The following is a 42,313-nucleotide window of genomic DNA, read 5'->3' on the forward strand; positions in this document are numbered from 1 at the left end:
GCGGCGACAAAAGTTCCCGCGGTGAGCAGCGAACCCGCGACGGTGTGTGAAAACGCCGCTATCGCAGTGTTATTGGTGAGCAGCGCGGTGATGCTGTTCAGCTCTGCGCGTTTGGTGGCCGGGTTGTAATGCGCCCCCACCGGGTGCTGCATGAACGAGTTCGCGGAGATGATGAAGAATGCCGAGACGTTGACCGCGATCGCGACGATCCAGATGCAGGCCAGGTGGACCAACCGGGGCAGCCTGCTCCAACCGAAGATCCACAGGCCAAGGAACGTCGATTCGAAGAAGAAGGCCATCAAGCCTTCCATTGCCAGCGGCGCGCCGAAGATGTCGCCGACGAATCGGGAGTATTCACTCCAGTTCATTCCGAACTGAAATTCCTGCACGATCCCGGTCGCCACGCCGATGGCGAAGTTGATCAGGAACAACTTCCCGAAGAACTTGGTCAGTCGATACCAGGCCGTGTTACCGGTGACCACCCACACCGTTTGCATCACGGCAAGCAGCGGGGCCAAGCCGATGGTGAGTGGCACGAAGATGAAGTGGTAGACGGTGGTGATACCGAACTGCCAGCGCGAAATATCGACGACATTCATCTGTCATCTCCCGGGATCGCGGGCCTTACAAACGGACTACGACGAAGTGTAGTAGATACGTCGGCGTTGACGCGAGTCGAGTGACGTTTGTCTGGGACCCTGCGGGGATTTTGCGAAACCCTATAGCCCTAGTGTTTTGGCCGCCTTGCGGATGCCGAACGCCGACACGATCTCGCAAGCGCCGATGATGACCAGCCAGACACCCACGACGATCGCCAAGGTGATGATCGACTCGAACGGCGCGGCTATCACCACGACGCCGGCGATCAGGCTGATTACCCCGACGAAGATCTGCCATCCCCGTCCGGGAAGGGCTGGGTCGTTGATCGCGGACACGGTTGTCGCGACGCCGCGGAAGATGAACCCGATGCCGATCCAGATGGCCAGCAACAGGACCGCGTTGCCGAAATGGCGGAACGCCAGTACGGCCAGGATCAGTGAGGCGGCGCCGCTGATGAATGCCAGGATCCGGCTGCCGGCCGAAACGTGCAGGCTGAACGCGAGGACGACCTGCGCGATGCCGGTCACGACGAGGTAGACGCCGAAAGCGACGGCGGCTACCAGGACCGATATTCCTGGCCAGACCAGGACCAGGACGCCGAGGATCAGCGACAGGAGTCCCGACAACAGCGTCGATTTCCACAGATGCGGCAACAAGCGTGGGACGGAGCCCGAGACGGGTGCAGTTTGCATGGCACCAGTGTGACGCATGTGACGGGTTTTGGCATAGTCGTGAACCCCGGTGCCCGCCCGGTGCGTTGTGGTGTCAGACGCCGGCGGTGCTTGGCTCCTCGGCAGGCGCGTCGGCCGGCTGCTCCGCCGGTCTGCGTCCGAGCAGGTACCAGGTGCGCATGACGCCTTTGCCCTTGACGTTGATGTGTCCGCGCTCCTGTAGCACGAAGTCGTCCTTCAAGCGCTCGTAGACCTCGTCGGGCACCTGGATCTTGCCCACCGAGTCGGTGGTCTCCATCCGCGACGCGACGTTGACCGCGTCGCCCCACACGTCGTAGAAGAAGCGGCGCGAGCCCACCACGCCGGCGACCACCGGACCGGTGGCCAGACCCACCCGCACGGGCACCGAGCAACCTTGCGGATCCTTCAGTCCGGCCGCGACGTCCACCATGTCGAGGGCAAAATCTGCCAATGCCCGCACATGGTCGGGCCGCGGGCGCGGCACTCCGCTGACCACCATGTAGCAGTCGCCGCTGACCTTGATTTTCTCCAGCCCGTGCTTGTCCACCAACGCGTCGAAAGCGCTGTACAGCCGGTCCAGGAATCGGACGAGTTCGGCCGGCGCGGCGCTGCTGGCCAGCTCGGTGAAGCCGACGATATCGGCGAACAGCACCGAGGCCTCGTCGTATTTGTCGGCGATGACGTCTCGTTCGGGATGCTTGAGCCGTTCGGCGATGCTGGCCGGCAACATGTTGGCCAGCAGGGCCTCGGAGCGGTCGTATTGGGCTTCCATGATCGCTTCGGCGCGGGCGGTGTCCCACAGGGCAAACCAGACCGAGACGACCACCACCACACAGGCGGAGACCGTGGTGATGACGAAGCCCGCCGATTGAGCCCAGGCGGGCTCCACTCCGGTGTTGCGGGGGACGAGAAACTCCACCGCGATGATCAACGCCGTGGCAAGGGCCGCCAGCCCGCTGGCCAGCACGATGTGTTCGATACCCAGCACCAGCACCACCAGGCAGGCGCCGACGAGAAAGAAGAACTGCGCGCCCGACCCGGTGCCGATGCTCCAGCAGCTGGCGAAGACCGTCACGTAGGCGGCTCCGATAAACGTCAGCGGTGCCACCAGTTCCCCGAACCGGTACAGCATCGGGACGATCGCGAAGACGACGGCCGCGGCGACGTTGATCCAACTCAGCGGCCACAGCCAGGCATCGGTCAGAAGTTGCATCAGCACAAAGCTCACGCTGACCATCACGGCCAGCCAGGCGGCAATGCTGAGCAGCCGGGCGCGGCGCGCCGCGCTGCGGGCGTAGTGTTGGTCGAACTCGCGGGTTTGCTCGCGCACGACCGTGACGCAGTCGTGGCGGGTTGAGCCCTCGGATCGTTTCCGTGGGGCACCGCGTTTCTTAGCCGCCACGATCAAGAGCGTAACCGCTGCGCTCGATATTGGGGGCCACCTGCCAAGACTCAGGACCCACCAGCGAGGTCATGGGTGAGCCACTCCGACAGACGATGTGGCGATAGTGCACCGTTGGGCATGATGTGCTGCGCCTGGCGTCCGTCGCGGGTGGCCAAATCGGCGATCATGCGCCGGTGACAGCGCCACCAGGTCGGTTCTCCGCACATCACTGCCACGTTGGTGGTGTCGGCATCCCGCAGCAGCCGCTGGTATGCGGCGTGAAAGCCGGGTGTTCGGGTATGCGCCGCGTAATTCGCGAACGCCGGGTTTTCCCACCACCGGTCGCGTGGGACCGGGTCGACGGGCGGTTTGCGCCGGCCACCGAGGTCAGGTTCATGCCGGTAGGCAATCCCGGCGGCGCCAAGCCAATCGGGCATTGCCTGTTTGGACACATCGGGGTTGCGACGGGAGCCTGGGAAACTACGGACATCGATCAGCAGGTTGATGTGGTGTTGGAGCAGCATGTCGGTGAGTTGCTCTGCGGACTTGGCGCCGTGGCCAATGGTGTACAGCATGATCCCGGAGTGCCCTCGGTGGGATTCGAACCCACACTGGACGGGTTTTGAGTCCGTTTCCTCTGCCAGTTGGGATACGAGGGCTGAGGTCGTTTGCGTACGGCTTTCTACCTCAGAGCAGCCTCCAACCATAGCGGATTCATATCCTGATCCCGACTCGCCGCCCCCCAAGGTTTCCCATCGCAGCCGCTCACGCCACAATGTCCGTCATGACCGGCCCCACCAACGACGCCGACGCCGTAAAACCACACCGTGTCCTGATCGCGGAAGACGAAGCGCTCATCCGGATGGACCTCGCCGAGATGCTGCGAGAGGAGGGGTACGACATCGTCGGAGAGGCCGGTGACGGCCAGGAAGCCGTCGAACTGGCCGAGCGACACAAGCCCGATCTGGTGATCATGGATGTGAAGATGCCGCGCCGCGACGGGATCGACGCGGCGTCGGAGATCGCCAGCAAGCGCATCGCGCCGATTGTGGTACTCACCGCATTCAGTCAGCGCGACCTCGTGGAGCGCGCCCGCGACGCCGGGGCCATGGCCTACCTGGTGAAGCCCTTCACGGCCAGCGACCTGATCCCGGCCATCGAGCTGGCCGTCAGCCGGTTCAGCGAGATCACCGCGCTGGAACAGGAAGTGGCGGCGCTGTCCGACCGTCTGGAAACGCGCAAGCTCGTCGAACGTGCCAAAGGCCTGCTGCAGGCCAAGCAGGGAATGACCGAGCCGGAGGCGTTCAAGTGGATTCAGCGCGCCGCCATGGACCGGCGGACCACCATGAAGCGGGTGGCCGAAGTCGTCCTGGAAACCCTCGACACGCCCACCTAAAAGGGCGCGAGCAGACACGGAATCGCGCGCATCCGCGCAGCGGAGTGCGATTCCGCGTCTGCTCGCCAGTGATTACCGCGCCACGATCACCGACGAGCCGTGGCCGAACAGGCCCTGGTTCGCGGTGATGCCGACCTTCGCGTTCGCCACCTGCCGGCCGGTGGCCTGACCGCGCAGCTGCCAGGTCAGCTCACATACCTGGGCGATCGCCTGCGCGGGGATCGCCTCGCCGAAGCACGCCAGCCCGCCCGACGGGTTGACCGGGACCCTGCCGCCGATGGCGGTCGCGCCGCTGCGCAGCAGCGCCTCGGCCTCACCCTTGGCGCACAACCCCAGGTGCTCGTACCAGTCGAGTTCCAGCGCGGTGGACAGGTCGTAGACCTCGGCCAGGCTCACGTCCTCGGGCCCGATGCCGGCCTCGGCGTAGGCCGCGTCGAGGATCTGGTCTTTGAACACCCGGTCCGGCGCCGGCGCCGCCGCGGTGGAATCCGTTGCGATATCCGGCAATTCGGGCAGGTGCTGCGGATAGCGGGGGGTGACCGTGCTGACCGCGCGCACCGACGGCACCCCGTCCAGGGAGCCCAGGTGCTCACGGGCGAACTTCGCGCTGGCCACGATCAGCGCCGCGGCGCCGTCGGAGGTGGCGCAGATGTCCAGCAGGCGTAGCGGATCGGCCACCACCGGGCTGGCCAGCACGTCGTCGACCGATGTCTCCTTGCGGAAGCGGGCGTTCGGGTTGTGCAAGCCATGCCGGGAGTTCTTGACCTTCACCTGGGCGAAGTCCTCGAGCGTGGCTCCGTAGAGGTCCATCCGTCGACGCGCCAGCAGCGCGAAGTACACCGGGTTGGAGGCCCCGATGAGGTGGAAGCGCTGCCAGTCCGGATCGTTCTTGCGTTCGCCGCCCACCGGGGCGAAAAAGCCCTTCGGCGTGGTGTCGGCGCCGATCACCAACGCCACATCGCAGAAACCTGCCAGGATCTGCGCCCGGGCGCTCTGCAGCGCCTGCGAGCCGCTGGCGCACGCCGCGTAGCTGGAACTGACCGGCACACCGTTCCAGCCCAGCTTCTGGGCGAACGTGGCGCCGGCGACAAAACCCGGGTAACCGTTGCGGATGGTGTCCGCCCCGGCCACCAATTGGATCTGACGCCAGTCCAGACCGGCCTCGCGCAGTGCGGCACGCGCGGCGGCCACCCCGTATTCGGTGAAGTCGGTGCCCCACTTGCCCCATGGGTGCATTCCGGCGCCGAGGATGTAGAGCGGCTCGGGAGTACTCATGCGGGGGCGACCCGCCACGCGTAGACGATGCGCTCGATACCGTCGTCGTCGGTGAACAGCGGCATGGTGGTCAGCTCCATCTCCATTCCGACCCTCAGGTCGGCGGCCAGCGTGCCCTCGACCACCTTGCCCAGCACGATGAGCCCTTCGTCGGCCAGCTCGACCGCCGCGACGGCGAACGGCTCGAAGGGGTCGGGGGAGGGGTACGGCGGCGGTGGGGCATACCGATTCTCGGTGTAGCTCCACAGCTTCCCGCGGTGCGACAAGGCGACGGCCTCTAGCGTGTCGGACTCGCAGCCCGGGTTGGGGCAGTTGTTCGGCCGGGGCGGAAACACATAGGTGCCGCACTGCGGGCACTTGCTGCCGATCAGATGCGGGTTGCCGGTGTCGTCGGTGGCGAACCACCCGTCAACGGCCGGTGCTTGGCTGGTGACCTCGGGCACCGGCCCAGCCTACCCAGCGGAAGCGCAAAACTGAAACGTGTTGCAGTTCCGGCCCCGCATACTGCGTCGGACCAGGTGCATAGAGTGTGATCCGTGAGCACCGCCAGTGAGGATCGAGCCAAGCCGACGCTGATGTTGCTGGATGGCAACTCGCTGGCGTTTCGGGCGTTCTATGCCCTGCCCGCGGAGAACTTCAAGACCCGCGGCGGGCTGACCACCAACGCGGTCTACGGCTTCACCGCCATGCTGATCAACCTGCTGCGCGATGAAGCCCCGACGCACATCGCCGCCGCCTTCGACGTGTCCCGGCAGACCTTTCGCTCCGAGCGTTACCCCGAGTACAAGGCCAACCGGTCATCGACGCCCGACGAATTCCACGGCCAGATCGACATCACGAAGGAAGTCCTGGGCGCGCTGGGCATCACGGTGCTTGCCGAACCGGGATTCGAGGCCGACGACATCATCGCGACGCTGGCCAGCCAGGCCGAGAAGGAGGGATATCGGGTTCTGGTCGTCACCGGCGACCGCGACTCACTGCAGCTGGTCAGTGACGACGTGACCGTGCTCTACCCGCGCAAAGGTGTCAGCGAACTCACCCGCTTCACCCCCGAGGCCGTCGTCGAGAAGTACGGTCTCACGCCCGCGCAATACCCGGACTTCGCCGCGTTGCGCGGCGACCCCAGTGACAACCTGCCCGGCATTCCCGGGGTGGGCGAGAAGACCGCCACCAAGTGGATTGCCGAATACGGCTCGCTGCAGGAGCTGGTCGACCATGTCGACTCGGTTCGCGGCAAAGTTGGCGATGCGCTTCGGGCGCACGTGGCCAACGTGGTGCGCAACCGCGAACTCACCGAGCTGGTGCGTGATGTGCCGCTGGCCCAAACCCCGGACACGCTGCGGCTGCTGCCCTGGGACCGCGACCACATCCACCGGCTGTTCGACGACCTGGAGTTCCGGGTGTTGCGAGACCGGTTATTCGACACGCTGGCGGCTGTCGAGCCCGAGGTCGACGAGGGGTTCGACGTGCGCGGCGGGGCGCTGCAGCCCGGCACGGTGGCGCAGTGGCTAGCCGCACATGCCGGCGACGGGCGCCGCTGCGGCCTGACGGTCGTGGGCACCCATCTGCCGCACGGCGGTGACGCCACCGCGCTGGCAATCGCGGCCGCCGACGGCGACGGCGGCTACATCGATACCGCCACGGTGACACCCGAGGACGACGCAGCGCTGGCGTCCTGGCTGGCGGACCCGGCCAAACCCAAGGCACTGCACGAGGCCAAGCTCGCCATCCATGACCTCGGGGGCCGCGGTTGGACCCTGAACGGTGTCACCTCCGACACCGCACTGGCCGCCTACCTGGTGCGGCCGGGGCAGCGCAGCTTCACCCTCGACGATCTCTCGCTGCGCTACCTGCGCCGCGAACTGCGCGCGGAAAATCCTGAACAGCAACAACTTTCATTGCTTGACGATATGGATGGAGTGGACGACCAAGCCGTCCAAACCGCGATCCTGCGGGCCAGGGCGGTGGCGGACCTGGCCGATGCGCTGGACGCCGAACTGGCCCGCATCGATTCCACGGCCTTGCTGGCCGACATGGAACTGCCCGTGCAACGGGTGCTGGCTGACCTGGAGCGCGCCGGCATCGCTGTCGACCTGCGGCTGCTGGCCGAGTTGCAAAGCCAGTTCGCCGATCAGATCCGCGACGCCGCCGAGGCCGCATACGCCGTCATCGGCAAGCAGATCAACCTCGGCTCGCCCAAGCAGCTGCAGGTGGTGCTGTTCGACGAACTCGGGATGCCGAAGACCAAGCGGACCAAGACCGGCTACACAACTGACGCCGACGCTGTGCAGGGTCTTTTTGAAAAGACCGGGCACCCGTTCCTGCAGCATCTGCTGGCGCACCGCGACGTCACCCGGCTCAAGGTCACCGTCGACGGGCTGCTGAACTCGGTGGCCGCCGACGGCCGGATTCATACCACGTTCAACCAGACCATCGCGGCCACGGGCAGGCTGTCGTCGACGGAGCCCAACTTGCAGAACATCCCGATCCGCACCGACGCGGGCCGCCAGATCCGCGACGCGTTCGTCGTCGGCGCCGGTTATAGCGAGCTGATGACGGCCGATTACAGCCAGATCGAGATGCGGATCATGGCGCACCTGTCCGGCGACGAAGGCCTCATCGAGGCCTTCAATACCGGCGAGGACTTGCACTCGTTCGTCGCGTCCCGGGCTTTCGGTGTGCCCATCGACGAGGTGACCGGCGAGTTGCGCCGCCGGGTCAAGGCGATGTCGTATGGGCTGGCCTACGGGTTGAGTGCCTATGGGCTGTCCACGCAGCTGAAGATCTCCACCGAAGAGGCCAAGGTTCAGATGGACCAGTACTTCGCGCGCTTCGGCGGCGTGCGCGACTACCTGATGGCCGTGGTCGAGCAGGCCCGCAAGGACGGATACACCTCAACTGTGTTGGGTCGCCGGCGCTACCTTCCCGAGCTGGACAGCAGCAATCGGCAGGTGCGTGAGGCTGCCGAGCGGGCGGCGCTCAACGCACCGATCCAGGGCAGTGCGGCCGACATCATCAAGGTGGCGATGATCGAGGTCGACAAGGCGCTCACCGAGGCCGGGCTGGCGTCGCGCATGCTGCTGCAGGTCCACGACGAATTGCTGTTCGAGATCGCGCCCGGAGAACGCGAACGGGTCGAGGCGCTGGTGCGCGAGAAAATGGGCGGCGCCTACCCGTTGGACGTTCCGCTGGAAGTGTCGGTGGGCTTCGGTCGCAGTTGGGACGCGGCGGCGCACTGACAGGCGATCGCGCGCCGCGTGTAACGTAGCGGCGGAAAAACTCGCTGAAATTCGCCGTGGCGTTACATTCGCGACGGATGATGCGGTTTGTCCAGCATGTACACCGTCGAGTAGCCTCGACTCACATCAACAACTCAAGTCCCACGTCCCTACGACCGACCCTGTCCGGAGCAACCCAACAATATGCCGAGTCCCACCGTCACCTCGCCGCAAGTAGCCGTCAACGACATAGGCTCCTCCGAGGACTTTCTCGCAGCAATAGACAAAACGATCAAATACTTCAACGATGGCGACATCGTCGAGGGAACCATCGTCAAAGTGGACCGGGACGAGGTGCTCCTCGACATCGGCTACAAGACTGAAGGGGTCATCCCCGCCCGCGAACTCTCCATCAAGCACGACGTCGACCCCAACGAGGTCGTTTCCGTCGGCGACGAGGTCGAGGCCCTGGTCCTCACCAAAGAGGACAAAGAGGGCCGGCTGATCCTGTCCAAGAAGCGCGCCCAGTATGAGCGCGCCTGGGGCACCATCGAGGCGCTCAAGGAGAAGGACGAGGCCGTCAAGGGCACGGTCATCGAGGTGGTCAAGGGCGGCCTGATCCTCGACATCGGCTTGCGCGGCTTCCTGCCCGCCTCGCTGGTCGAGATGCGCCGTGTCCGCGATCTGCAGCCCTACATCGGCAAGGAGATCGAAGCCAAGATCATCGAGCTGGACAAGAACCGCAACAACGTGGTGCTGTCGCGGCGCGCCTGGCTGGAGCAGACCCAGTCCGAGGTGCGCAGCGAATTCCTCAACCAGCTGCAGAAGGGCACCATCCGCAAGGGCGTGGTCTCCTCGATCGTCAACTTCGGCGCCTTCGTCGATCTCGGCGGTGTGGACGGTCTGGTGCATGTCTCCGAGCTGTCCTGGAAACACATCGACCACCCGTCCGAGGTGGTTCAGGTGGGCGACGAGGTCACCGTCGAGGTGCTCGACGTCGACATGGATCGCGAGCGGGTTTCGTTGTCGCTCAAGGCAACTCAGGAAGACCCGTGGCGCCACTTCGCCCGCACCCACGCTATCGGCCAGATCGTGCCGGGCAAGGTCACCAAGCTGGTACCGTTCGGTGCGTTCGTCCGCGTCGAGGAGGGCATCGAGGGCCTGGTGCACATCTCCGAGCTGGCCGAGCGTCACGTCGAGGTGCCCGACCAGGTGGTCGCCGTCGGCGACGACGCGATGGTCAAGGTCATCGACATCGACCTGGAGCGCCGCCGGATCTCGTTGTCGCTCAAGCAGGCCAACGAGGACTACACCGAGGAATTCGACCCGGCGAAGTACGGCATGGCCGACAGCTACGACGAACAGGGCAACTACATCTTCCCCGAGGGCTTCGACGCCGAAACCAACGAGTGGATGGAAGGTTTCGACGCCCAGCGCAACGAGTGGGAGGCCCGCTACGCCGAGGCGGAGCGCCGGCACAAGATGCACACCGCGCAGATGGACAAATTTGCCGCGGCCGAGGCAGCCGGGCACGGCGGTGGCGAGCAGCCCTCGGGCAGCTCGGCGTCGTCGGAGAAGGCCGCGGGCGGGTCGCTGGCCAGCGACGCCCAATTGGCCGCGCTGCGGGAAAAACTCGCCGGCAACGCGTAGTCGCCGATGCTGCGCATCGGACTGACCGGCGGCATCGGCGCCGGCAAGTCGGTGCTGTCCACCACGTTCGCGCAATGCGGTGGCATCATCGTCGACGGCGATGTGCTGGCACGCGAGGTGGTCGAGCCGGGAACCGAGGGGCTTGCTTCGCTGGTCGGCGCCTTTGGCGACGACATCCTGCTGCCCAGCGGGGCGCTGGATCGGCCGGCGTTGGCTGCCAAGGCATTTCGGGATGACGATGCGCGCACGATGCTCAACGGCATCGTGCACCCGCTGGTAGCCCGCCGTCGAGCCGAGATCATCGCAGCGGTATCTGACGACGCGGTTGTCGTTGAGGACATTCCGCTGCTGGTCGAATCCGGGATGGCGCCGCTGTTCCCGCTGGTGGTGATCGTGCACGCCGATGCCGAACACCGGGTGCGGCGGCTGGTCGAGCAGCGCGGCATGCCCGAAGCGGACGCTCGTGCCCGGATCGCCGCGCAGGCTACCGACGCGCAGCGCCGTGAAGTCGCCGATATCTGGCTGGACAACTCGGGCAGCGTGGACGCTTTGATCGAGCAGGCCCGCGGCGTCTGGTACAACCGGATACTGCCGTTCGCCCACAACCTTGGCGAACGTCGGTGCGCCCACGCGGCGGCACGGCTGGTACCGGCCGACCCGAGTTGGCCGGACCAGGCCCGCCGCATCGTCAACCGGCTCAAGACAGCAGCCGGCCACCGGGCGCTGCGAGTGGACCACATCGGTTCGACGGCGGTGCCGGGCTATGACGCCAAGGATGTCATCGACATACAGATCACCGTCGAATCACTGGCGGTGGCAGACGAACTCGCCGAATCCCTGCTGTCCGCCGGTTATCCGCGCCTGGAGCACGTGACCCAGGATGTCGCCAAAGCCGACGCCCGGAGCACCGTCGACCGCTACGACCACGCGGCCGATAATACGATGTGGCACAAGCGCTTTCACGCATCAGCCGATCCCGGACGGCCGACGAATGTGCATATCCGGGTGGACGGTTGGCCAAATCAGCAGTTCGCGCTGGTGTTCGTGGACTGGCTGCGGGCCAACCCCGGTGTGCGGGCCGACTACCTGTCGGTCAAGCGGGCCGCCGAGCAGAGCGCGGCATCAGGTGCCGGCGACATCGCGCACTACGCCGCAGCCAAAGAGCCGTGGTTTCTCGACGCCTACCGGCGGGCGTGGGATTGGGCCGACTCGGTCGGCTGGCGGCCCTAGGCCTAGGGCCGGGCGCGTTCTGGGCCGGCCGGTCAGTTGCCGGGCAGCGGGGCGCCGCACTGCAGTACGCCGCTCATGAGATCACTGTTGCCCTGCTTGGGCCTGACGAACTGGTCGACCTGCGCGGCGACGTTGTCGTCGACGTCGATCTCGCAATGCACATTCGCGGAGTAGGGCCAATGCAGGATCACCTGCATCCCCGCCTGTTGCGGATCGGCCAGTACCTCGTTGGCTTCGAACACGTTGCCGGGCATCGGGCTCAGCGGGGCGGTGGCTGTCTGGCCGCCGTTGAGCATGAACGTGGCCTGGCTACCGGGCGCGACGCCGTCGATCCGGGCAATGTAGGTGACGTTGTGCAGGTCGGCCAGCGCGGTTGCCGGGTCTAATTGTGAGCCGACCGCGACGGCCGTCATCGCGGCGATCGACGACCATTTCTGCGTGGTGGAGCTCATGTCGATGACGTTACGCCCGGTGGTCACGATCGCCGAGGCTGAGAAATCGGCCCACGCGGCGCCGGCTGCCGGGGTTGGGCCGGCGCGCGAACGTGCCCTGACCAGGCCGCTCACGGATCCAGCTGTCCCGCGAGCCGTTGGGGCATGTCGCGTGCAGCACAACGCTTACCGAGGCCGGCGGGCGGGCGAAATCGATCACGACCAGTCGTCGAGTATGCCGCGGGCCAGGGCCGCTTCGGGTGGTTCGCGGTGGGTGCCGGCTTCGCCGGACGAAGGGTAGTCGCCGCGTTTGGTCATGAGCCAGGTTTCGTCGTCACCTTCCCGGATTCGGGTCAGCGCGTAGCCGCCGTGCACTGTCCGACCGCGCAGTCGGAACGAAAGGTGGCCACGGTCAAGGCCTTTGATCATTTCGTGGCCGGTCATGTTGGCGTACGTGCCATAGTCCCAGACGATGACCCCGCCGGCGCCCTCGAATGTCGCGTACTGCACCGGGTGGTCGTCGATGCGACGGGCCATCCGCTTGTCCTTCGGACTTGCCGACGGACTCTTGGGCATCGCCCACGACGCGAGCACACCGTCGATCTCGAGGCACAGGTCGTAGTGGTCGTCATAGTGGTCGCCGTTGGCCACGTGGTGCCGGATGACGAAACGCGGTCCCTCCTCGGCCGTCAATTTCTTCGGGCGGTGTCGTCCTGGTGCTTCGGCGCGCGGTCCGCCGGTACGGTCGGCCCGCCGTCGGCGCCGGTTCTCGATCAATTGCATAAGAGACAGGTACCCGTTGTGGCCGGAAACGACCCGGGACCGCTCCGATCAACCCGAGCGCCAGGTGAGCGCCATGCCGCTGGCGGCCAACCAGCGCGCCAGGTCGTAATCATGACGGGCCAGGCCCTCGATGGCGGTTACCGCCCGCCGCAAGGCCTGTTCGGCGACCTCGGCGGGCAACAGCCCGTGTCGGACGGCGCCCAACAACTCGTCGACGTCGGCCAGGAGGGTCGCCCGGCCGGTGCGGACCTCGATATCGAGGTAGTGGTCTTCGGAGCGCCACAGCGCCGGCCCGGGTGTGTATTCGCCCACATCGAGGTAGTAGTCATAGTCGCGCTCATGGCCCGGATTGAAATGGAAGACAGTGGCGCGCAACCCCAATGACGGCAGCAGCCACGACTCGAGATAGTGGAACTGGGCACGGCCAGGAGTTGGCCGGGCCAGGTAAAGGCCCCAGTCGTGCACGACGTATTCATCGACGGCCCGCACGATGCCCTTGGGGTCTGTATTGGTGCGGGCGAGGAGGTCGAACGTCTCGTGCTTGGGCGGATGAATGAGACCACCCTACCGGCGCCCGGGGCCTTGCTATCGGGGCTATCGGCACAGCCGGATATTCGGGCCGGGGCAAAGGCGTCGCTGGCTCCGCAGGCGAGACATCCGGCGATACCGCGATGTCCGCGCCCAATGGCCGCCACCTGCACGAATGCGACCCGCTCGGCCGGATATGGGTCCGCCACCGCTAGCAGCGCGGGCTATGACGTCACCGCTCGGCGGTGCTCGGGACGGACTTGTCGGTGCGTCGTCCTACCCTGGTGACATGGCATTTGCCACCGAACACCCAGTAGTGGCCCATTCCGAATACCGACCAGCCGCAGAAGAAGTGGAAGGGTTGGTGCGTTCCGGCGCCCGCTTCGAAGTGATCAGCCCGCACGCGCCCGCCGGCGACCAGCCGGCCGCCATTGACGAGCTAGAGCGGCGGATCAAGGCGGGGAAGCGCGACGTGGTGCTCCTCGGTGCTACCGGCACCGGTAAGTCGGCCACCACCGCGTGGCTCATCGAGCGCCTGCAGCGTCCCACCCTGGTCATGGAACCCAACAAGACGCTGGCCGCCCAGATGGCGAATGAACTGCGAGAGATGTTGCCGCACAACGCAGTTGAATACTTTGTGTCGTATTACGACTACTACCAGCCGGAGGCGTATATCGCCCAGACCGACACGTACATCGAGAAGGACAGCTCCATCAACGACGACGTGGAGCGGTTGCGCCACTCCGCCACGTCGGCCCTGCTGTCACGGCGCGACGTCGTGGTGGTGGCGTCGGTGTCCTGCATCTATGGCCTGGGCACCCCGCAGTCCTACCTGGATCGCTCGGTTGAGCTGCGGGTCGACACCGAGGTACCGCGGGACGGTTTGCTGCGGCTGCTGGTCGACGTGCAGTACACCCGCAACGATCTATCCTTCACCCGCGGCTCGTTCCGGGTCCGCGGAGACACCGTGGAGATCATCCCGTCCTACGAGGAGCTGGCGGTTCGCATCGAATTCTTCGGCGACGAGATCGAAGCGCTGTATTACCTGCATCCGCTGACCGGTGAGGTGATCCGCCAGGTCGACTCGCTGCGGATCTTCCCGGCCACTCACTACGTGGCCGGGCCCGAGCGGATGGCGCACGCGATCTCCACCATCGAGGAGGAACTGGCCGAGCGGCTGGCCGAATTGGAGGCGCAGGGCAAGCTGCTGGAAGCACAGCGGCTGCGGATGCGCACCAACTACGACATCGAGATGATGCGGCAGGTCGGGTTCTGCTCGGGCATCGAGAATTACTCGCGACACATAGATGGGAGGCCGGCCGGATCCGCACCCGCGACGTTGCTGGACTACTTCCCGGAGGACTTCCTGCTCGTCATCGATGAGTCGCATGTCACGGTGCCGCAGATCGGCGGCATGTATGAGGGTGACATCTCGCGCAAGCGCAATCTGGTCGAATACGGGTTCCGGCTGCCGTCGGCGGTCGACAACCGCCCGTTGACCTGGGAGGAATTCGCCGACCGGATCGGGCAGACGGTATACCTGTCGGCCACTCCTGGACCGTATGAGCTCACTCAATCCGGTGGCGAGTTCGTCGAACAGGTGATTCGCCCTACCGGCCTGGTGGACCCGAAGGTGGTGGTCAAGCCGACCAAGGGGCAGATCGACGACCTCATCGGCGAGATCCGCGCCCGCGCCCAAGCCGACCAGCGGGTGCTGGTGACAACGCTGACCAAGAAGATGGCCGAAGATCTCACCGACTACCTGCTGGAGATGGGTATCCGGGTGCGCTACCTGCATTCCGAGGTCGACACCTTGCGGCGGGTGGAGCTGCTGCGCCAGCTCCGGCTCGGCGACTACGACGTGCTGGTCGGCATCAACCTGCTGCGCGAGGGGCTGGATCTGCCCGAGGTGTCGCTGGTGTCGATTCTGGACGCCGACAAGGAAGGCTTCCTGCGGTCGTCACGCAGCCTGATCCAGACCATCGGCCGCGCCGCGCGCAACGTCTCCGGCGAAGTGCACATGTACGCCGACAAGATCACCGACTCGATGAAGGAGGCCATCGACGAGACCGAGCGGCGGCGGGCAAAACAGATCGCCTACAACGAGGCCAACGGGATCGACCCGCAGCCGTTGCGCAAGAAGATCGCCGACATCCTCGACCAGGTCTATCGCGAGGCCTCTGATACAGAAGCCTCTGCCGTCGAGATCGGCTCCGGACGCAGCATGTCGCGCGGTCGGCGGGCGCAGGGGGAGCCCGGCCGGGCGGTTAGCGCCGGCGTCTTCGAGGGCCGCGACACCTCGAACATGCCTCGCGCGGAGCTGGCCGACCTGATCAAAGACCTCACCGAGCAGATGATGGCCGCCGCACGCGATTTGCAGTTCGAGCTGGCCGCCCGATTCCGCGACGAGATCGCCGACCTGAAAAGGGAATTGCGCGGGATGGACGCCGCTGGTCTGAAGTGAGTGCCGGCACGCCTACGGTGTAGTTGTGACCGAGACGGCAAGCCAGATCGGCCGTTGGCGCGAACTGCTGAGCAGCCATTTGGGGACGGCCACCATGCTCGCCGGTGGTGTCGCGCTGTATGCCACCAACGAATTCCTGACCGTCAGCCTCCTGCCGAGCACCATCGCCGAAATCGGTGGCAGCCGGCTGTATGCCTGGGTGACAACCCTGTATCTCGTTGGTTCGGTGGTGGCGGCGACCGCCGTCAACCCCATGCTGTTACGGGTCGGTGCCCGCACCTCGTACCTGATGGGGTTGACCGTTTTCGGCGTCGCGAGCCTGGTGTGCGGGGCCGCGCCGAATATGGAGACCTTGGTGGCCGGACGCACCTTGCAGGGGATGGCCGGTGGGCTGCTGGCCGGACTTGGCTACGCGCTGATCAACTCCGCGCTGCCGCATCGGTTGTGGACCCGCGGATCGGCGCTGGTGTCTGCGATGTGGGGGGTGGCGACGCTGGTCGGGCCGGCCACGGGCGGACTTTTCGCACAGTTCGGGCTGTGGCGGTGGGCGTTCGCTACGACGGCGGTGATGTCCGGGCTGATGGCCCTGTTGGTACGGGCCGTGCTGCGTAGCCGGGCCGGCGCAAGCGGTGGGCAGCCGGTGACCCCGGCGCACAAGGTGCCGGTGTGGTCGCTGTTGTTGATGGGCGCCGCCGCCCTTGCTGTCAGCGTCGCCGCACTCCCGCGCTACCTGGTGCAGACCGCGGGCTTGCTGGCCGCCAGCGTGCTGCTGATCGGAATTTTCGTGGTCGTCGACTGGCGGATGCAGGCTGCAGTGTTGCCGCACAGCGTCTTTGGTCCTGGTCCGTTGAAGTGGATCTACCTGACCATGTCGGTGCAGATGGTCGCCGCGATGGTGACCACCTATGTGCCGCTGTTCGGTCAGCGGTTAGGGAACCTCACACCGGTGGCGGCCGGCTTCCTGGGTGCGTCGCTGGCGGTCGGCTGGACGGCCAGCGAGATCGTCAGCGCATCGGTAAACAACAGCCGAGTGGTCGGGCATGTGGTAGCGGCCGCGCCGTTGGTGATGGCGTCGGGTTTGGCGCTGGGCGCCCTCACTCAACGCGCCGATGCATCCCTCGGGATCGTCGGGCTGTGGGCGCTGTCACTGCTGATCACCGGGACCGGAATCGGGATCGCCTGGCCGCATCTGTCCGCCTGGGCAATGGATTGCGTCGACGACCCGGCCGAAGGCGGCGCAGCGGCGGCGGCCATCAACATCGTGCAGCTTATCTCGGCAGCCTTCGGCGCCGGCCTGGCCGGCGTCGTGGTCAACACCGCCCAGGGCGGCGAAGTGGCGGCCGCTCGTTGGTTGTTCACGATATTCACCGGGCTGGCCGCGGTTGGGTTCGTCGCTTCCTATCGGGCGACTCACCGCGTACGGCGTTCACCTGGTTGATTTGACGACCTGCGAGTAGTGGAACTGCCACCGCTCGACAATGCGGAAACCCAGGTAGCTGGGAAACTGGTACACCGGCGTGCGTCCGAACGCGGTTCCCGGCGACAACGCATGTCCCGCTTGATGATCCGGCAAGGACTTGTCGCGGTTGGTGATCGTCCACAATGCCGGGCATTTGTTGATCTTGGCTGTGGTCAGCCACACCGCCACGTGGCCGTCCCATAGCGTGCCGACCTTGGGTCCGTAGGCGCCGCGTTCGACGTCGATCAGCGACTGGAACGCGGCCGGGCGGGTGGCCAGTAGCGCCCGGATCGGCCCCGGTCGCCAGGGCACGGTGTTGTCCACCAGGAGGCAGTCGCCGGGCGCGGCATGGGCGCTGATGACGTCGGCGACCTGGCTGTAATCCCAGCCCTCCTTGGCGTAGGGCCCGCGCTGGGTGAAGTAGTAATTCGGGAACGCGGCGACGGCGAAGGCCGCGACCGCGCCGGTAACGAGCCAGGGCCTGCGGGCCACGGTGACGATGCAGATGGCCAGGATGATCGCAGCTCCGGGCGCGGTCAGGATCAGGTAGCGCGGGTAGTAGATGGGTTCGACGGCCATCGAGTAGATCAGAACGACGGCGGTAGGGATGCCGACCCAGGTCCCGCCGGCCAGCAGCAGCGGGCGGGTGCCCTCGCCGGGCCCCGGCGCGCCGGCCAACCGCACCACCCCCGCGGCTGCGACGACCACACCCGAAAGGATGGCGAACGGAACGCTGTGGTCGAAGTACTGCCGATGCACCACATCGAGAAAGAGGCTTCGGTTCAGCCCCGAGATCCACCCCACCTGCCACACCTGTCCGTGCGCGAACAGAATAAAGGGCGTCATGGCCCCGACCGCGGCGACCGAGGCGACCGCCCACCGGATGACGGCACCTTTGCGCGCCGTTGCGGGCGCCAGCAGCGGTAGCAGCGCGGCATACACCGGCACCAGCAGCCCCAAGTTGATGCTGACCAAGATCGACAGCATCAGCCCCAGCGCATACAGCAGCCACAGCCACGGCTTGTTGCGCCGCACCGCGGCGACCAGCAGCACCGTCAGCCACACCGCGGCCGTCACCGAGAGGGCGGAGGAACGGGCCTCGATCCCTGCCCAGGTCACCCGCGGCAGAATCGCGAAGATGGCTCCGGCGCACAACGCGGTGCTGCGGCCGGAAAATTGCCTGGTGAACACGACGACGCCCGCGGCGGCGGCTCCGATGGCCAGGCTGCTGGGCACCCGCGACCAGAACTCGGTCGGCGGGAAGATCGCGAACCAGCCATGCATCAGCAGGTAGTACAGGCCGTGCACGGCGTCGATATGGCTCAATAGGTTCCACAACTCCGGCAGCGTGCGCCGCGCTGAAGCCGAGATCGTCGCACCCTCGTCGAACCACAGCGACGGCCGACCGGCCCAGGCGCCGCTGATGACCGTCGCCAGCAAAGCGATCGCCCAAGGGTCGAGGCGCCGGCCATGGGCGCGTGTGCGCACCGCCTGGGCGGCGCGCGGCGCCGCGTCCTGATCGAGTGCCGGTGCAGACATGATGCTTGTCACTGTAGGTCGCCCGCGATGATTCCGGTCACCAGCCGTCGTCCCGGTACCGGCTCGGCTGCCGGGGACAACAGTCGCGAACGCCACGTGGCGTCCGCACCTGTTATGACAAAAAACGTTGCACCGCAGCTATTTTCGGCGCCAGCATGGACCTTCGATTGCATTGCCATCGCCCGCTAGTGTCCGCCCGCTGCCGTCGCCCGGCAAAATGCGGATTGCGCCACGCCGCTGCGGTGTGGGTAATCTGACCCATCTGGATCAGCCAAAGCGATACTGTCTGGGGTTGGCGTAGCAACCGACACTGGGAGGGTAAATGGGCGCCTATCGGACCGTGGTGGTAGGAACCGACGGCTCGGACTCGTCGATGCGGGCGGTGGACCGGGCCGCACAGATCGCCGGGGCCGATGCCACGTTGATCATCGCGTCGGCGTACCTGCCTCAGCACGAGGACGCCCGAGCCGCCGACGTCCTGAAGGACGAAAGCTACAAGGTGACCGGCACCGCGCCGATCTACGAGATCCTGCACGACGCCAAGGAACGCGCGCACAATGCCGGCGCGAAGAACGTCGAGGAACGCGCGATCGTGGGCGCTCCGGTCGACGCGCTGGTCAGCCTTGCCGAAGAGGCGAAGGCCGACCTGCTGGTGGTCGGCAACGTCGGCCTGAGCACGATCGCGGGCCGGTTGCTGGGATCGGTGCCGGCTAACGTGTCGCGTCGGGCCAAGGTCGACGTGCTCATCGTGCACACCACTTAGGCGGCCGCAGTCGGGCGAGCCAGCGGGGCGCTCCGGCGACGATATTCACGGTCGGCGCTTGTTCATCGGAATGTGGACGCCGCCGGCGACCGTGCTGACTGGTTCGGTTGATGCGCGATGCCGGTGAGAACGAGTTCCGCAGTGCGTCTAGGAGTCTCGGCGAGCATCGCAAAGACGGCCGCCCGTCGGGGCAGCCGGACGTGTTTCCGGTTTTTCCGTACCGCCCGGACGACCTGGTCGGCAACTTTCTTGCGCGGGACGTCGACCATGAGATGCAGCCGGTAAAGGCGGCCGAAGGAATCAGCGGTCGGCGGGTAATGCTCGGTATGGGCCAGCAGGTCGGTGGGGATCGGCCCCAGTTCCACGAGGGTGGTGCGTATCGGCAAGCCGCGAAGGTCGGCTCTTAGGCCCGCGGTGAAATGCGAAAGAGCCGCTTTGGAAGCCGAGTAGGACACCAGTCCCGGAAGCGCGACACAGCCCCCCATCGAGGAGACGTTAACGACGTGGCCGACGCCGCGGTGAAGCATTCGCGGGATGGCCTGCCGGCACAATTCGGCCGGGGCGAGGTAGTTGACCTGCGTTACCTTTCGCACATCGTCCTCGGGTGCGTCAGCAAAGCCTCCCGTGCTGTTGTCGATGCCCGCGTTGTTGACGAGGACGTCGATCGGCCCGACTTCGTCTTCAACGCGGCGAATCAAGGTTGCGACCTGGCCGGGGTCCGACAGGTCGGCAATGTGAGCAGAACCGCCGAGCTCGACCGCCAGCGCCTGAAGTGGCCCTTCGGTCCGCGCGACGAGCGCCACGGTTGCCCCGGCACCCGCAAAAGCGTGGGCGAGCGCTGCTCCGATGCCTCGCGAAGCTCCTGTGATGAGGACTCGCTTCTGCGCTAGCTCCATGGCATCTCCTGCTGTCGGCGAAATGCGCGCCTACGCCATCGCCGGCCGCTTCCCGTTGCGGCGGGCGGCGGACTGGCGCGTCTTGCGCGGTTGCGTGAGGGCGGGGACCGGATCGAATGCAGCGGGATCCTCGAGATACTGGCGAAACACCCGGGCCATCGTCGCCGCCTGATATCCGTCGATGAACCGGTGGTCCAGACCGATCGTCAACGGCAGCACCGGACGCACCACCGGTTGACCGCCTTCGGCTAGCACCTTGTCGGTGACGGCGCCGATCAGGATCCCGAATGGCACTTGACAGAACGTCGGCCATGGGGCAGCGGCCGTGTCGAGGCCGTAGGTGCCTACGTTGCTGACGAGTATCGAACCGTAGGGCCGGGCCTCGAGCCCGAGGAACGGGACGGGCAACTGCAGGCTTTCGGTGATGAACGCAATGGCATCCATGACCGGGCGCAGCAACAGTGGCGGGAGGCCTTTGACCATGGCCTTGGCCTGTTTGAACTGAGGATCGTCGTTGTGCCGGATCTGCGCGGCACGATCGGCCAATTCCGTGGCGATGACCCAGGGCGGTTTCTCGTTGATGCGACGCACGACGGCGCCGGAGAGATCAGTTCTGGCCGCTTCCAATCCGGTGACCACGTCGGTGCGCAGGGACACGACGAAGAAGCAGTCGATTGTCGGAGACGGTAGAAAACTGCCGAACACAACCCGGCCGTTGAGGCCGGGCAGCGTTTCGACGACTTTGCCCGCCGCCCTGCCTACCAGATCCACGGGGGTGACGTGCTGGCCTGTGGCCTCGCGGACGCCAGCGATGTAGTCGAGCAGCCGCGACGCATCGATGTCGGCCGTCGCCCAGATGATCGGATCCTTTCTGGGACGCCAGGTAGCCATGGCGATCTTGCGCCACACGGAGAACGGGACAGATGACGGTGCCCACATCGCCGGAGCTCCATTCCTTCGCGCCATGCTCGGCAACAAACTTCACGCCGCGCCTTGTGCCGATTCTGCGCCTGGGCTCGCAGGTCAGACGAGGGAACAAGGTCACCTGCTGGGCTGCCTTGGGGCCTTGTTCTGCCCGCATGTCAGCGCGAAACGGCGGTCACCAGCCGCGCTGGCGCCATTCGTTGAGGTGAGGGCGCTCGGTGCCGAGGACGGTGTCGTCGCCGTGACCGGGGTAGATGATCGTGGAGTCAGGGTAGACGTCGAACACCCGGGTGATGACGTCGTCGAGCAGCTGGGTGAAGTCGCCTGGCTGCCACGTCTTGCCGACACCTCCCGGGAATAGGCAGTCGCCGGTGAACAGCTGCGTGGCCTCGCCGGTGGCGGGACCGCCGAGGGCCAGTGCCACCGACCCCGGAGTGTGCCCGCGCAAGTGGATGACGTCGAACGTCAGCTTGCCGATCTGGATGGAATCGCCGTTGGCCAGCAAACGATCGGGCTGGACCGGCAACGCTTCGGCGTCGATTTCGTGGGCGGCGGTGGGGGCGCCGGTAGCTTCGGCCACCGACTGCAGCGCCTGCCAATGGTCGAAGTGCTGATGGCTGGTGACGATCAACGACACCTTCGGTGCGTAACGCCGGATCAAGTCGATGAGGACCTCGGCGTCGTTGGCGGCGTCGATCAGCAGCGTCTCGCCGGTGGCCGAACAAGTGACCAGGTAGGCGTTGTTGTCCATCGGTCCCACCGAAGCCTTGAGGATCGTGGCGCCGGGCAGGGTGCGTCGGGCCGCGGTCCCCGGGTCGACATGCCCGGTGTAGTTGTCGTCGACGACAGTCATCAGCGCCCCTTCTCGGTTCCGGCCGCGCCGGCATGTTCGTCGTCGGCGCGGGTCATAGCGGTCACGTTACTGGTCGCCGATTGCTTGTCGGTATGGGCACATAGCATGGGAGGCGGACTCCGTCCTTGGGGCAGGAACCCGAAGGACCTCATCAGTGAAAGGGCTTGGGTGGCTGAGCGCCTGATCGTCAGGGGTGCGCGCGAACACAACCTGCGCAGCGTGGACCTCGACTTACCCCGCGACGCGATGATCGTCTTCACCGGGCTGTCCGGGTCCGGTAAGTCCTCGCTGGCCTTCGACACCATCTTCGCCGAAGGCCAGCGCCGCTACGTGGAATCGCTGTCGGCCTACGCCCGTCAGTTCCTGGGACAGATGGACAAGCCGGACGTCGACTTCATCGAGGGGCTTTCTCCCGCGGTGTCCATCGACCAGAAGTCGACCAACCGCAACCCGCGATCGACGGTCGGCACGATCACCGAGGTATACGACTACCTGCGGCTGCTGTACGCACGTGCCGGCACGCCGCACTGCCCGGTCTGCGGAGAGCGAATTGCGCGTCAGACGCCGCAGCAAATCGTCGACCAGGTGCTGGCCATGGCGGAGGGCACCCGGTTCCTGGTGCTGGCGCCGGTGGTGCGCACCCGCAAGGGCGAGTTCGCCGACCTGTTCGACAAGCTCAACGCCCAGGGCTACAGCCGGGTGCGGGTCGACGGAGTAGTGCATTCGCTGACCGATCCGCCGAAGCTGAAAAAGCAGGAAAAGCACGACATCGAGGTGGTGGTGGATCGTCTTACCGTCAAAGCCAGCGCCAAACAGCGTCTCACCGATTCGGTGGAGACCGCGCTGAACCTGGCCGACGGCATTGTGGTGCTGGAGTTCCCCGATGGCGGGGGGGAAGAGCATGACCGGCCCCGCGAGCAACGGTTTTCCGAAAAGCTGGCCTGCCCGAACGGACACTCCCTGGCCGTCGACGACCTGGAGCCGCGCTCGTTCTCGTTCAATTCGCCCTACGGCGCCTGCCCGGAATGCAGCGGCCTGGGCGTCCGCAAGGAGGTCGACCCGGACCTGGTGGTGCCCGATGCGGATCGCACCCTGGCCGGCGGCGCAGTCGCGCCGTGGTCGACGGGCCACACCGCGGAGTACTTCACCCGCATGATGGCCGGGCTCGGCGAGGCGATGGGTTTCGACGTTGACACTCCGTGGCGCAAGCTGCCGGCTAAGGCGCGCAAGGCAATTCTGGACGGCTGTGACGAGCAGGTGCACGTGCGCTACCGCAACCGGTACGGCCGCACCCGGTCGTACTACGCCGATTTCGAAGGCGTGCTGGCGTTTTTGCAGCGCAAGATGTCGCAGACCGAGTCCGAGCAGATGAAGGAACGCTACGAGGGCTTCATGCGCGACGTGCCGTGCCCGGTGTGTGACGGTACGCGCCTCAAGCCGGAGATTCTGGCGGTGACGCTGGCTGGGGGTTCCGGGGAGGAGCGCGGCCCGAAATCCATCGCCGAAGTCTGTGATCTGTCCATTTCCGATTGTGCGGACTTTCTCAGCGCGCTCACGCTGGGTCCGCGCGAGCAGGCGATCGCGGGGCAGGTGCTCAAGGAAATCCAGTCGCGGCTGGGCTTTCTGCTCGATGTCGGGCTGGAGTACCTGTCGCTGTCGCGCGCGGCGGCCACCCTGTCCGGCGGTGAGGCGCAACGCATTCGGCTGGCCACCCAGATCGGCTCCGGTCTGGTGGGCGTGCTCTATGTGCTCGATGAGCCGTCTATCGGCCTGCATCAGCGCGACAACCGTCGTCTCATCGAAACCCTCACCCGCTTAAGGGATTTAGGCAACACCCTGATCGTTGTTGAGCACGACCAGGACACGATTGCGCACGCCGACTGGATCGTCGACATCGGTCCGGGTGCCGGCGAGCACGGTGGCCGGATCGTGCACAGCGGACCCTACGGCGAGCTGCTGGCTGACGAAAACTCGATCACCGGTGCTTATCTGTCCGGCCGGGAATGCATCGATGTTCCCGCCATCCGCCGACCCGTCGACGCGCGTCGTCAGCTCACCGTCGTCGGTGCGCGGGAGCACAACTTGCGTGGCATCGACGTTTCTTTCCCCCTCGGTGTGCTGACCTCGGTGACCGGTGTTTCCGGTTCGGGCAAATCGACCCTGGTCAATGACATCCTGGCCGCGGTGTTGGCCAACCGGCTCAACGGGGCCCGGCAAGTCCCCGGCCGGCATACCCGGGTGACGGGGCTCGACCATCTGGACAAGCTGGTGCGGGTCGACCAATCGCCGATCGGGCGTACCCCACGCTCCAATCCGGCCACCTACACCGGGGTATTCGACAAGATCCGCACCTTGTTCGCCGCCACCACCGAGGCCAAGGTCCGCGGTTATCAGCCGGGCCGATTCTCGTTCAACGTCAAGGGCGGTCGCTGCGAGGCCTGCACCGGTGACGGCACCATCAAGATCGAAATGAACTTCCTGCCCGACGTGTACGTGCCCTGCGAGGTGTGCCAGGGCGCACGCTACAACCGGGAAACCCTCGAGGTGCACTACAAGGGCAAGACCATCTCCGAGGTGCTGGATATGTCGATCGAGGAGGCGGCGCTGTTCTTCGAACCCATCACCGGCATTCACCGCTATCTGCGGACGCTCGTCGACGTCGGCCTGGGCTACGTCCGGCTTGGCCAGCCCGCGCCGACGCTGTCCGGCGGCGAGGCCCAGCGGGTCAAGCTGGCTTCGGAGTTACAGAAACGCTCGACCGGCCGCACCATTTACATCCTCGACGAACCAACCACCGGGCTGCATTTCGAGGACATCCGCAAGCTGCTCAACGTGATCAACGGCCTCGTCGACAAGGGCAACACGGTCATCGTCATCGAACACAACCTCGACGTGATCAAGACCTCGGACTGGATCATCGACATGGGACCGGAGGGTGGTGCCGGCGGCGGAACCGTTGTCGCCCAGGGCACTCCGGAGGAGGTCGCCGCAGTGCCGGAAAGCTATACCGGAACGTTTCTGGCCGAGGTCGTCGAGCGTGCGCCGGCGAGTCTACCCCGGTCGAACCGCCGACGGAAGGTCAGCGCCTGAGCACAGCCCGGCCGCGACACTTAATCGGCTGCCAAGGCGCCCGAAAACCTAGCAGCAGTTGAGATTTCGGTATCAGCCCGTGTGCTGCACCCGGGCGTCGTCTCACTCATCGGTGTGCATCAATTCACGGATTTCAGCCAGGCGCTCGGCCGCTGCGCGCTGTCGCTTTTCGTACTGTTCCTCGACGGTGCGGCCCTCGTTCGTCTCGGCGTCCAGTTCGGCAGCGCCCATCGCCGTCGCGTAGCGAGACTCGATCTTCTCGCGGACCGATTCGAAGGTCGGGACTCCGGCGGGGTCATATCCGGGGTCGGACGAGTCGGCGGCTGATGGTTGGTCGGGCATGCCGCCACGTTACTGCGGCTGTGTGTCACCGCCGCGCCGGCGATCGAGATAGCGCACCATCTGGTTCCAATACACCATGGTCAGCGTCATTTGCAGCGCGGTCGCGACCACCGCGGGCTTGAGTCGGCGGCGACGGGCGGCGAACACCGCGCACAGCGAAACGGCCGATGCCACCGCGCTGACCAGCATCGCCGCGTCGGGCGGACGCTCGGTGACCCACAGTTCCTCGCCCAACATCGCCCGCGTTGCCCAGGCTCGATGATATTTCGGCTTGCCGAAGACAACCGGATTGAGCGCCAGCCACATTCCGATCACCGCCGCGTGACTCCAGCGCCGCGTCCATATCGGGACCAGTACCAGCGGTGTGCTCGCCCAGCGCGTCCACGCGCTCCAAGGATTGCAGTGCCGCGCGAATATTGCCCGTCGGACCCCCGCGACCGACGGCAACGCGGCTACCGCCCGGCCGTGACAACTTGTGCGGTAGCACCGCCGGTGCCTGGCAACGGAATCCGAGACACCTCCGGAGTGGCCAGCTGCCCCGCCAGCCAGGGCAGCGCCCGCACGAACGCCTGGTCGGCAAATGGCCAGTCGTGCTTGCCCGGTTGGGGAATCACCGCGCAGTCGATGCCGCTGGTCCGGCCCAGCGCGCACAGCGCATTGGCGGCAGCCGTCTGGTTGCTCGGATTGGCGGCGGCGTCGCGCCCGGCCATCCGCATGGCGGCGGTGTCGGCAATCGGAGTATCCCGGTGTGCCGCCGGCTGACCGGGAACAGAGATGGCGAACCAACCCGAAACCCCGGTATACGGGCCATGCCGGGTGATCACCGTGGTCGGATCGAACGCGGCCCAGGCGTCGGCGTTGCCGCCGAACAGCCTGGCAATGGTTTCGGTCTTGTTTCCCGCGTTCGGGTAGAAATCGCCGGCGACGTCGACGAATGCGCTGAACAGATCAGGGTGCATCACCGTCAAATCCACTGCGCAGGTCCCGCCCATCGACCAGCCCACAACGCCCCAGTTGCGCTGCTGTGAGCTGACGCCGAATTTGGAAATTATATATGGCACAACGTCTTTGGTCAGGTGATCGGCCGCGTTGCCGCGTCTTCCGTTGACGCATTCGGTGTCGTTGTTGAACGCGCCACCGGAGTCGACGAAGACCAGCACAGGCGCATTGCCGTGGTGAGCGGTGGCAAATTCGTCCACCGTCTGCACCGCGTTGCCCGCTCTCGCCCAATCGGCAGGGGTGTTGAACTGCCCGCCGATCATCATCGCGACGGGCAATCGCGGGGGCGGATCACTCGCGAACCACGCGGGCGGCAGGTACACCAGTTCCCCACGATGTTTGAAGTGTGATGCGGTGGCCGGGATGGTCACAGGCACCACGCTGCCGTGCGACGGCCGCGGCCCCTTGCCCGCCATCGCGGTAACGCTGGCTGGGTCTGCCTGATCGGGCAGCGGACCCGAGGTGAGCTGGCTCCACGCGGCCTGAACGGTCGGGAAATAGCCCACCCAGAGGTTGAGCGCCAGCGCCGCACTGAGCACGCAGAGTGGCACCGCCGTCAGCGATGCGCCGCGACCCCACCAGCGCGCGCTGCGCCAGCCCAGGACCAGCACTGTCGCGGCCACACCCGTCAGACCGGCCCACACCCAGAGGGCAGCGGGGGCCGGCTCATTGGCAAGACCGCCGAGGTACCACCCGGTCACCCAGGCCGTCGCGCCGCCCACGGCCGTCGCCGCGGGCAGCCGACGCCACCGCGATCCGATTGCCAGCAGCAGCACGATCGCGGTGACCAGCTGGACCGCGATCGGCAGCCAGCCGTGCATGAGCGAGGTGTGAGCACTGGCCAGCGGTTGCGCAAGATACGCCGTCGACGCTGTCACAGGAACTATTGTGATCGCTTGTTAACCATCCGGGAACGTGTTCATCGAATGTTCGCTGTGTGTTAGCTGGGAGACCCGGACCGGCCTAATGCGGCTTGGCCAACGGAAATGGAAGCGTCTCGCGAATGCTGCGTCCGGTGATCAGCATGACTACCCGGTCGATGCCCATACCCAGCCCGCCGGTCGGTGGCATCGCGTATTCCAGGGCTTGCAGAAAGTCTTCGTCGAGCTGCATCGCCTCGGGATCGCCACCGGCCGCCAGCAGCGATTGTTCCTGCAGACGACGCCGCTGCTCCACCGGGTCGGTGAGCTCGCTGTAGGCGGTAGCGAGCTCGATGCCCCAGGCCACCAGGTCCCATCGTTCGGCGACTCCGAGCTTGCTGCGGTGCGGCCGTGTCAGCGGCGACACCGACGTAGGGAAGTCGATGTAGAACGTCGGCCGCTCGGTACGGTTTTCGACCAGGTGCTCGTACAGCTCGAGGACCACGGCGCCGGCGTCCCACTGTGCCCGAAAGGGGATGTGGGCCGCATCGGACAACCTGCGCAGCGTCGCCAAGTTGGTGTTGGCGTCGATGCGCTCACCGAGGGCCTCGGAAACCGCGTCGTGGACCGTCTTGACTGGCCACACACCGGAGATGTCCACCGGTTGCACGCCCCCGTTGCCGGTGGGCCGCATCGCGATCGGTGCACCATTGGCGGCCTGGGCGGCGTTCTGGATGAGCTCGCGGCAGCTGTCCAGCCAGACCAGGTAGTCCGCATGCGCTTGATAGGCCTCGAGCAAAGTGAACTCCGGGTTGTGACTGAAGTCGACGCCCTCATTGCGGAAGGCCCGGCCCAGTTCGAATACCCGTTCCACGCCGCCGACGCACAGCCGCTTCAGATACAGCTCCGGTGCGATGCGCAGGAAGAGGTCCATGGAGTAGCTGTTGATGTGCGTGACAAAGGGTCTGGCGGCGGCTCCGCCATGCACCTGCTGCAGGATCGGCGTCTCGACTTCGATGAAGTCCTTGGCGAATAGCGTTTCCCGGACGGAGCGCAACACCGCGCTGCGTGCGGTGAGCAGGTCCCGGGACTCGGCGTTGACCGCCAAGTCGACATAACGCGTCCGGACTCGGGCCTCCGGATCGGTCAACCCCTTCCACTTGTTGGGCAACGGCCGCAAGCATTTGCCGATCAGGCGCCAGTTGGTCACGATCAGTGAACGGGTGCCACGCTTGCTGGAACCCATGTGCCCCGCCATCTCCACCAGGTCACCAAGGTCGATGGTGGCGTTGAAGTCGGCGGCGCGGCCCTGCTGCAGGCATGAATTATCCAGCAGCACTTGCATTTCACCGGTCCAGTCGCGCAGGTGCGCAAATAACACGCCACCGTAGTGGCGTACCCGCAGGATGCGCCCCGACACCGACAAAGTGGCCTCATCGCCTGCGGCCAGCGCCTGTGCGACCGTGTGGCTGGGCGGCCGGCCGACCGGATAAGCATCAATGCCGTTGCGTCGCAAGGCCTTCAGTTTGTTCAGTCGAACCCGGACCTGCTCCGGCAGGCGATGCCGTACTTCGTCGTCGTCGGTGAGGTCCACCTGCTGCAGCTCGACGAGATCCGGCGCCGAGCCGTCGGGATGCAACAGTCCACTGGCCGCCAGCCGTTCCGGTACCGCCGGATGGTGCCCGGTGTGTGCCTTATTGCGACGGCTGAACGGCAGTACCAGGAAGCCCTCAGCGATCACCGAGGCGACGCCCACCTTAGGTATCAACCGCGCATCCTCGTAACAGGCGTAGCGGGGCACCCATTGGGGCTGATACTTCTGGTTGGACCGGTAGAGCGTTTCGATCTGCCACCACCGCGAAAAAAAGACCAGCAACCCACGCCATAGCCGGGCAATCGGCCCGGCACCAAGCTGCGCGCCCTGCTCGAAGGCGGAGCGAAACATCGCAAAATTCAGCGAGATACGGCTCAGGCCAAGGCTTTCGGCGTGCAGAGCAAGTTCGCTGACCATGAGTTCGATGGTGCCGTTGGGCGATTCGGGCGAGCGGCGCATCAAGTCCAGCGAGACGCCGGTGGTGCCCCACGGCACCAATGACAGCATCGCCACCACCTGGTGGTCCGGGTCCAGCGCCTCGACCAATAAACAATCAGAGTCCGCCGGGTCGCCGAGGCGGCCCAGCGCCATCGAGAACCCGCGCTCGGTTTCGGTGTCGCGCCAGGCATCTGCACGCGCAACGGTCTGCTCCATTTCCGCCGCCAAAATGTCGCGGTGTCGCCGGATGCGCACCGTCAATCCGGCCCGGCGCGCCCGGGTCACTGCCTGGCGCACGCCGCGCATCTCCGGGCCGGACAACTTGAAATCGGCGGGCCGCAGAATCGCCTCGTCGCCCAGCTCCAAAGCGTTCAAACCCGCTTCCCGATATGCCTGGGCGCCTTGCGAACTGGCGCCCATAACACCGGGGGACCAACCGTAGGTCTGGCACAGCCGTAGCCATGCGTCGACGGCTTGTGGCCATGCCCGGGGATCGCCCACCGGGTCCCCGCTGGCCAGGCAGACGCCGATTTCGACGCGGTAGGTGACGGCGGCGCGGCCGCTGGGTGCGAATACCACCGACTTGTCGCGACGGGTGGCGAAGTAGGCCAGTGAGTCGTTTTGGCCATACAGCTCCACCAACCCGCGGATGGCCGACTCGTCCTCTCCGGTCAGTGCGTTGTCGGCGCGTTGCGACTGAAACAGCACGATGGTGGTCGCGATCAGGGCGAAGGCTCCGAACAAGCCGAAGATGGCGTTGAGGAAGACGTGTGGCCGGCCGGTGAACAGGTCGGGATCGGCGAGGGCGAATCCGATCACCCGGTTGGCCACGTACGGTAGCCGGTCTTGCGGTGCCAGCGATCCCGGGAACAGCTCGACCAAACCCCAGGACACCAGGATTCCGATGGTTCCGCCGGCTAACAGCACCGCGGCCGCTTTGAACAGTGCGCCCCGGCGCACCTTGGCCCAGAACTCGCGATACGCCAGCACCAGCACGACGATCGCGACGACGTGGACCGCGAAGCCCAGGTTTTCGCCGAAGTTCTGGGCCGCGGTGTTGCCCCCGGCGGCGATATCGGCGGCGTTCAAGAAGGCGGCGAGCACCATGTTTCCCAGCAACAGCAACCAGGCAATCCGTTTGCGTGCGGTCAGCGCGGCGGCCAGCAAAGCCAGCACGAAGGACCACGCGAAGCTGGTATCGGGGAAGTTGAACAGGTAGCTGTTGATGAACTCCCGGGGAACCTTGATGATCCACCGAATCAGCGGCGACATGCTCGCCAGCAGCGACAGCGTCGCGATGACTCCGACGGTCCAGCCGGCTGCCGCGGGAACCCAGTGATACCGCGAGACGGGCCTGCTCTCCATCGAACGAGGCTTTGCGAGGGTCACAAACCGCGAGGATATTCCCTCGAACCGGGAAAATCCTGGCGACGGGTCGCTGGATTGCACTGCTCGACGCGCGTGGGCTGGCGCGCAGGTCGGCTCGTTACCCGAGGGAGGGGAAGCGGCTGTTAGACTTGCGGCTGCGACCATCCCGGCGAAGGCCAGGAACAGTAAGTGGAGTCCCACTCCCACCGCTGGTCACGAAAAGTAGCAAGGCACTTTTCCAGGCCAGGCGGTCCGGTCACAGGCATATCGCAATGCCTGTTCTGCGCGTCGCGCAGGCGGCTGGAGTTTTCTCGAGCCGCGATCGGTCGGCATTGGGCCCTGCTTCGGCAGGGTTTTTTTGCTGATGGCTGGTGTTTCCACTGCTGATTCCGGCCCGGCGTCTGGGCGCTGGCCGCAGCGGAAGAAAGCCAACAAGGGAGGCCACATCAGCACTGAGACCCGCGTCAACGAGCGCATTCGCGTACCTGAAGTCCGTTTGATCGGCCCAGGGGGGGAGCAGGTAGGCATCGTGCGTATCGAAGACGCACTCCGCGTCGCCGCGGATGCCGATCTCGACCTTGTCGAAGTTGCCCCGAATGCCAGACCGCCGGTCTGCAAGATCATGGACTACGGCAAGTACAAGTACGAGGCGGCGCAGAAGGCGCGTGAATCCCGCCGGAACCAACAGCAGACCGTCGTCAAAGAACAGAAGCTGCGACCCAAGATCGACGATCACGATTACGAAACCAAGAAGGGCCACGTGGTGCGTTTTTTGGAGGCCGGATCGAAGGTCAAGGTCACCATCATGTTTCGCGGACGCGAGCAGTCACGGCCCGAACTGGGCTATCGGTTGCTGCAACGGCTGGGCGCAGACGTCGCCGACTACGGATTCGTCGAAACGGCGCCCAAGCAGGACGGGCGCAACATGACGATGGTGCTGGCGCCACATCGTGGTGCGAAGACTCGCGCCAGGGCGCGGCATCCCGAAGGACCGGCGGGCGGCGACATCAAACCTGTATCGAATTAACTCGCTAGCCAAAACCCGAACTCACCAGGACTGAGGAAAAATGCCCAAGGCCAAAACCCACAGCGGGGCCTCGAAGCGGTTCCGGCGCACCGGGACCGGAAAGATTGTCCGGCAGAAAGCCAACCGCCGGCATCTGTTCGAGCACAAGCCGTCGACCCGCACCAGGCGCCTGGAAGGCCGTACGACAGTGGCGGCTAACGACACCAAGCGGGTCAATGCGCTGCTGAACGGTTAGCCGGCGCCCCGTAGCACCGGCTGGCGCCGGTACCTGACCACGTACGTCCGAGTCCGAACGAGAGTAGGAACCATCCATGGCACGCGTAAAGCGGGCAGTCAACGCCCACAAAAAGCGGCGCTCAGTCCTCAAGGCATCGAAAGGTTACCGCGGGCAGCGGTCGCGGCTTTACCGCAAAGCCAAAGAGCAGCAGCTGCATTCGCTGAGCTACGCCTACCGCGACCGGCGGGCGCGTAAGGGCGAGTTCCGCAAATTGTGGATCTCGCGGATCAACGCGGCGGCGCGCGCCAACGACATCACCTACAACCGGCTGATCCAGGGACTCAAGGCCGCTGGTGTCGAGGTGGACCGCAAGAACCTCGCCGATATCGCGGTTACCGATCCGACGGCGTTCACCGCGCTCGTGGAGGTCGCCCGCGCAGCCCTGCCCGAGGACGTCAACGCCCCCTCCCCAGAGGCCGCTTAAGCCCGCATCCGGTGCTCACCGAACGCTCGGCCAGGGTCGCCGCCGCGGTCAAACTGCATCGCCACGTCGGCCGGCGTCGCGCGAACCGGTTCCTCGCCGAGGGTCCCAACCTGGTCGAGGCCGCGTCGGAACGCGGACTGGTCCGGGAGGTGTTTGTCACCGAGGCCGCGGCACAGCGGCACGATTCCTGGTTGGCCGGCCATGACGCGCCGGTCCATCTGGTCACCGAGCGTGCCGCAAAAGCCTTGTCTGACACGGTTACCCCGGCGGGACTGGTCGCGGTGTGCGACATTCCGTCGGCTCACCTGGACGATGTGCTGAGCCGCGCACCGCGGCTCATCGCGACTGCCGTCGAAATCAGCGAGCCAGGTAACGCCGGGACACTGATCCGCATCGCCGACGCCATGGGCGCCGCAGCGGTCATCTTTGCCGGACCCAGCGTCGACCCCTACAACGGCAAGTGTGTACGCGCGTCCGCCGGCAGCATTTGCAACCTTCCTGTCGTCGCCGTTGCAGACACCCACGCCGCCGTCATGTCGTTGCGGGATGCGGGGCTGCAGGTACTGGCCACTGCCATAGACGGTGAGACGTCCCTCGACGATGCCGATCCGCTGCTGGGAGTTGCGACGGCGTGGTTGTTCGGCCCCGAATCACACGGGCTGTCCGCCGAGATCGCCGGCGCGGCAGACCACCGGGTGCGCATCCCGATGTCCGGCCGAGCCGAGAGCCTGAACATCGCCGCCGCCGCGGCTATCTGCCTGTACCAAAGCGCCCGGGCATTGAGCGGCACTCGCTGAATCGTCTGCGTTTCATGCGGCCCTGGCCGCCCGGCCGCGGCCGCGGGCGGGACGCAGGCCGGCCAGTGAGAGCGTGTTGTGCACCAACGATCCCGCGCGCTCCATGATCAGCCGGGCCGGCTCCAGCGGGAACGGCGCGAAGCCGCGGGCGCGCGGTGGGAAGTAGTGCATCGGCAGTCCGCGGCGGTCTCGCGGCGGCGCCATGAACGCGGGCGCTTCGACCAGCGGGGCATCGCTTCGGGTACGGCCCGCGGCCCGGCGGTAGGCGGACAGCGCGCGGGGATGCAGCCTGATCTCGTCGGGCACCGCGAGGAACGCCAGCTCTACCACCTTGCCGAACAAGCGCAGCAACACCTCGTCACCGGGGGTCCAATGCATCCCCGCCTTCTCGCGGACAGCTGGCTCGAACAAGCCCGCGGCGATCCAGCGCTGGCCGGCGACCAGCGGCTTGAACAGCTGGTCCCAAACGGGAGTGGGCATCAGAACGAACTTCGGCTTGGGTATGCGCATGTTGAAGATGTCCAGGGTCGCCTGGTTGATCTCGAGTTCCTCCCGGCAGGTCCGGTCCCAGTACTCCTGAAAGTCCTCCCACGACTTGGGTACCGGCCGCATGCTCATGCCATACATGCAGTACCAGCGCACATGCTCATCGAACAGCTGGCGCTTCTCGGCCTCGGTCAAGCCGCCGCAGAAGTATTCGGCGACCTTGATGACGAGCATGAAGAACGTGGCATGCGCCCAGTAGAAAGTTTCCGGGTTCAGGGCGTGATAGCGACGACCCTCGGCGTCGACTCCCTTGATCGTGCGGTGGTAGCCCTTGATCTGCTCGCCGGTCTGGGCTGCCCGGTCACCGTCGTAGACGACGCCCATGATGGGGTACACGGATCGGGCCACCCGCTGCAGCGGTTCTCGCAGCAGGATCGAATGCTCGGTAACGCCGGCGCCCAGCTCCGGATACATGTTCTGGATCGCGCCGATCCACACGCCCATCATTCCGGTGCGCAGGTCACCGAAGTATCTCCAGGTCAGTGAATCGGGTCCGAGTGGCTCGACTGGTGTCGTCGATGTGGCAGTCATCGTGGCCTCCACGCGCTCGATGTGCGCCCACGATAAACGGTGACAACATGCGTTGTCCACGGTTTCGGCAGCTGGCGTCGCGTGGTGTTAGCCGGTGTCCTCAGCGGCGTGGCGCCCGCGTGATCAGGTTGTTCACCGTAACTCCCGATGCCCGGCCGTTCCGCACGCGAGCCGTTTGCTACGGGCGCCGGCCCGCATGTTGTCGAGTACGTGGCAGGCGGCGATATGAGACCGAGCGGATCAGCTGGACGGTATGGCTTTACCGAAATGGTGTCGAGAGCCGCAGTACAGATCCGGCCGGATGAATTGACTGTCCGGCGGGGGGATGTGCTGGCCGTATTGCTCCCCGGCGCGGTGATTTCCAGCCGGTGCGGCGCGATGGCAGTCGCTACCGAAGGCCCGAAATGGGGCTAACCAAAAAGGGATTGCTGGGAGTAGAGTTTCTTTACTGCAGACCACTCGGTGATTTTCTTCTTGACTCAAGCAAGGAGGCCGGCTTTGTCGATTCTCAGTGTGGCGCCGGACATTATGAACGCAGCGGCGGGAAATTTAGCGGAAATTGGTTCCGCGATGACCGCGGCCAACGCGGCGGCGGCCCCGCCCACTACCGGGCTGGTGGCGATGGCGGCAGATCAGGTGTCGGCGGCTGTCACGGCGGCATTTGCGACGCATGCCCAGGACTACCAAGCCCTCAGTGCCCGGATGGCGGCGTTTCACGACCAGTTTGTCCGCAGCCTGAGCAATGGCGCGGGGGCGTACCTCTGCGCTGAGATCGCCAACGCCGAGCAAAATCTGCTGAATGCGGTGAACGGGCCCGCTATGGCGTTGCTTGGCCACCCGTTGCTGGGCAGCTGCGCAGGCTTCGGTGCGCCCACCGCGTCCAGCGGCACCACCGCGGCGGCCGGCGCTGCAACTAGCGCTTCGAGCTCGGGCTGGAGTGTCGGTTCCGCCGTCAGCACGGCGGGTGCGGCGGTCACCGGGACAACGGCTACCGGGGCGGCTACCGGCACAACGGCTATTGGGGCGGCCACCGGGGCAACGGCCACCGCCACGGCGGCCGCCGGCGCAATGGCCCCGCCGGCCGCGACCGCTCCCGTGAGTGTTCCGCTGTTGAGTACAAACACCCCGTTCGGTCCGGTGGGGCTCACACTCAACGGGACCGTGGACCTGACGACCCTTCAAGTTGCCTTTGACTCCGGCTCCCTCGCATTACCCGCGCCGCTCGCACTGGGCATTGATGCATTGGGCCCGTATTACCTTGCGACGACGGCGCTCCAAAATAGTGCCACCGCATTCGGCAACGCGATATCGAGCGGGAACCCCTTGGGCGCCGCCGGCGCACTATTTTTTGCTCCGGTAAACGTCGCAAACAGCTTCCTTTTCGGACACGGCACGATAACGCAGTCGATGCCGGCGCCGTCGGGGTTCGGTTATACGGACGTGGCGTTTGGCGTTCCGGTCGGCGGGCTGCTGTCGCCGCTTCAGCCGTTCACGCTTACCCTCACGCCGACCAGCGGAACACCCACCTCGATTGCGTTGGGCGGAACCCAGGTCGGCGGCCTTATTCCGGGCTTGTTCGGGCTGCTTTCGGGCTGATCGGCGGGACGCCGGCAGCACGCCTGTGATTGCCTGGCTCAGCCACTACCACCTACCCTTGCGAGGTGGAGGTCGGGGCTGGCGATGGGGAGTCCGGCGTGCCCGACGAGACGGCGACTGCGCTTGAGCCGTCGGCTTCGCGTCGGCGTTCTCCAGCGCACTGGCTGCGCTCCACCAATCACAGTCCGGGCGTGGTGGCGTTTGTCCGGCGGGCGCGACGGCTGTTGCCCGGCGATCCTGAATTCGGTGATCCGCTGTCCACCGCGGGTGATGGCGGTCCGCGTGCCGCGGCACGGGCCGCCGACCGGCTGCTGCGGGATCGCGATGCGGCATCGCGTGAAGTCAGCCTGGGGGTCCTGCAGGTGTGGCAGGCACTGACCGAGGCGGTTTCGCGGCGCCCGGTGAATCCGGAGGTGACGCTCGTCTTCACCGACCTGGTGGGTTTCTCGACCTGGTCGCTGCAGGCCGGTGATGAGTCCACCTTGGCGCTGTTGCGCCAGGTGGCCCGGGCTGTCGAGCCGCCACTGCTGGACGCCGGCGGCCACATCGTCAAGCGGATGGGTGACGGGATCATGGCGGTGTTTCGCAATCCCGCTGTGGCTGTGCGTGCCGTGCTCATCGCTCGGGAGGCGTTGAGCACAGTCGAAGTGGCGGGCTACACGCCGCGGATGCGGGTCGGCATCCACACCGGCCGGCCGCAGCGGCTGGCGGCTGACTGGCTCGGTGTCGACGTCAACATCGCCGCTCGCGTTATGGAACGCGCCACCAAAGGTGGCATCATGATATCGAGTCCCACCCTAGACTTGATCCCGCAAAGCGAACTGGACGCATTGGGTGTCGTAGCCAAGCGCGCACGTCGACCGATGTTCTCCAGCAAGCTCACCGGCATTCCGCCGGACTTGGTCATATACCGCCTCAAACCTCGTAAGGAGTTGCCAGCTTTTGGTGACGTTGCCGAAACAGAACCGCAGGCATAGTAGATGTCGATGATTTATCGCATGTGGGCTCTGCTTTACCCGCTTGGCCGGGTCCGGTTCACAGTGGGCTACCTGGCAGCGCTTGCTTCGGTCAGCATCGCGATTTTGATGCTTGGCCCGCATGCCCACGACCGGGTCATTCGGCATGCCAGCACGAATCTGCACAACCTGGCGCACGGTCGGCTGGGAACCCTGTGGAACAGCGCCTTCGTCATCGACGACGGGCCGCTCTACTTCTGGCTCCCGTGCCTGGCGTGTCTGCTCGCCCTCGCCGAACTGCACTTGCATACCGGGCGGCTGACCCTCGCGTTCGTCGTCGGCCATCTCGGGGCCACGTTGCTGGTAGCGGCCGCGTTGGCGGGCGCGGTCGAATTCGGCTGGCTGCCGTGGTCGATCACCCGCGTCAGCGATGTCGGGATGAGTTACGGCGCTCTCGCGGTAGTCGGGGCACTCACCGCGACGATCTCGCGTCGCTGGCGGCCGGGGTGGATCGGCTGGTGGGCGTCGCTGGGCGTTGCGGCCGCGATCACCGGTGGCGATTTCACCGACTTCGGCCACGCTATTTCACTCTTGCTGGGCATGTTGGTGACCATGCGGTTCGATCGGCCGATTCGCTGGACACCGACGCGGTATGTGTTGCTCATGGTCTCGTCGGGTTTCGGCTTTCTGCTGTTGGCTCACACCAGCGCGACATCGGCGAGCGGGGTTGCCCTGGGCGTCCTCGGCGCGGGCGTGGCCTCTGGGCTTGCGCGTTGGCAGGCTATGCGCGGCGCACCGGCTCAAGCATGATGCGCGGGCGGGCCGCGCCGGCATGTCCGTAGGAGGTCAGCCGGCAGCGCCGGCGCTGCGCAGCTAACTCGGCCCGTTGGGTAGCCGAGCTGCCGTACGGCGAGGCCATTGCGCCCGGGTACCCCGGGAAGTCATCCAGTGGGCGTCGCCGAAACGGACGCATCCATGACTTATGATCGGCAGTTGCGTCATACCCGTGCCGCAAACCCACCCCGCGTCGATGCGAGCCCGTCAGTGCCCGCCCGCTGGCCGGGTGACGGACCGAGGTGGGTGTCTCCCCTTGGGGGAGAGCCAGGCAGTTATACCTAGCCTCGTCAGCAAGGAGAGTGTCGCCGCGTGGGTGATCAACCCGTCGATCTGTCGCCGGAGGCATTGGCGAAGGCGGTCAACGCCGCCCAGCAGGCTTTCGCGCTAGCCGACAGCCTGGAGGCGCTGGCGCACACCAAGACCGAGCACCTTGGGGACCGGTCGCCGCTGGCGGTGGCCCGGCAAGCGCTGGGCAGGTTGCCGAAAGAAGAGCGTGCCGATGCCGGCCGCCGAGTCAACGTCGCCCGCGGCGATGCGCAGCGCAGCTACGACGAACGCCTGGCCGCGCTGCGGGCCGAACGCGACGCGGCGGTGCTGGTCGCCGAAGGCATTGACGTCACGCTGCCGTCGACCCGGCAGCCCACCGGCGCCCGGCATCCGATCACCATCCTGGCCGAGCACATCGCCGACACCTTCATTGCGATGGGCTGGGAGCTGGCCGAAGGACCAGAGGTCGAAAGTGAGCAGTTCAACTTCGATGCCCTCAACTTCCCTCCAGACCACCCCGCGCGCAGCGAGCAAGACACCTTCTACATTGCGCCGGAAGATTCGCGGCAGCTGTTACGCACCCACACGTCACCGGTACAGGTGCGCACGCTGCTGGAGCGTGAGTTGCCGGTCTACGTCATCTCGATCGGGCGGACCTTCCGCACCGACGAACTCGACGCCACCCACACCCCGGTGTTCCATCAGGTCGAGGGATTGGCGGTGGACCGCGGGCTGACCATGGCGCACCTGCGCGGGACGCTGGATGCCTTTGCCCGTGCCGAATTCGGGCCGTTGGCTCGAACCCGTATCCGGCCGCACTTCTTCCCCTTCACCGAGCCGTCCGCCGAGTTCGATGTGTGGTTTGCCAACAAGAAGGGCGGCGCCGACTGGGTGGAATGGGGCGGCTGCGGGATGGTTCATCCAAACGTGTTGCGGGCTGCCGGAATTGACCCCGACGTCTATTCGGGCTTCGCGTTCGGAATGGGCTTGGAGCGAACTCTGCAGTTCCGCAACGGAATTCCCGACATGCGCGACATGGTGGAGGGTGACATCCGGTTCTCGTTGCCGTTCGGGGTGGGTGCCTGATGCGCGTTCCGTATAGCTGGCTGCGCGAAGTGGTTTCGACAGGCGCGCCGGGCTGGGACGTCCCGGCAGACGATCTCGAGCAGACGCTGGTCCGCATTGGCCACGAAGTCGAACAGGTGACCGCACTCGGCCCTGTCGACGGCCCGCTGACTGTGGGCCGGGTGGCCGCCATCGAGGAGCTTACCGGCTTCAAGAAGCCGATCCGCGCTTGCCTGGTAGACCTCGGCGACGGTGCGGAGCACGAAATAATCTGTGGTGCAACGAATTTTGTGCGCGGCGATTTGGTCGTCGTGGCGCTGCCCGGAACCACACTGCCGGGCGGCTTCACCATCACCGCCCGCAAGACTTACGGCCGCACGTCGGCGGGAATGATTTGCTCTGCGGCCGAACTTGGTTTGGCCGCAGACCATTCCGGGATTCTGGTGTTGCCACCGGCGACGGCCGAACCGGGAGCCGACGGCACGGCCGTGCTCGGATTGGAGGACGTGGTCTTTCATTTGGCGATCACGCCCGACCGGGGTTATTGCATGTCGGTGCGCGGCCTGGCCCGCGAGATCGCCTGCGCCTACGACTTGGCATTCGTCGACCCCGCCGACGTGCCGCCGCTGCCAGTCGAGGCAGCAGCCTGGCCGCTGACGGTGCAGGCCGAGACGGGTGTCCGCAGGTTCGCCCTGCGACCGGTGACGGGTATCGATCCGGCCGCGGTATCACCCTGGTGGCTGCAGCGCCGGCTGATGCTCTGCGGTATCCGTGCGACCTCGCCGGCGGTGGACGTCACCAACTACGTGATGCTCGAGCTAGGTCACCCGATGCACGCGCACGACCGCAATCGGATCACCGGCAGCCTGGGAGTGCGATTTGCCCGTTCCGGTGAGACCGTCGTCACCCTGGACGACGTCGAGCGGCGACTCGAGCCCGGCGATGTCCTGATCGTCGACGACGCCACCACCGCTGCGATCGGCGGCGTGATGGGGGCGGCCAGCACCGAAGTGCGTGCCGACTCCACCGACGTCCTGCTGGAGGCTGCAATTTGGGATCCGGCTGCGGTGTCGCGCACCCAGCGCCGCTTGCACTTGCCCAGCGAGGCTGCCCGGCGCTACGAACGCACAGTCGATCCGGCTATTTCGGTGGCCGCCCTGGATCGCTGCGCCGCGTTGCTCGCCGATATCGCCGGGGGAGTCGTTGACTCGGCACTCACGGATTGGCGGGGCGAACCGCCTGTCGATGACTGGTCGATGCCGCCGATCCGGATCGACGCCGACCTGCCGGACCGCTTCGCGGGGGTGAGCTACGCCGCGGGTACCGCGGCTCGGCGGCTCGCGCAGATCGGGGCGGAGGTGGTCGTTGAAGGCGAGGCCCTGACCGTCATCCCGCCGAGTTGGCGACCCGATCTGCTGCAGCCCGCCGACCTCGTCGAGGAGGTGATGCGGCTGGAGGGGCTAGAAATCATCCCTTCGGTGCTGTCCGCCGCTCCCGCGGGCCGGGGGTTGACGGCCGCACAGCGGCGCCGTCGCGCGATCGGAAAGTCGCTGGCGCTGGCCGGGTATGTGGAGATACTGCCGACGCCGTTTTTGCCGGCCGGTGTTTTCGACTTGTGGGGGCTGACTGCCGACGACCCCCGTCGTGCGACGACGCGTGTGGTCAACCCGTTGGAAGCCGACCGTCCGCACCTGGCCACGACGTTGTTGCCGGCCTTGCTGGAAGCGCTGGCGCGCAACGTGTCTCGTGGTTTGACCGATGTCGCGCTGTTCGCCGTCGCACAGGTGGTGCAGCCGACGGAGCGCACTCAGGGCATCGAGCTGATCCCGGTGCACCGCCGCCCGACAGACGGCGAAATCGCGGTGCTCAACGCGTCGCTGCCGCGACAGCCGCAACACGTGGCCGCAGTGCTGGCCGGGTTGCGCGAGCCTCGCGGCCCGTGGGGTCCGGGCCGTGCGGTCGAAGCCGCCGACGCTTTCGAGACCGCGCGAATCATTGCCCGCGCCAGTGGAATTGACGTCACGCTGCGGTCGTCTCAATACCTGCCATGGCATCCGGGCCGGTGCGCTGATGTACTCGTCGGCGAAACCTCCGTCGGCCATGCTGGGCAATTGCATCCGGCCGTGATCGAACGGACGGGCCTACCGAAAGGCACCTGTGCGGTCGAGCTGAACCTCGATGCGATCCCCATGGTGGAATCCTTGCCGGCTCCGCGGGTGTCGCCGTTCCCGGCTGTGTTTCAGGATGTCAGCTTGGTGGTGTCGACGGATGTCCCCGCCCAGGCTGTCGCTGACGCCGTTCGGGAAGGGGCCGGCGAGCTGCTCGAGGACATTCAGTTGTTCGACGTGTTCACCGGTCCGCAGATCGGCGAGGCTCGCAAGTCGCTGACCTTCGCGCTGCGGTTCCGCGCACCGGATCGCACGCTGACCGAAGACGATGCGAGCGCGGCGCGCGACGCCGCGGTGGAGTGCGCAGCCGAACGCGTCGGCGCGGTGCTGCGTCGCTGATCTGCGCCGAGTTGGTGGGCTGTAGCCCATCGGATGTCGAGGATTCGCCGAACTATGCCGGTGAAATTGTCGGCTAAAACACCGAATTCGCGTCTGGAAGCGCCTACCATCTTCATTCACCCGCGACGACAGCTTGATCGCGATGCGAGATGGAGGTTTCCAGATGTCGTTTGTGATCGCGATGCCGGACATAATGTCCACGGCGGTAACGGATCTGGCGAGCGTCGGTGCGACCATAAGCTCGGCCAACGCCGCGGCAGCGGTGTCCACCACGGGCCTGCTGGCGGCCGGTGCCGACGAGGTCTCGGCGGCTATTGCGTCGCTGTTTTCTCAGCACGCATCGGAGTACCAGGCGCTGAGCGCCCAGGTCTCGGCGTTTCACTCCCAGTTTGTGCAGAGCCTCAATTCGGGTGTGGCCGCATATGCCGGGGCCGAGGCCGCCAATGTCCAGCAGAATCTGCTCGACCTGATCAACCAGCCCTTCCTGGCATTGACCGGGCGCCCGCTGATCGGCAACGGCACCGACGGGATCAGCGGACCCGTCGGCACAGCCGGCGGGCCCGGCGGGTGGCTGTTGGGCAATGGCGGCAACGGCGGCAATAGCACGAACGTCGGAGCGACTGGCGGGGCCGGCGGGGCCGCCGGCTTGTTGGGCAATGGCGGCATGGGTGGGACCGGCGGGCCCGGAACGGCCGCCATTGCCCAAC

The 42,313-nt window shown here is 66.0% G+C and carries 36 protein-coding genes and 1 tRNA gene (1 of these 37 cut by a window edge); 18 read left to right on the plus strand and 19 right to left on the minus strand.

Annotated features, from left to right (window positions below; genetic code table 11):
* The 5 genes from EET13_RS12985 to EET13_RS13005 form a co-directional block, all read right to left on the minus strand.
* Positions 1–599 carry the 5' portion of a cytochrome ubiquinol oxidase subunit I gene (locus EET13_RS12985; RefSeq protein WP_122442664.1) on the minus strand. 859 nt of this gene lie to the left of the window's left edge, so the window shows 599 of its 1,458 coding nt (coding positions 1–599); it begins with the start codon at positions 597–599; its stop codon lies beyond the left edge, outside the window.
* Between the two features lie 120 nt (positions 600–719).
* Complete coding sequence (locus EET13_RS12990; RefSeq protein ID WP_122442665.1) at positions 720–1,310, minus strand: HdeD family acid-resistance protein; 591 nt, start codon at positions 1,308–1,310, stop codon at positions 720–722.
* A 55-nt stretch (positions 1,311–1,365) separates the two neighbouring features.
* On the minus strand, positions 1,366–2,694 hold the full coding sequence (locus EET13_RS12995; RefSeq protein WP_122442708.1) for an adenylate/guanylate cyclase domain-containing protein: 1,329 nt from the start codon (positions 2,692–2,694) through the stop codon (positions 1,366–1,368).
* A gap of 50 nt (positions 2,695–2,744) precedes the next feature.
* Positions 2,745–3,251 carry a DUF488 domain-containing protein gene (locus EET13_RS13000; RefSeq protein WP_122442666.1) on the minus strand — a complete coding sequence of 169 codons (507 nt, stop codon included), beginning with the start codon at positions 3,249–3,251 and terminating at the stop codon, positions 2,745–2,747.
* 10 nt (positions 3,252–3,261) lie between these two features.
* A tRNA-Leu gene (locus EET13_RS13005) sits at positions 3,262–3,335 on the minus strand.
* A gap of 125 nt (positions 3,336–3,460) precedes the next feature.
* Here EET13_RS13005 and EET13_RS13010 point away from each other — a divergent pair.
* Positions 3,461–4,072: an ANTAR domain-containing response regulator gene (locus EET13_RS13010; RefSeq protein ID WP_122442709.1), complete on the plus strand. Its 612-nt coding sequence runs from the start codon at positions 3,461–3,463 to the stop codon at positions 4,070–4,072.
* Positions 4,073–4,144: 72 nt separating this feature from the next.
* Here the strand turns inward: EET13_RS13010 and EET13_RS13015 are convergent, their stop codons facing one another.
* Both EET13_RS13015 and EET13_RS13020 read right to left on the minus strand, forming a co-directional pair.
* On the minus strand, positions 4,145–5,347 hold the full coding sequence (locus tag EET13_RS13015) for a lipid-transfer protein (protein WP_122442667.1): 1,203 nt from the start codon (positions 5,345–5,347) through the stop codon (positions 4,145–4,147).
* Positions 5,344–5,790 carry a Zn-ribbon domain-containing OB-fold protein gene (locus tag EET13_RS13020; protein ID WP_122442668.1) on the minus strand — a complete coding sequence of 149 codons (447 nt, stop codon included), beginning with the start codon at positions 5,788–5,790 and terminating at the stop codon, positions 5,344–5,346. Before EET13_RS13020 ends, EET13_RS13015 begins: the two co-directional genes overlap by 4 nt.
* Positions 5,791–5,922: 132 nt before the next feature.
* Here EET13_RS13020 and polA point away from each other — a divergent pair, with 132 nt between their 5' ends.
* From polA to coaE, 3 genes are all read left to right on the plus strand, one after another.
* Positions 5,923–8,586, plus strand: coding sequence for a DNA polymerase I (gene polA / locus EET13_RS13025; RefSeq protein ID WP_122442710.1), 2,664 nt, complete (start codon positions 5,923–5,925; stop codon positions 8,584–8,586).
* Between the two features lie 183 nt (positions 8,587–8,769).
* Positions 8,770–10,215: a 30S ribosomal protein S1 gene (gene rpsA, locus EET13_RS13030; protein WP_122442669.1), complete on the plus strand. Its 1,446-nt coding sequence runs from the start codon at positions 8,770–8,772 to the stop codon at positions 10,213–10,215.
* Positions 10,216–10,221: 6 nt separating this feature from the next.
* Entirely contained in the window at positions 10,222–11,445 is a 1,224-nt protein-coding gene (gene coaE, locus EET13_RS13035) for a dephospho-CoA kinase (RefSeq protein WP_122442670.1), read from the plus strand.
* A gap of 32 nt (positions 11,446–11,477) precedes the next feature.
* Here coaE and EET13_RS13040 read toward each other — a convergent pair whose 3' ends face one another.
* From EET13_RS13040 to EET13_RS13050, 3 genes are all read right to left on the minus strand, one after another.
* Complete coding sequence (locus tag EET13_RS13040) at positions 11,478–11,897, minus strand: hypothetical protein (protein ID WP_122442711.1); 420 nt, start codon at positions 11,895–11,897, stop codon at positions 11,478–11,480.
* A 195-nt stretch (positions 11,898–12,092) separates the two neighbouring features.
* On the minus strand, positions 12,093–12,659 hold the full coding sequence (locus EET13_RS13045; protein ID WP_122442671.1) for a DNA polymerase ligase N-terminal domain-containing protein: 567 nt from the start codon (positions 12,657–12,659) through the stop codon (positions 12,093–12,095).
* Positions 12,660–12,707: 48 nt separating this feature from the next.
* The gene (locus EET13_RS13050) at positions 12,708–13,148 is read right to left on the minus strand and encodes a ribonuclease FAU-1 family protein (RefSeq protein ID WP_122442672.1); all 441 of its coding nucleotides are present in this window, start codon (positions 13,146–13,148) and stop codon (positions 12,708–12,710) included.
* Between the two features lie 328 nt (positions 13,149–13,476).
* Here EET13_RS13050 and uvrB point away from each other — a divergent pair, with 328 nt between their 5' ends.
* A complete protein-coding gene (uvrB, locus tag EET13_RS13055; RefSeq protein ID WP_122442673.1) occupies positions 13,477–15,651 on the plus strand; it encodes an excinuclease ABC subunit UvrB in 2,175 nt (724 codons plus the stop codon).
* Positions 15,652–15,676: 25 nt separating this feature from the next.
* The gene (locus tag EET13_RS13060; RefSeq protein ID WP_122442674.1) at positions 15,677–17,089 is read left to right on the plus strand and encodes an MFS transporter; all 1,413 of its coding nucleotides are present in this window, start codon (positions 15,677–15,679) and stop codon (positions 17,087–17,089) included.
* Here the strand turns inward: EET13_RS13060 and EET13_RS13065 are convergent.
* Positions 17,078–18,649 (minus strand): mannosyltransferase, encoded by a 1,572-nt coding sequence (locus tag EET13_RS13065; RefSeq protein ID WP_122442712.1) that lies wholly within the window; start codon positions 18,647–18,649, stop codon positions 17,078–17,080. The genes EET13_RS13060 and EET13_RS13065 overlap by 12 nt on opposite strands.
* Before the next feature lie 322 nt (positions 18,650–18,971).
* Here EET13_RS13065 and EET13_RS13070 point away from each other — a divergent pair, with 322 nt between their 5' ends.
* Positions 18,972–19,412 carry a universal stress protein gene (locus tag EET13_RS13070; protein ID WP_023373708.1) on the plus strand — a complete coding sequence of 147 codons (441 nt, stop codon included), beginning with the start codon at positions 18,972–18,974 and terminating at the stop codon, positions 19,410–19,412.
* Positions 19,413–19,474: 62 nt separating this feature from the next.
* On the opposite strand, the gene EET13_RS13075 is transcribed toward EET13_RS13070, so the two are convergent.
* The 3 genes from EET13_RS13075 to EET13_RS13085 all read right to left on the minus strand — a co-directional run bounded on the left by EET13_RS13075 (position 19,475) and on the right by EET13_RS13085 (position 22,085).
* Entirely contained in the window at positions 19,475–20,308 is an 834-nt protein-coding gene (locus tag EET13_RS13075) for an SDR family NAD(P)-dependent oxidoreductase (protein ID WP_122442675.1), read from the minus strand.
* A gap of 30 nt (positions 20,309–20,338) precedes the next feature.
* The gene (locus EET13_RS13080) at positions 20,339–21,247 is read right to left on the minus strand and encodes a 2-oxo acid dehydrogenase subunit E2 (protein ID WP_168991279.1); all 909 of its coding nucleotides are present in this window, start codon (positions 21,245–21,247) and stop codon (positions 20,339–20,341) included.
* Between the two features lie 160 nt (positions 21,248–21,407).
* The gene (locus EET13_RS13085; RefSeq protein WP_122442677.1) at positions 21,408–22,085 is read right to left on the minus strand and encodes an MBL fold metallo-hydrolase; all 678 of its coding nucleotides are present in this window, start codon (positions 22,083–22,085) and stop codon (positions 21,408–21,410) included.
* A 168-nt stretch (positions 22,086–22,253) separates the two neighbouring features.
* Between EET13_RS13085 and uvrA the strand changes: the two genes are divergently transcribed.
* Positions 22,254–25,175: an excinuclease ABC subunit UvrA gene (gene uvrA, locus EET13_RS13090; protein WP_122442678.1), complete on the plus strand. Its 2,922-nt coding sequence runs from the start codon at positions 22,254–22,256 to the stop codon at positions 25,173–25,175.
* 102 nt (positions 25,176–25,277) lie between these two features.
* On the opposite strand, the gene EET13_RS13095 is transcribed toward uvrA, so the two are convergent.
* The 4 genes from EET13_RS13095 to lysX form a co-directional block, all read right to left on the minus strand.
* Positions 25,278–25,517 (minus strand): hypothetical protein, encoded by a 240-nt coding sequence (locus tag EET13_RS13095; RefSeq protein WP_122442679.1) that lies wholly within the window; start codon positions 25,515–25,517, stop codon positions 25,278–25,280.
* Between the two features lie 9 nt (positions 25,518–25,526).
* On the minus strand, positions 25,527–25,964 hold the full coding sequence (locus EET13_RS13100; RefSeq protein WP_122442680.1) for a DUF6653 family protein: 438 nt from the start codon (positions 25,962–25,964) through the stop codon (positions 25,527–25,529).
* A 5-nt stretch (positions 25,965–25,969) separates the two neighbouring features.
* Positions 25,970–27,337 (minus strand): alpha/beta hydrolase, encoded by a 1,368-nt coding sequence (locus EET13_RS13105; RefSeq protein WP_122442713.1) that lies wholly within the window; start codon positions 27,335–27,337, stop codon positions 25,970–25,972.
* Positions 27,338–27,479: 142 nt separating this feature from the next.
* Positions 27,480–30,773 (minus strand): bifunctional lysylphosphatidylglycerol synthetase/lysine--tRNA ligase LysX, encoded by a 3,294-nt coding sequence (gene lysX / locus EET13_RS13110; RefSeq protein ID WP_211186423.1) that lies wholly within the window; start codon positions 30,771–30,773, stop codon positions 27,480–27,482.
* A 448-nt stretch (positions 30,774–31,221) separates the two neighbouring features.
* On the opposite strand from lysX, the gene infC reads away from it, so the two are divergent.
* The 4 genes from infC (at position 31,222) to EET13_RS13130 (ending at position 33,301) form a co-directional block, all read left to right on the plus strand.
* Complete coding sequence (gene infC / locus EET13_RS13115) at positions 31,222–31,803, plus strand: translation initiation factor IF-3 (RefSeq protein WP_122442714.1); 582 nt, start codon at positions 31,222–31,224, stop codon at positions 31,801–31,803.
* A 40-nt stretch (positions 31,804–31,843) separates the two neighbouring features.
* Positions 31,844–32,038, plus strand: a complete 195-nt coding sequence (gene rpmI, locus EET13_RS13120) for a 50S ribosomal protein L35 (protein ID WP_122442682.1) — start codon at positions 31,844–31,846, stop codon at positions 32,036–32,038.
* A gap of 76 nt (positions 32,039–32,114) precedes the next feature.
* On the plus strand, positions 32,115–32,504 hold the full coding sequence (gene rplT, locus EET13_RS13125; RefSeq protein WP_122442683.1) for a 50S ribosomal protein L20: 390 nt from the start codon (positions 32,115–32,117) through the stop codon (positions 32,502–32,504).
* 11 nt (positions 32,505–32,515) lie between these two features.
* Positions 32,516–33,301: a TrmH family RNA methyltransferase gene (locus EET13_RS13130; RefSeq protein WP_122442684.1), complete on the plus strand. Its 786-nt coding sequence runs from the start codon at positions 32,516–32,518 to the stop codon at positions 33,299–33,301.
* Between the two features lie 12 nt (positions 33,302–33,313).
* Here the strand turns inward: EET13_RS13130 and EET13_RS13135 are convergent, their stop codons facing one another.
* Positions 33,314–34,378, minus strand: coding sequence for an oxygenase MpaB family protein (locus tag EET13_RS13135; protein ID WP_122442715.1), 1,065 nt, complete (start codon positions 34,376–34,378; stop codon positions 33,314–33,316).
* A 498-nt stretch (positions 34,379–34,876) separates the two neighbouring features.
* On the opposite strand from EET13_RS13135, the gene EET13_RS32285 reads away from it, so the two are divergent.
* The 6 genes from EET13_RS32285 to EET13_RS13165 form a co-directional block, all read left to right on the plus strand.
* Complete coding sequence (locus EET13_RS32285) at positions 34,877–35,974, plus strand: PE family protein (RefSeq protein ID WP_280177689.1); 1,098 nt, start codon at positions 34,877–34,879, stop codon at positions 35,972–35,974.
* 65 nt (positions 35,975–36,039) lie between these two features.
* The gene (locus tag EET13_RS13145) at positions 36,040–36,951 is read left to right on the plus strand and encodes an adenylate/guanylate cyclase domain-containing protein (protein WP_211189065.1); all 912 of its coding nucleotides are present in this window, start codon (positions 36,040–36,042) and stop codon (positions 36,949–36,951) included.
* Between the two features lie 9 nt (positions 36,952–36,960).
* A complete protein-coding gene (locus tag EET13_RS13150; RefSeq protein ID WP_122442716.1) occupies positions 36,961–37,740 on the plus strand; it encodes a rhomboid-like protein in 780 nt (259 codons plus the stop codon).
* Positions 37,741–38,076: 336 nt separating this feature from the next.
* Complete coding sequence (gene pheS / locus EET13_RS13155) at positions 38,077–39,120, plus strand: phenylalanine--tRNA ligase subunit alpha (protein ID WP_122442686.1); 1,044 nt, start codon at positions 38,077–38,079, stop codon at positions 39,118–39,120.
* Entirely contained in the window at positions 39,120–41,606 is a 2,487-nt protein-coding gene (gene pheT / locus EET13_RS13160) for a phenylalanine--tRNA ligase subunit beta (RefSeq protein ID WP_122442687.1), read from the plus strand. Before pheS ends, pheT begins: the two co-directional genes overlap by 1 nt.
* Before the next feature lie 163 nt (positions 41,607–41,769).
* A partial coding sequence (locus tag EET13_RS13165; protein ID WP_136623155.1) for a PE family protein occupies positions 41,770–42,313 on the plus strand: 544 nt, incomplete at its 3' end.

This window comes from Mycobacterium attenuatum, assembly GCF_900566085.1.
GTDB classification, from domain to species: domain Bacteria; phylum Actinomycetota; class Actinomycetes; order Mycobacteriales; family Mycobacteriaceae; genus Mycobacterium; species Mycobacterium attenuatum.

Coding starts and splice junctions, on each gene's coding strand:
- EET13_RS13085 (WP_122442677.1), bottom strand. CDS start 22,085: ATGACTGTCGTCGACGACAACTACACCGGGCATGTCGACCCGGGGACC.
- EET13_RS12990 (WP_122442665.1), bottom strand. CDS start 1,310: ATGCGTCACACTGGTGCCATGCAAACTGCACCCGTCTCGGGCTCCGTC.
- EET13_RS13105 (WP_122442713.1), bottom strand. CDS start 27,337: ATGCACGGCTGGCTGCCGATCGCGGTCCAGCTGGTCACCGCGATCGTG.
- EET13_RS13070 (WP_023373708.1), top strand. CDS start 18,972: ATGGGCGCCTATCGGACCGTGGTGGTAGGAACCGACGGCTCGGACTCG.
- EET13_RS13150 (WP_122442716.1), top strand. CDS start 36,961: ATGATTTATCGCATGTGGGCTCTGCTTTACCCGCTTGGCCGGGTCCGG.
- EET13_RS13010 (WP_122442709.1), top strand. CDS start 3,461: ATGACCGGCCCCACCAACGACGCCGACGCCGTAAAACCACACCGTGTC.
- uvrB (WP_122442673.1), top strand. CDS start 13,477: ATGGCATTTGCCACCGAACACCCAGTAGTGGCCCATTCCGAATACCGA.
- rplT (WP_122442683.1), top strand. CDS start 32,115: ATGGCACGCGTAAAGCGGGCAGTCAACGCCCACAAAAAGCGGCGCTCA.
- EET13_RS13040 (WP_122442711.1), bottom strand. CDS start 11,897: ATGAGCTCCACCACGCAGAAATGGTCGTCGATCGCCGCGATGACGGCC.
- EET13_RS13135 (WP_122442715.1), bottom strand. CDS start 34,378: ATGACTGCCACATCGACGACACCAGTCGAGCCACTCGGACCCGATTCA.
- coaE (WP_122442670.1), top strand. CDS start 10,222: ATGCTGCGCATCGGACTGACCGGCGGCATCGGCGCCGGCAAGTCGGTG.
- EET13_RS13000 (WP_122442666.1), bottom strand. CDS start 3,251: ATGCTGTACACCATTGGCCACGGCGCCAAGTCCGCAGAGCAACTCACC.
- EET13_RS13015 (WP_122442667.1), bottom strand. CDS start 5,347: ATGAGTACTCCCGAGCCGCTCTACATCCTCGGCGCCGGAATGCACCCA.
- polA (WP_122442710.1), top strand. CDS start 5,923: ATGTTGCTGGATGGCAACTCGCTGGCGTTTCGGGCGTTCTATGCCCTG.
- rpsA (WP_122442669.1), top strand. CDS start 8,770: ATGCCGAGTCCCACCGTCACCTCGCCGCAAGTAGCCGTCAACGACATA.
- EET13_RS13065 (WP_122442712.1), bottom strand. CDS start 18,649: ATGTCTGCACCGGCACTCGATCAGGACGCGGCGCCGCGCGCCGCCCAG.
- rpmI (WP_122442682.1), top strand. CDS start 31,844: ATGCCCAAGGCCAAAACCCACAGCGGGGCCTCGAAGCGGTTCCGGCGC.
- lysX (WP_211186423.1), bottom strand. CDS start 30,773: ATGGAGAGCAGGCCCGTCTCGCGGTATCACTGGGTTCCCGCGGCAGCC.
- EET13_RS13045 (WP_122442671.1), bottom strand. CDS start 12,659: ATGCAATTGATCGAGAACCGGCGCCGACGGCGGGCCGACCGTACCGGC.
- EET13_RS13095 (WP_122442679.1), bottom strand. CDS start 25,517: ATGCCCGACCAACCATCAGCCGCCGACTCGTCCGACCCCGGATATGAC.
- pheT (WP_122442687.1), top strand. CDS start 39,120: ATGCGCGTTCCGTATAGCTGGCTGCGCGAAGTGGTTTCGACAGGCGCG.
- EET13_RS13075 (WP_122442675.1), bottom strand. CDS start 20,308: ATGGAGCTAGCGCAGAAGCGAGTCCTCATCACAGGAGCTTCGCGAGGC.
- EET13_RS13080 (WP_168991279.1), bottom strand. CDS start 21,247: ATGTGGGCACCGTCATCTGTCCCGTTCTCCGTGTGGCGCAAGATCGCC.